50 protein-coding genes (1 of these 50 only partly in view) are annotated in these 57671 nt (G+C 41.9%); 37 read left to right on the plus strand and 13 right to left on the minus strand.

Annotated elements, in window-relative coordinates; all coding sequences use genetic code 11:
• Positions 1-344 precede the first annotated feature (344 nt).
• Positions 345-605 carry a hypothetical protein gene (locus tag NDQ71_RS14175; protein WP_145238485.1) on the plus strand — a complete coding sequence of 87 codons (261 nt, stop codon included), beginning with the start codon at positions 345-347 and terminating at the stop codon, positions 603-605.
• A gap of 305 nt (positions 606-910) precedes the next feature.
• On the opposite strand, the gene NDQ71_RS14180 is transcribed toward NDQ71_RS14175, so the two are convergent.
• The 5 genes from NDQ71_RS14180 to priA form a co-directional block, all read right to left on the minus strand.
• A complete protein-coding gene (locus tag NDQ71_RS14180; protein ID WP_301561756.1) occupies positions 911-1285 on the minus strand; it encodes a gamma-butyrobetaine hydroxylase-like domain-containing protein in 375 nt (124 codons plus the stop codon).
• A 103-nt stretch (positions 1286-1388) separates the two neighbouring features.
• A complete protein-coding gene (gene hslU / locus NDQ71_RS14185; RefSeq protein WP_064667372.1) occupies positions 1389-2717 on the minus strand; it encodes an HslU--HslV peptidase ATPase subunit in 1329 nt (442 codons plus the stop codon).
• Between the two features lie 11 nt (positions 2718-2728).
• The gene (gene hslV, locus NDQ71_RS14190; protein WP_145238496.1) at positions 2729-3247 is read right to left on the minus strand and encodes an ATP-dependent protease subunit HslV; all 519 of its coding nucleotides are present in this window, start codon (positions 3245-3247) and stop codon (positions 2729-2731) included.
• An 80-nt stretch (positions 3248-3327) separates the two neighbouring features.
• Complete coding sequence (locus NDQ71_RS14195) at positions 3328-3852, minus strand: SPOR domain-containing protein (RefSeq protein ID WP_192540907.1); 525 nt, start codon at positions 3850-3852, stop codon at positions 3328-3330.
• Positions 3853-3872: 20 nt separating this feature from the next.
• Positions 3873-6059 (minus strand): primosomal protein N', encoded by a 2187-nt coding sequence (priA, locus tag NDQ71_RS14200; RefSeq protein WP_301561757.1) that lies wholly within the window; start codon positions 6057-6059, stop codon positions 3873-3875.
• Between the two features lie 233 nt (positions 6060-6292).
• On the opposite strand from priA, the gene rpmE reads away from it, so the two are divergent.
• Both rpmE and NDQ71_RS14210 read left to right on the plus strand, forming a co-directional pair.
• Positions 6293-6505 carry a 50S ribosomal protein L31 gene (gene rpmE / locus NDQ71_RS14205; RefSeq protein WP_084448215.1) on the plus strand — a complete coding sequence of 71 codons (213 nt, stop codon included), beginning with the start codon at positions 6293-6295 and terminating at the stop codon, positions 6503-6505.
• A gap of 557 nt (positions 6506-7062) precedes the next feature.
• Positions 7063-8304: a malic enzyme-like NAD(P)-binding protein gene (locus NDQ71_RS14210; RefSeq protein WP_192540905.1), complete on the plus strand. Its 1242-nt coding sequence runs from the start codon at positions 7063-7065 to the stop codon at positions 8302-8304.
• A gap of 83 nt (positions 8305-8387) precedes the next feature.
• Here NDQ71_RS14210 and metJ read toward each other — a convergent pair whose 3' ends face one another.
• Positions 8388-8708, minus strand: coding sequence for a met regulon transcriptional regulator MetJ (gene metJ / locus NDQ71_RS14215; RefSeq protein ID WP_016709540.1), 321 nt, complete (start codon positions 8706-8708; stop codon positions 8388-8390).
• A 235-nt stretch (positions 8709-8943) separates the two neighbouring features.
• Between metJ and metB the strand changes: the two genes are divergently transcribed.
• Both metB and metL read left to right on the plus strand, forming a co-directional pair.
• The gene (gene metB, locus NDQ71_RS14220; protein ID WP_192540904.1) at positions 8944-10206 is read left to right on the plus strand and encodes a cystathionine gamma-synthase; all 1263 of its coding nucleotides are present in this window, start codon (positions 8944-8946) and stop codon (positions 10204-10206) included.
• Positions 10207-10212: 6 nt separating this feature from the next.
• The gene (metL, locus tag NDQ71_RS14225; RefSeq protein WP_192540903.1) at positions 10213-12558 is read left to right on the plus strand and encodes a bifunctional aspartate kinase/homoserine dehydrogenase II; all 2346 of its coding nucleotides are present in this window, start codon (positions 10213-10215) and stop codon (positions 12556-12558) included.
• Positions 12559-12636: 78 nt separating this feature from the next.
• On the opposite strand, the gene NDQ71_RS14230 is transcribed toward metL, so the two are convergent.
• The gene (locus NDQ71_RS14230; RefSeq protein WP_192540902.1) at positions 12637-15138 is read right to left on the minus strand and encodes a penicillin-binding protein 1A; all 2502 of its coding nucleotides are present in this window, start codon (positions 15136-15138) and stop codon (positions 12637-12639) included.
• Between the two features lie 132 nt (positions 15139-15270).
• Between NDQ71_RS14230 and NDQ71_RS14235 the strand changes: the two genes are divergently transcribed.
• From NDQ71_RS14235 to NDQ71_RS14275, 9 genes are all read left to right on the plus strand, one after another.
• Complete coding sequence (locus NDQ71_RS14235; RefSeq protein ID WP_192540901.1) at positions 15271-16350, plus strand: pilus assembly protein PilM; 1080 nt, start codon at positions 15271-15273, stop codon at positions 16348-16350.
• Positions 16338-16904, plus strand: a complete 567-nt coding sequence (locus tag NDQ71_RS14240) for a PilN domain-containing protein (RefSeq protein ID WP_192540900.1) — start codon at positions 16338-16340, stop codon at positions 16902-16904. Before NDQ71_RS14235 ends, NDQ71_RS14240 begins: the two co-directional genes overlap by 13 nt.
• A complete protein-coding gene (locus NDQ71_RS14245; protein ID WP_064667382.1) occupies positions 16901-17521 on the plus strand; it encodes a type 4a pilus biogenesis protein PilO in 621 nt (206 codons plus the stop codon). Before NDQ71_RS14240 ends, NDQ71_RS14245 begins: the two co-directional genes overlap by 4 nt.
• The gene (locus tag NDQ71_RS14250) at positions 17518-18054 is read left to right on the plus strand and encodes a pilus assembly protein PilP (protein WP_064667383.1); all 537 of its coding nucleotides are present in this window, start codon (positions 17518-17520) and stop codon (positions 18052-18054) included. The genes NDQ71_RS14245 and NDQ71_RS14250 overlap by 4 nt, the downstream gene beginning before the upstream one ends.
• Positions 18041-20125 carry a type IV pilus secretin PilQ gene (locus NDQ71_RS14255; protein WP_064667384.1) on the plus strand — a complete coding sequence of 695 codons (2085 nt, stop codon included), beginning with the start codon at positions 18041-18043 and terminating at the stop codon, positions 20123-20125. The genes NDQ71_RS14250 and NDQ71_RS14255 overlap by 14 nt, the downstream gene beginning before the upstream one ends.
• Before the next feature lie 184 nt (positions 20126-20309).
• Positions 20310-20828 carry a shikimate kinase AroK gene (aroK, locus tag NDQ71_RS14260; RefSeq protein ID WP_192540899.1) on the plus strand — a complete coding sequence of 173 codons (519 nt, stop codon included), beginning with the start codon at positions 20310-20312 and terminating at the stop codon, positions 20826-20828.
• A gap of 25 nt (positions 20829-20853) precedes the next feature.
• On the plus strand, positions 20854-21924 hold the full coding sequence (gene aroB / locus NDQ71_RS14265) for a 3-dehydroquinate synthase (RefSeq protein ID WP_064667385.1): 1071 nt from the start codon (positions 20854-20856) through the stop codon (positions 21922-21924).
• Positions 21924-23264 (plus strand): AAA family ATPase, encoded by a 1341-nt coding sequence (locus NDQ71_RS14270; protein ID WP_192540898.1) that lies wholly within the window; start codon positions 21924-21926, stop codon positions 23262-23264. Before aroB ends, NDQ71_RS14270 begins: the two co-directional genes overlap by 1 nt.
• 53 nt (positions 23265-23317) lie before the next feature.
• Entirely contained in the window at positions 23318-24169 is an 852-nt protein-coding gene (locus NDQ71_RS14275) for a Dam family site-specific DNA-(adenine-N6)-methyltransferase (protein WP_064667387.1), read from the plus strand.
• On the opposite strand, the gene NDQ71_RS14280 is transcribed toward NDQ71_RS14275, so the two are convergent.
• Complete coding sequence (locus NDQ71_RS14280) at positions 24132-24317, minus strand: DUF2970 domain-containing protein (RefSeq protein ID WP_064667388.1); 186 nt, start codon at positions 24315-24317, stop codon at positions 24132-24134. The two genes, NDQ71_RS14275 and NDQ71_RS14280, sit on opposite strands and share 38 nt — an antisense overlap.
• A 4-nt stretch (positions 24318-24321) precedes the next feature.
• Complete coding sequence (locus NDQ71_RS14285; protein ID WP_064667389.1) at positions 24322-24615, minus strand: hypothetical protein; 294 nt, start codon at positions 24613-24615, stop codon at positions 24322-24324.
• Between the two features lie 345 nt (positions 24616-24960).
• On the opposite strand from NDQ71_RS14285, the gene rpe reads away from it, so the two are divergent.
• The 4 genes from rpe to NDQ71_RS14305 all read left to right on the plus strand — a co-directional run bounded on the left by rpe (position 24961) and on the right by NDQ71_RS14305 (position 28318).
• Positions 24961-25644 (plus strand): ribulose-phosphate 3-epimerase, encoded by a 684-nt coding sequence (rpe, locus tag NDQ71_RS14290; protein WP_064667390.1) that lies wholly within the window; start codon positions 24961-24963, stop codon positions 25642-25644.
• Positions 25644-26309 carry an HAD-IA family hydrolase gene (locus tag NDQ71_RS14295; protein ID WP_192540897.1) on the plus strand — a complete coding sequence of 222 codons (666 nt, stop codon included), beginning with the start codon at positions 25644-25646 and terminating at the stop codon, positions 26307-26309. The genes rpe and NDQ71_RS14295 overlap by 1 nt, the downstream gene beginning before the upstream one ends.
• Before the next feature lie 63 nt (positions 26310-26372).
• Positions 26373-27377: a tryptophan--tRNA ligase gene (gene trpS / locus NDQ71_RS14300; protein ID WP_192540896.1), complete on the plus strand. Its 1005-nt coding sequence runs from the start codon at positions 26373-26375 to the stop codon at positions 27375-27377.
• A 521-nt stretch (positions 27378-27898) separates the two neighbouring features.
• On the plus strand, positions 27899-28318 hold the full coding sequence (locus NDQ71_RS14305; protein WP_192540895.1) for a hypothetical protein: 420 nt from the start codon (positions 27899-27901) through the stop codon (positions 28316-28318).
• 101 nt (positions 28319-28419) lie between these two features.
• On the opposite strand, the gene uvrA is transcribed toward NDQ71_RS14305, so the two are convergent.
• Positions 28420-31239 carry an excinuclease ABC subunit UvrA gene (uvrA, locus tag NDQ71_RS14310; protein WP_192540894.1) on the minus strand — a complete coding sequence of 940 codons (2820 nt, stop codon included), beginning with the start codon at positions 31237-31239 and terminating at the stop codon, positions 28420-28422.
• A gap of 164 nt (positions 31240-31403) precedes the next feature.
• On the opposite strand from uvrA, the gene NDQ71_RS14315 reads away from it, so the two are divergent.
• The 3 genes from NDQ71_RS14315 (at position 31404) to NDQ71_RS14325 (ending at position 35553) form a co-directional block, all read left to right on the plus strand.
• On the plus strand, positions 31404-32771 hold the full coding sequence (locus NDQ71_RS14315) for an MFS transporter (RefSeq protein WP_064667397.1): 1368 nt from the start codon (positions 31404-31406) through the stop codon (positions 32769-32771).
• Between the two features lie 20 nt (positions 32772-32791).
• Positions 32792-33523, plus strand: a complete 732-nt coding sequence (ssb, locus tag NDQ71_RS14320; RefSeq protein ID WP_064667398.1) for a single-stranded DNA-binding protein — start codon at positions 32792-32794, stop codon at positions 33521-33523.
• A gap of 293 nt (positions 33524-33816) precedes the next feature.
• A complete protein-coding gene (locus NDQ71_RS14325; RefSeq protein ID WP_192540893.1) occupies positions 33817-35553 on the plus strand; it encodes an EAL domain-containing protein in 1737 nt (578 codons plus the stop codon).
• 6 nt (positions 35554-35559) lie between these two features.
• Here NDQ71_RS14325 and NDQ71_RS14330 read toward each other — a convergent pair whose 3' ends face one another.
• A complete protein-coding gene (locus NDQ71_RS14330) occupies positions 35560-36414 on the minus strand; it encodes a 1-aminocyclopropane-1-carboxylate deaminase/D-cysteine desulfhydrase (RefSeq protein ID WP_192540910.1) in 855 nt (284 codons plus the stop codon).
• Between the two features lie 280 nt (positions 36415-36694).
• On the opposite strand from NDQ71_RS14330, the gene NDQ71_RS14335 reads away from it, so the two are divergent.
• The 14 genes from NDQ71_RS14335 (at position 36695) to NDQ71_RS14400 (ending at position 54680) form a co-directional block, all read left to right on the plus strand.
• Entirely contained in the window at positions 36695-38713 is a 2019-nt protein-coding gene (locus NDQ71_RS14335) for a formylglycine-generating enzyme family protein (protein WP_192540892.1), read from the plus strand.
• A 139-nt stretch (positions 38714-38852) separates the two neighbouring features.
• A complete protein-coding gene (locus NDQ71_RS14340) occupies positions 38853-39896 on the plus strand; it encodes a rod shape-determining protein (RefSeq protein WP_016709506.1) in 1044 nt (347 codons plus the stop codon).
• On the plus strand, positions 39896-40738 hold the full coding sequence (mreC, locus tag NDQ71_RS14345; RefSeq protein ID WP_192540891.1) for a rod shape-determining protein MreC: 843 nt from the start codon (positions 39896-39898) through the stop codon (positions 40736-40738). The genes NDQ71_RS14340 and mreC overlap by 1 nt, the downstream gene beginning before the upstream one ends.
• Positions 40731-41210, plus strand: a complete 480-nt coding sequence (gene mreD / locus NDQ71_RS14350) for a rod shape-determining protein MreD (protein WP_192540890.1) — start codon at positions 40731-40733, stop codon at positions 41208-41210. The genes mreC and mreD overlap by 8 nt, the downstream gene beginning before the upstream one ends.
• Positions 41210-41779: a nucleoside triphosphate pyrophosphatase gene (locus NDQ71_RS14355; RefSeq protein ID WP_192540889.1), complete on the plus strand. Its 570-nt coding sequence runs from the start codon at positions 41210-41212 to the stop codon at positions 41777-41779. Before mreD ends, NDQ71_RS14355 begins: the two co-directional genes overlap by 1 nt.
• A gap of 1 nt (position 41780) precedes the next feature.
• Complete coding sequence (rng, locus tag NDQ71_RS14360; protein ID WP_064667403.1) at positions 41781-43253, plus strand: ribonuclease G; 1473 nt, start codon at positions 41781-41783, stop codon at positions 43251-43253.
• Positions 43253-47098: a YhdP family protein gene (locus NDQ71_RS14365; protein WP_192540888.1), complete on the plus strand. Its 3846-nt coding sequence runs from the start codon at positions 43253-43255 to the stop codon at positions 47096-47098. The genes rng and NDQ71_RS14365 overlap by 1 nt, the downstream gene beginning before the upstream one ends.
• 10 nt (positions 47099-47108) lie before the next feature.
• Positions 47109-47915: a carbon-nitrogen hydrolase family protein gene (locus tag NDQ71_RS14370; RefSeq protein ID WP_192540887.1), complete on the plus strand. Its 807-nt coding sequence runs from the start codon at positions 47109-47111 to the stop codon at positions 47913-47915.
• Positions 47912-49351 (plus strand): metalloprotease TldD, encoded by a 1440-nt coding sequence (tldD, locus tag NDQ71_RS14375; RefSeq protein WP_192540886.1) that lies wholly within the window; start codon positions 47912-47914, stop codon positions 49349-49351. Before NDQ71_RS14370 ends, tldD begins: the two co-directional genes overlap by 4 nt.
• A gap of 500 nt (positions 49352-49851) precedes the next feature.
• Positions 49852-51417 carry a TonB-dependent receptor gene (locus NDQ71_RS14380; RefSeq protein WP_225736497.1) on the plus strand — a complete coding sequence of 522 codons (1566 nt, stop codon included), beginning with the start codon at positions 49852-49854 and terminating at the stop codon, positions 51415-51417.
• Between the two features lie 40 nt (positions 51418-51457).
• Complete coding sequence (locus tag NDQ71_RS14385) at positions 51458-52135, plus strand: response regulator transcription factor (RefSeq protein ID WP_192540909.1); 678 nt, start codon at positions 51458-51460, stop codon at positions 52133-52135.
• A complete protein-coding gene (locus NDQ71_RS14390) occupies positions 52135-53367 on the plus strand; it encodes a HAMP domain-containing sensor histidine kinase (RefSeq protein WP_225736495.1) in 1233 nt (410 codons plus the stop codon). The genes NDQ71_RS14385 and NDQ71_RS14390 overlap by 1 nt, the downstream gene beginning before the upstream one ends.
• A 467-nt stretch (positions 53368-53834) precedes the next feature.
• The gene (locus NDQ71_RS14395; protein WP_192540885.1) at positions 53835-54404 is read left to right on the plus strand and encodes a DUF2799 domain-containing protein; all 570 of its coding nucleotides are present in this window, start codon (positions 53835-53837) and stop codon (positions 54402-54404) included.
• A 27-nt stretch (positions 54405-54431) separates the two neighbouring features.
• Positions 54432-54680 carry a hypothetical protein gene (locus tag NDQ71_RS14400; protein WP_064667411.1) on the plus strand — a complete coding sequence of 83 codons (249 nt, stop codon included), beginning with the start codon at positions 54432-54434 and terminating at the stop codon, positions 54678-54680.
• Positions 54681-54762: 82 nt separating this feature from the next.
• On the opposite strand, the gene NDQ71_RS14405 is transcribed toward NDQ71_RS14400, so the two are convergent.
• Complete coding sequence (locus NDQ71_RS14405) at positions 54763-55611, minus strand: mechanosensitive ion channel domain-containing protein (protein WP_192540884.1); 849 nt, start codon at positions 55609-55611, stop codon at positions 54763-54765.
• Positions 55612-56069: 458 nt separating this feature from the next.
• On the opposite strand from NDQ71_RS14405, the gene NDQ71_RS14410 reads away from it, so the two are divergent.
• Together NDQ71_RS14410 and NDQ71_RS14415 are read left to right on the plus strand one after the other, a co-directional pair.
• On the plus strand, positions 56070-56228 hold the full coding sequence (locus tag NDQ71_RS14410) for a hypothetical protein (RefSeq protein ID WP_192540883.1): 159 nt from the start codon (positions 56070-56072) through the stop codon (positions 56226-56228).
• Positions 56218-56811, plus strand: coding sequence for a Fic family protein (locus NDQ71_RS14415; RefSeq protein WP_192540882.1), 594 nt, complete (start codon positions 56218-56220; stop codon positions 56809-56811). The genes NDQ71_RS14410 and NDQ71_RS14415 overlap by 11 nt, the downstream gene beginning before the upstream one ends.
• 162 nt (positions 56812-56973) lie before the next feature.
• Here the strand turns inward: NDQ71_RS14415 and gorA are convergent, their stop codons facing one another.
• Positions 56974-57671, minus strand: partial view of a glutathione-disulfide reductase gene (gene gorA, locus NDQ71_RS14420; protein WP_192540881.1) — the 3' portion only. The gene runs 664 nt beyond the window's last position; the window shows 698 of its 1362 coding nt (coding positions 665-1362); its start codon lies beyond the right edge, outside the window; it ends in the stop codon at positions 56974-56976.

A 57671-nucleotide genomic window follows, 5' to 3' on the forward strand; every position in this document is an offset into this window, starting at 1 on the left:
TCTTGAGAATAAAGCAAAAGGTAAAGAAACCAGTATCGACCGCACTAGACGTTTATTTTATGTGACTTGCAGTAGATCAGAAGAAAGTCTGGCGATCATTGCTTACACCAGCGAGCCTATTAAAGTGAAGGAAAATGCTTTAAGACAAAAATGGTTTGCGGAGGAGGAAATTGTCACATTGTAGTATCAATATTTACCCTCACCATGCTTAAATAATCGATAATCTAACACGAATATTACTAAGCGATTGAATCAAAATAGCAACTCCGCTATGGTTAAACCATCAATAACAATAAATTAAAAACGAGTTATCCTACAGGCTCGTTAGGATTACGAGAGTATCAATGAAACTTTTAAGCTGGATTTTACTGATATTATTTATATTATCTTATGGTAGTTCTGCATTATTTTGTTCAGGTTTTGTTGATATTATTGAGCCAAATTTTGGTGAATGCTTTAACAGTGGTGTTTCATATTTTGATTATTTTCCAAAAGGTCAGTCTCCTCTTGAAATGTTAGGTGTAAAACTAATTGCGGCATGCTTAGTAATATCATTTGTTATTGGTTTTATTTATCATAAGTTTAAAGTCAGAAAGCAACCCTAACATATATGAGTCTTAACTCAGTCAATAGGCAATACTATTACCTTTAACGGTTTAAATTCGGTAACGGCCAACTTAAAATCAATAAACAAATTTGTTTACATCGTCTGTCGATGCAGCTGTAAGTAGCTTACGGCAATCAGGCTATTAGGGCTTATTAAAACCTTTACCTAGCGCCTTCTCGTTATGCTTCGCTACACTCAACCAGAACCACATAATCAACTTTAACGCCGAGCTGCGCTAACTTTCACCTTGAACCTTTTAACTTGCTAACTTTACTCTCGCCAACTCGCCAACTCGCCAACTCGCTAAGGTACAAACTTGATCGGTACGCTGTCTTTATTGGCTTGATGCTCTGCGACGCGTTGTTGGTAGGTTTGCCATAGCTCGTCATGTTGAGTTTGTAGGTGGCTGAAGTATGCCCAGCTAAATAAGCCGCTGTTGTGGCCATCGTCAAAGTCTAAACGCAGTGCGTAGTGGCCGACGGGTTCAATATGTTTGATACCAACTAACTGTTTATTTAGCACCAACTTCATCGGTTCGTTGCCGTGGCCTTGCACTTCGGCAGATGGTGAATGAACGCGTAAAAACTCACAGCTAAAGGTGCAATGGCTGTCATCGTCAAAATAAACATCAAGGGTTTTACTAACTGTATGATGATGTACCTTGATCACTTGCTTCATTGTTATACCTTTGTGTTGAACCTAGAACCTAGAACCTAGAACCTAGAACCTAGAACCTAGAACCTAGAACCTAGAACCAAGGCCCTAGATCCTAGTTTTAAAATTAAAGAATGAAGCGACTTAGGTCTTCATCTTCAACCAGCGCACCTAAATGCTGCTCTACATAGGCGGCGTCAATCACGATACTGCTGCCAGCTTGCTCGGAGGCATCATAGGAAATTTCTTCCATTAGCTTTTCCATCACGGTGTGTAGACGACGGGCACCGATGTTTTCGGTTTTTTCGTTTACTTGCCATGCCGCTTTGGCAATGCGCTCAATGGCGTCGTCGCTAAACTCAACATTTACTTGCTCTGTTTTAAGTAGCGCATGTTGTTGCTCGGTCAATGAGGCGTGTGGCTCGGTTAGAATGCGTTTAAAGTCATCAGCGGTGAGTGCTTCAAGTTCGACACGAATAGGTAGGCGACCTTGTAGCTCTGGGATCATGTCTGATGGTTTTGCCATTTGGAATGCGCCAGAGGCAATAAACAACATGTGGTCGGTTTTCACCATACCGTGTTTAGTGCTCACCGTTGAGCCTTCAATAAGTGGCAGTAGGTCGCGCTGTACGCCTTCACGGCTTACGTCTGGGCCTGATGATTCACCACGCTTACAGATTTTGTCGATCTCATCGATAAACACGATACCGTTTTGTTCGGCAGCGAAAATCGCTTGCTCTTTTAACTCTTCAGGGTTCACTAATTTAGCAGCTTCTTCTTCCACTAACAGTTTGAACGCTTCTTTGATTTTAACTTTACGTTTGCTGCGCTTGTCACCGGACATATTTTGGAACATGCTTTGCAGCTGGTTGGTCATCTCTTCCATACCAGGTGGTGCCATGATCTCAACGTTTGGTTGCGCTTGAGCTAAATCAATATCGATTTCTTTGTCATCCAATTGCCCTTCGCGTAATTTCTTACGGAATACTTGGCGTGTAGATGAGCCGTCATCGCGTTGGCTTTCACCAGATGAATCTTTTGCTGGTGGCAGTAGCGCGTCTAAAATACGCTCTTCTGCGGCTTCTTCAGCGCGATGTTTAAACTTTTTAGTTTGTTGCTCGCGGGTCATTTTGATTGAAACGTCAACCAAGTCGCGAATGATAGTTTCAACTTCTTTACCAACATAGCCTACTTCAGTGAATTTAGTGGCTTCCACTTTAATAAAAGGGGCGTTGGCAAGTTTAGCTAAGCGACGGGCTATTTCAGTTTTACCTACACCGGTTGGGCCGATCATCAAAATGTTTTTCGGCGTTACTTCAGTGCGCAGGTCTTCATTGAGTTGCATGCGGCGCCAGCGGTTACGAAGTGCAATGGCCACTGCTTTTTTTGCTTTAGCTTGGCCAATGATATGTTGGTCAAGTTCATGAACGATTTCTCTGGGAGTCATATCAGACATAGCAGTTCCTATTACAATTCTTCGATGGTTTGGAAGTTATTTGTGAATACACAAATGTTGCCTGCAATGGTGAGGCTTTTTTCGACGATTTCACGCGCGCTAAGATCGGTGTTTTCAAGCAAGGCGGTTGCTGCAGATTGCGCAAAGTTACCGCCACTACCGATGGCAATGAGGTCGTTTTCAGGTTGCACAACATCGCCGTTACCGGTGATGATCAAAGACGCGGTGGAGTCGGCAACAGCAAGTAGCGCTTCTAATTTGCGCAAGGCGCGATCGCTACGCCAATCTTTGGCCATCTCAACTGCGGCTTTGGTTAAATTGCCTTGGTGCATTTCAAGTTTGCTTTCAAAACGTTCGAATAGGGTGAAGGCATCAGCAGTACCGCCAGCAAAACCAGCGATCACTTTGCCATTATAAAGGCGTCGAACTTTACGGGCATTGCCCTTCATTACGGTGTTACCAAGTGAAACTTGGCCATCGCCACCAATGACGACTTTATCGCCGCGACGTACACTTACAATAGTGGTCATGTTATTCCTCATCATCGAGCCGCAGGGGCGACTCGTTAAAAACGATTGATGATGAGTTAATATGGGTTAATGGACTAAAATCAAGTCCAATTCCAAATTCCACAGCCAGTTATTTTACTGCGTTTGAGTTTATTTTTATCGCTTTCGGCTAAACGTTTGGTTTTGTAAGGGCCTAGACGTACTTTGTACCAAACACCATTGGTGCCCGTTGTTTCTCTAATTTCGGCAATTAATCCGGCAAATGCAATTTTTGCTTTGAGCGTTTCGGCTTGGCCATGAGTTCTGAACGAGCCACATTGCATGACATAGGGGCCTTTTTGTTCAATTTCTCTTACTTCAACCTGAATTTCATGTTCTTTGATTTCTTTAATAAATTCTGGTGGGCGCGGTTTTGCGAGTTGCTCTTTTACTTTTGCAGGCATTGGATTTGCTTGCTGTTCAACCAGTTTAGGATCGGCATTGGTCTTTACATACCATAAACCAAAGCTAAAACCCGCAACTAACAAAATGGCCACAAGCATCAATAACACCGGAAAGGGCTTTTTTGGTGGTGGCTGTTTTTTACGGTTATTTGGCTTTTTATTTATAAAATCGTGTTGTGCCATGGTTATGTGGACTTCTAACCTTAAATCATATCTATAGGATCTACATCTAAGCTCCATCGCACCTTTTGCGCTAATTTACTGGTACTTAAATAGTCGACCATTTGCGCGAGATATTGGTGTAATAGAGGGCGTTCGAGCGCTTGAATATGTAATTGAAAACGGTATTTCCCTGCAATTCGCTCGAGTGGTGCAGGGATCGGACCCAGCAATTGTATACCAGTTAGACTCTGAACTGGAACTAAATCCGTTAAAAAATCGACTACTTGCTTTATGTTGTGACCTTCAGCACGGATAATGGCCATATTAGTAATGGGTGGCAGTTGCGCGTCATCACGCTCTTGCAGCGCAAAACGGGCAAAATCTTGATAACCATTATTGACTAAATCCTGCAATAACGGATGTTCAGGGAAGTGTGTTTGTAATAACACCTGACCTGGCTCGCCACTGCGCCCCGCACGGCCAGCCACCTGAGTGACCAACTGTGCTAAATGCTCGGTGGCGCGAAAATCACAGGAATATAAGCCGCCATCCACGTCGAGTATCAGTACTAGGCTAACATCGGCAAAATGATGGCCTTTAGCCAGCATTTGCGTGCCAACTAAAATACGCGCACCACCTTGATTAATATCGTCTAAGGCTTTTTCTAAGCTGCCTTTACGGCGCGTTGAATCGCGGTCAATGCGGCTAATTGGGGTGTCAGGAAATTCACTGCTTAAAAACTCTTCTATTTGTTCAGTGCCTTTACCATTTGGGAATATTTGTGTACTGCCGCAATCTGGGCACTGGTGTGGCACCCGTTCTTGCTCGCCGCAATGATGGCAAATCATCTGGCCGATTGCTTTATGAAAAGTCGCACTGGTGCTGCAACGTTTGCATTCACTGAGCCAGCCGCATTCATGGCAAATCAAGGTCGGTGCAAAGCCACGACGATTTAAAAATACCATCACTTGCTTGCCACGCTTTAAATGCTGGCGAATCGTCGCTAGGCTGCCGTGGGCTATTCCCGCTTGATCGGGCTGACCTTTCATATCCAATAATTGAAATTTATTATCGGTGCTGGTTTGCGCGCGTTGCGTGAGGCTTAATAATTGATATTTGTTATTCAGCGCTTTATGTAAAGTCTCAAGAGCCGGAGTAGCTGAGCCTAAAATAAGCGGTATTTTATGCTGAAAAGCACGATAAGCGGCTAAGTCTCTGGCGTGGTAACGTAGCGTGTCTTGTTGTTTAAAAGAGCTGTCATGCTCTTCATCGACAATGATCATGCCGAGTTTTAAAAACGGTAAGAAGATACTTGAACGGGTGCCGATCACTATTGCGCAGCTAGCTTTTTCACAAAAGCGCCAGGTTTGCAGGCGTTCATTATCGGTCAACGCAGAATGCCACAGCATAATGGGGGTGTCTGGAAAACGCCGACGAAAGCGGTTAACGGTTTGCGGGGTAAGGCCTATTTCAGGCACTAGCACTAACGCTTGCTCGCCACGTGTTAAAACGTCTTCAAGGCACTGTAAATAGACTTCGGTTTTACCGCTGCCAGTCACCCCTTCAAGTAAAAAGCTATTAAACCCTTGTGCTTGATTTATGGTGCTACAGGCAACCGCTTGCTCTTTATTTAGCGTCGGTTTATTGCCCACGGTAGGCGCTTGTTGCTGCCATTGATTGTCGTGCTCGATGGTTTGGCTGATCAGTTCTTTAGTCAGCAAGCTGTCGATGGTTTTTTTACTAAACCCCAATGCTTTTAATTCTGTTAAAGACGATTTACCCGATTCGGCCAATTGCTTGAGCAAGTTTAATTGGCTGGTTGCTTTTAAAGACGGCAGCTTGGCGCCTTTGTCGGTCAGTGCCACCATATTGATACTGCTTTTATCTGGGCATAAACCTTGGCGCAGTGCACTTGGCAGGGCAATATGGATGGTTTCGCCTAATGGATAGCAGTAATACCGTGCGGTAAAGCGCAATAGTTCGATATGTTGCGGCGATAGAATTGGTTCATCGTCAATGACTTCAAATAGGTCTTTGAGCTTGTCGGCGGGCACGTCGCTGTGTGTTTTTAAAGCCAATACCACTGCAACTTTACGTTGATTGCCAAACGGTACCATGACACGAGCCCCCACTTGAGGCGGTGTTGATAAACCGCTAAGTTGCGTTGGGATGCGATAATCAAAGGTGCGCTGCAACGGAACTTTTATAGCAACTTCAACAAAACTCATAACAACCCAAACAATAACTAGCAAGGAAGTTAATGTACTAAAATTACAGCTAAAAACCTAGCAGCGAATCTTGGCTTTAACGTTTTTGTTTAATTTATTAGCAAAAACACTATTTAAAGCTTGTAGCAAGCGGGGTTGTTGCATAGAATACGCGTCCTAAATAATTTGTTTTAACGACGTATGGTGCCAGACTACGGGTTTGGAGAGCGATGCGGCCTTAACTAGAGGTTTCTATGAAAGAAGGTATTCACCCTAAGTACGAAGTAATTTCAGCATCATGTTCATGTGGAAATAAATTCGAAACTAGTTCTACACTGTGTAAAGACATTCACTTAGACGTATGTTCTGCGTGTCACCCGTTTTACACTGGTAAGCAAAAAGTTTTAGACACTGGTGGCCGTGTTGATCGCTTCAACAAGCGTTTCGGTTCACTTAGCAGCAAGTAATGCTTGTTGTTTTGTCGGAAAAAAGCACCTTAGGGTGCTTTTTTTTATGCCTGTAATTAAAAAAACTGCGTCCATCTTGCCCTTAATTCCTGCCCATTTAGCGTTATTTACTGCATTCATTATGTTGTGACTATTTCCCACTTTTATAACCAGTATAGCGAGCAAATAACAGACAAATAGTGATTTATTCTCTATATTGATTATCGTGTTAAAGCGCTAGATTAAATGCTTTTGTCGATAAAGTTAACCTTTATGCTGCTAAATGTTGCTAACGTCTCACTTATGTGAATATCTACTTTTGCTGATAGTTTTTGCTTTAAATATTCACTTAACAAGCATTTTTGGTTGGGTTTTTTGATGCTTTATGTGGTTTTTATCGCTTTTAATTACAGTTTTTTTGCAAAACTTGACGATAAAACGCATAAAATTAACGGATATAGCATATAACAGGATAGACCTGATATTGCTTGAATTTAATTATAATATAGGTATCGTTCCCTATAAGAACTGCTTACTCTCACTTTCAACTTAATTTACTTGCAGGATAAAATCGCGTTATGTCAGATTTTCGTGAACAAGCTTTACATTACCATTCGCATCCCGTTCCAGGAAAAATCAGTGTCGAGCTAACTAAGCCGGCTGAAACAGTCCAAGATCTCGCTTTAGCATATAGCCCTGGTGTTGCAGAACCTGTACGTGAAATCGCTGCTGATCCTGCTAATGCCTATAAATACACAGGTAAAGGCAATATGGTTGCGGTTATTACTAACGGTACCGCAATCTTAGGTTTAGGTAACTTAGGGCCATTGGCGTCAAAACCAGTAATGGAAGGTAAAGCTTTATTATTTAAACGCTTTGCAGGCCTAGATTCGATTGATATTGAAGTAAAACACAATACCACTGAAGACTTTATTAATACGGTGGCAAACATCGCAGATACGTTTGGTGGCATTAACTTAGAAGATATTAAAGCGCCAGAATGCTTTGAAATCGAAAAGGCATTGATCGAACGTTGTAGCATTCCGGTGTTCCACGACGATCAACACGGTACTGCGATTGTTACAGCCGCAGGCATGATCAATGCACTTGAAGTGCAAGGTAAAGATATTGAAGATGCCATTATCGTGTGCTTAGGTGCAGGCGCGGCTGCGGTTGCATGTATGGAATTGCTGATTAAGTGTGGTGCATTGCGTGAACATATTTATATGCTAGACCGTAAAGGTGTGATCCATACTCGTCGTGATGATTTAAACGAATATAAACAGTTATTTGCTAACAATACTGATAAACGTACTTTGCAAGATGTAATTGCTGATGCCGATGTTTTTGTGGGGGTATCTGGGCCAAACCTATTAGCAGCTGAAGATCTAAAACTGATGGCTGATAGACCCGTAGTATTTGCGTGTTCAAACCCAGATCCAGAAATATCACCTGAGCTTGCTCACGGTGCACGAAATGATTTAATTATGGCGACGGGTCGTTCTGATTATCCAAACCAAGTAAATAACGTATTGTGTTTCCCATTTATTTTCCGCGGTGCACTCGATGTACGCGCCAGCAAAATTAATGATGAAATGAAAATTGCGGCGGTTGATGCTATTCGTAGTATTGTTAAAGAGCCAGTCCCTGCTGAAGTGTTAAAAGCAGCGGGTGTAGATAAGCTTGAATTTGGCCCTGAGTATATTATTCCAAAACCGATGGATCCGCGTTTATTACCGCGTATCGCTAAAGCTGTCGCGCAGGCGGCTATAGATTCGGGTGTTGCGCAAATCGATATGCCTGAAAATTACATGGCGTAACTTATTTGCTGGTTAATAAAAAACCTCAGTAACGTAAGTCGCTGAGGTTTTTTTTGTAGCCAATCCCTGAAGTATATTTTTGTTTAATCTTCGTTGAGTACAGGTACTTCTAGACCCATCTCAAGCATGATTTTCTTCACTTCTTCAGGTACTTTCTCTGGATTATCTTTACGTAAGTCTTCATCGTTTGGCAATGGTTGGCCAGTAAATGCGTGTAAAAATGCTTCACAAAGTAGTTCGCTGTTTGTTGCATGGCGAAGATTGTTAATTTGACGGCGAGTACGCTCATCAGTTAAAACTTTTAATACATTTAACGGGATCGAAACGGTGATCTTTTTAACTTGTTCTGATTTTTTCCCGTGTTCTGCGTATGGGTGAATATATTCACCATTCCATTTAGCCATAGGATGTGTCGTTGCCTCAGGTTGTTAATTGTTTGCGCGACCTTTTGCTGCGCAAAGATGCCGAAATTCTATCGTTTTAAATAAGATAGTCAAATACTAGTTATTTAGCCATCTAGCGACTTAAATGTTTTTACTGCCATAGTTACAGCTAAAACAGCATAAATGCTTTGACTTCTTAAATCCGATCCTCTAACCTTTTAGACGTCTAAACATCCATTTAATTGTAGGTGACGTTATGAGTCAAAAGAACAAAGCAACTATTGCAGTGCGTAATGGCATTGATGCAGATAAACAGCATGGCGCCGTTGTGCCTCCCATTCATTTATCGACCACCTACTCATTTGCTGATTTTGATACCAAGCGCCAATATGATTATGGCCGCAGCGGTAACCCAAATCGAGATATCTTAGCCGAAACCCTTGCAAAACTTGAAGGCGGCGCCAAGGGTATAATCACTGCAACCGGCATGGCGGCAGTGCATTTAGCCACGCAACTACTTAATAGTGATGATACTTTAGTGATCCCACATGATTGCTATGGTGGCAGCTATCGTTTATTTACCTCGCTTGAAAAGCGCGGGTTATTAAAATTAGTGGTTTTAGATTTAACTAAAGCTGAAAACCATCAAAAAATTCTTGAGATCAAACCAAAGCTTATTTGGATTGAAACACCCAGTAACCCAATTTTACGCTTAACAGATATTAAAGCGATCACCACAATTGCCAAGCAGTGCGGTGCGTTAGTCGGCGCTGATAACACCTTTTTGTCACCGGCGTTACAAAATCCCATTGAATTTGGTGTTGATATTGTGGTGCATTCAACCACTAAATATATTAATGGTCATTCTGATGTAGTGGGTGGGGCTGTGATTGCCGCAACGCAACAGTTAGGTGATGAGCTTGCATGGTGGGCTAATAATATTGGTATTACCGGCGCACCGTTTGATAGCTATTTAACCTTACGGGGCCTACGTACGTTGAATGTCCGCCTGCGTCAGCATCAAGAAAATGCCTTTATCATTGCTCAGTATTTAGAAAGCTCGCCCTATGTGAGCCAAGTATATTACCCTGGCCTTGAGTCTCACCCGCAACATGAGTTGGCAAAACAACAACAACGAGGCTTTGGTGGTATGGTAAGCTTTGATATTAAAGGTGATGTTAACGATGCCGCGGCATTTTTAACTAGCCTTGAAGAATTCAGCTTAGCGGAATCATTAGGTGGCGTAGAGAGCTTAATTTGCCACCCAGCAACCATGACGCATGCTGGAATGGAAGCAACCGCGCGTTTAGCGGCCGGAGTAGGTGATACTTTGATCCGTATTTCGGTCGGTATTGAAGACGCAAAAGATTTGCTGGCTGATTTAGATCGCGTATTTAATAAAGTGAAACCGGGTCAAGGCCTGCATGCAGCAACTACAGCAACATCGGTTTCGCAACAACAAGATAAAGAGCAATCAAGCTCATTTAAGCTGACTCCAGCACATACGGCTTTGTGGTAATAGAAAATGGTAAATATAGTTCATAAATTTGGTGGCTCTAGCTTAAGCTCAGCCGAGCGTTATCAGGCCGTTGCCAATATTATTTTAGCGCATACTGAAGCGGGTGACTGTGTGGTAGTTTCTGCCGCCGGTAAAACCACCAATACGCTAGTTAAGTTGTGGCAAAGCTACCAACAAGGTGATCAACAAGCAGTAAGTGATATTTTACTGCAGCTCGATAACCACCAACGTACTTTGATTGAGCAATTGTTAAGCCCTACGGCGCGACACGCAGCATTAAACGTACTTGATCAAGAGTTGGCCTTAATAGCACAACAAGCGCAGCAGCAAAGCTTACAGGAAGCTGCATTACTTGCTCATGGCGAAGTGTGGTCGGCACGCTTGTTAGCAACCTATTTGCAGCAACTAGGCCTAGAGGCGAAAGATGTTGATGCGCGTCTGTTATTTACTTTAAATGATGGGCAGTTATTACATCAAAAAAATCAACAGGCCTGTGCTGAGTTGATCTCGGCACATTGCATTAATGTGGTTACTGGCTTTATTGCCGCCGATTGCCAAGCAAATACGGTAACCCTTGGGCGCAATGGCAGTGATTACAGTGCCACTTTGTTAAGCAGTTATTGCCATGCCAACCAAGTATCTATTTGGACTGATACCCAAGGGGTATTTAGTACTGATCCGCGTAAAGTTAAAAAAGCCATTAAGTACTCAAAGGTATGCCGCGGCCAAGCTAATTTGCTGGCTCGTTTAGGCAACCCGGTATTGCATGCGAAAACCTTATCACCTCTGAAAAATACTGATATTAAGCTAGTGGTTCGCAGCAGTTATGATACCGAAGCCAGTGCTACAGAGGTCGTTAAAGAAGGGTACAGTAAGGCTAAGCGTTTTATCACCACCTTAGAAAATATTGATTTATTGCGTATTGATCAGTTGCGAGGCGGTGAAATTGGTGAGTTAAGCCAGCTAATTCAACATAGTCTGCATCACTTTGTGCAAAATGGTGATACCTACTTATTAGTGCCAGCTGATGCAACTCATCAAGTGGTAAGTCACTTACAAGGGCGCGCGAATATTATTGAATCTAACTTACATGGCTGCGCTGTTGTCGCACCACGTAATGATGTGGCGCAATTATTTGAGCAAGCAACTCAAGTACTTACTGAGCAAAGCTTAACTCCCCGCTTTAGCCATCAAGATACAGACTATATTTTACTGTTAACCGATCAATCAATTGATAGTGATGTATTGACCATATTGCACGATAAATTGATCAATAAAGGCCAAGAGTTGGCTATTATCGTTGCGGGTTTAGGTAATGTTGGTGAAGTGTTTATTGAGCAACTTAGTCAACAACTGAACCGTTTGCAACAGCATTTTAGCGTTAAACTAGTTGGTTTGTTACGCTCGCGGGCAATGCTGTTTAGCCCAAGTGGCATTGCGCTTGAGCAATGGCAATCACAATGGCAAAACGAAGCGATTGACTATCAACAGGATGATTTATTAACCCGTATCAGTGAACTTGATTACGAGCACAAAGTGGTTATTGATATTACTGCCAGTGAAGCGTTTAGTGAGCTTTACCCTGCGTTTGTGAACTTAGATTGCCATTTGATCAGCGCTAACAAGTACGCGGGTACTGCAAATAATGATTGGTATCAAAGCTTGCGTCGCAATTTAGCCGAACGTAATTTATTATGGCGTTATAACACCAGTGTTGGCGCCGGTTTACCGATTAACTTTGCATTAGCTGATTTACAAAACAGTGGTGACAGTATCACCCATATTGAAGGGGTATTCTCGGGTACTTTATCGTGGTTGTGCAGTAGTTATGACGGCAGTGTGGCGTTTTCAGAGCTGGTACTGCAAGCGCAGCAAATGGGCTATACCGAGCCTGATCCCCGTGAAGATTTATCAGGGCGTGATATGCAGCGCAAGCTACTTATTTTAGCCCGTGAATTAGGATTAACGTTAGAGCTGGACGACATTGCCTTAACGCCATTAATGCCCGCGCAATTAGCGCAAGGTGATTGGCAGTCTTTCCTTGATAATAAGCAGTTGCTTGATGACTTTATTGTTGAAAAAGCACAGTCTGCGGCGACAGAAAACAAGGTACTGCGTTATACCGGTGCGCTGACAATTACCGATGGTAAAGTAACAGCTAAAGTTGGACTCGCGTATGCAACGCAGGGGGATGCACTGGCTAACTTAACTCCTGGCGATAATATTTTTGTCATTAACAGCCAGTGGTATAGTGATAATGCCTTGGTGATCCAAGGTCCTGGCGCGGGTAAAGAAGTGACCGCTGCAGGCGTACATTCTGATTTATATTGGTTAGTACAAAACTTAAAATGAGCTCTGTGTTTGTAAACAAAAAAAGCGCCGATTGGCGCTTTTTTTATGTAAGCGATTTTATATCGCGACATAGTAATATTAAAACAGCTCTTCTTCCGTTTTAGTGTCTTCTTCAAACACGTTTTCTACATGTTGCATTACATACTTAGTCGGCGAGGTGCCTTTTTCAAAGTATTCAAAGCGACTGGTGTAATCGTTCTTTTGACTCAGTAAACCGGTTGCTAAATCAATTCTTACCGACACGAGTCCTTCCGGTGGCTCAATTGGCGCTTCAGGTTTACCAGCAAGTGCAACGCGCATAAACTCGACCCAAGCTGGCTGGGCTGTTTTGGCACCAGACTCAGCGCCGGATATTTGGTTTTTATCCATGTTGTTGTTATAGGTTGAACGGCCAAGCGGGTTGCCTGGATTATCAAATCCTACCCATACAGAGGTCATTATATCGCGGTTAAAACCACTAAACCAGGTATCAACTGAGTCATTGGTAGTCCCTGTTTTACCAGATAGATCACGGCGTTCTAGGGCCTGTGCACGCCAACCTGTACCACTCCAACCGGTTTTATGCGCCCAACTACCGCCGCCCCACACTGCACTGTGCATTGCATCAGCAATTAAAAACGCATTTTGCTTCGATATAATTCGTGGCGCGCAATGAGTCGCGATAGGTTCTTGACTGTTAGCAAGCTCAGGTGTTAACTCAAATTGTTTAATCGTTAACTGAGGAATAACAGGGTCACAGGCTAACAGTGGCTCTGTTTTAAATAATACATTACCCGCTGAATCTTGAATTTCATTAATGAAATACGGGGTGATCAAGTGACCGCCGTTGGCAAATGCGCTCATACCACGAGCAAGCTCTAGTGGCGTAATTGAGGCACTGCCTAATGCTAATGATTCACTACGATTAATATCACTATTTTGAAAGCCAAACTTTAATAAGTGATCAGCGGTACGTTGTAAGCCAACGCCACGCAGTAAGCGTACCGAAATAACGTTTTTAGATTGCGCTAAAGCGCGACGAATACGAATAGGCCCATTGTAAACGGCTGGGCTGTTTTTTGGTCGCCATGCCACGCCTAGGCTCTTGTCCCATTGATTAATTGGCGCATCATTCAAAATAGACGCTAAGGTATAACCGTTGTTCAGTGCCGCAGAGTAAATAAATGGCTTAATATTAGAGCCAACCTGACGTTTCGCTTGCACAGCACGGTTATATTGGCTTTGCTCAAAACTATAGCCACCGACAATCGCTTTAATACGGCCATCGTTAGGATCTAATGAGACTAATGCGCTAGACGCCTCAGGCAATTGACTAAGCAGGTAACTGCCGTCATCGTTTTTCCGTAATAGTATTTGCTCGCCTGGGTTGAGTATGTCGCCTGCGGTTTTTGGTGGAAACCCTTGGCGATAGCGGGTGATATATTTACGTGCCCATTTTAGGTTGTCCCAATCAAGGCTGGCTTGCTCACCATTTTTTAATAATACGGTAGCGCTTTGCTCGCCCACTTCAAGTACAGCAGCGGCTAATAATGGGCCGATTTCTTTTACTGGCTTTAATTTTTCCAGAATTTCACTATGACTCAACGCTGTTTGCGTTGCAAAGTTCCATAATTGCTGCTGTGGACCACGGTAGCCATGGCGCATATCGTATGCATGTAAGTTATTAACGAGCGCAGTTTGTGCGGCTGCTTGTACGTCAGATTCAACACTGGTGAAAACTTTAAAGCCGGTATTATAAGCGCGTTCATAGCCATAGCGGGCGACCATTTCGGCACGTACCATTTCAGAAATATAAGGTGCATACAATTCAATTTCTGCGCCATGGAACTTGGCGGTGATGGGGGCATTGGTGGCTTCGTTATATTCGGCTCTAGAGATATAATTTTCATCTAACATACGACCCAATACCACATTACGACGTGCTTTTGCACGGATTGGGTTTCTGATTGGGTTTAACGCTGATGGCGCTTTAGGTAAGCCTGCAATCATCGCCATTTGTGCTAAATTTAATTCGTTAAGATCTTTACCATAATATACTTGTGCTGCGGCGCCGATACCAAAAGCGCGATTACCTAACTCTATTTTGTTTAGGTACAAAGCAAGTATTTCATCTTTGCTGAGTAAGTTTTCGATATGCAGCGCAATAAAGATTTCTTTAACTTTGCGAATATAGGCTTTTTCTCGTGTTAAGAAGAAGTTACGAGCTAACTGCATTGTTATAGTACTTGCGCCTTGTTTTTTCTCGCCAGTTGAAATTAATACGAGCGCTGAACGCAAAATACCGATAGGATCTATACCTATATGGTCATAAAAACGGTTATCTTCAGTGGCTAATATGGCATTTATGAGCGGTTGCGGTATCTTATCGATGGTCACAGGAATACGGCGTTTTTCACCGAACTGGTTGATTAATAAACCATCTTTAGAAAATACTTGCATAGGAGTTTGTAGTTGCACGTCTTTTAAAACTTGCACACTGGGGATATCAGATTTAACGTAATAATAAAGGCTTACTAAGGTAATGAGCCCCAAAAATGTGCAAATGATAAAAAATTGTAAAGTTCGTTTTAATAAAATCACTTATATTTTCCCTAAATGGACTCCCAATTAGAATCGGAGACTGCTAGTATATATTGATTAAAAAGTGAATAGTATTTTTTCATATAAAAATTATAACTTGTTTATTCTTAAAACAAAGGCCAAGTTGCGAACATGCTAAGTCAACTATTGAGTAAGTCTTCATCGATGATGGTAGGGATAGATATCGGGTCACACGCTATAAAAGCAGTGTTACTGAATGAAACGGACAGCGGCTACCGGCTTGAGGCGTTAGCAATAGAGCCAATGCCAAAAGGTACTATGGCTGAGCGCAATATTCAAGATATTGAAGCGATTGGTAATATTATTACTAAGTTAAAACGTAAATTACCTAAATCAATTAAATATGCTGCAGTTGCGGTGTCTGGGCAAACGGTAATCACGAAAGTGATTTTTATGGATGTTACCCTCAGCGATGCAGAACTTGAGTCACAAATTGAAATCGAGGCAGATAGCCTTATTCCTTATCCCTTAGATGAAGTTAGCCTAGATTTTGAAAAATTAAGCACTAATGAAGCTGACCCTTCAAAAATGAATGTGTTGTTATCTGCTGCGCGAACTGAAAGTGTTGAAGCCCGCGTTGGTGCGCTAGAATCAGCTGGTTTAACTGCGAAGGTAGTCGATGTTGAAAGCTATGCGCTGAGCCGCGCTATGGATGTTTATTATCAACAATTACCAAGTGATGCATTTAACAAATGTGTTGCAGTAGTCGATATTGGCGCAGTCTTGATGCTGGTCAGTGTGGTACTCGGTGGTGAAACTATTTATACCCGAGATCAAGTATTTGGCGGCGACCAATACACCAACAGTATTGTGGCCTATTATAATAAAAGCTTTGATGAAGCTGAAATAGGTAAAACGACAGGCGATCTACCCCCTAACTATACCTTTGAAGTATTGGCACCGTTTCAAACCTCATTGTTACAACAAGTACGCCGTGCAGTGCAGATGTTTTTAACCACCAGTGGTAAAGATCAAATTGATTATATTGTACTTACTGGCGGTACTGCGATGATTGATGGCCTAGATAGATTGCTAATTGAAGAGTTAGGTATTCACACCATAGTGGCAGAACCGTTCGCTAATATGGAGATTTCTGCGCACGTTGATCGCAATGTGTTACAGCGTCACCGTACGCAATTTGCAATAGCGACAGGTTTGGCATTAAGGAGTTTTTCATCATGCCACATATAAATCTACTGCCATGGCGCGAGCAACAACGAAAACAATCGCAAAATAAATTTGCCACTATTTTGTTTTTAGTTGTGCTTGGTAGTTTTATGAGTATGTATTTATTGAGTACTTATTACGGTAATTTGCGAGATGGACAAAATATTAAAAATAATTACCTTACAACAGAAATTAGCCAATTAGATCGTCGTATTAGTGAAATTCGTGAACTAGATAAAAAGAAAGAAAATTTACAACAGCGGATGCGCTTAATTGAAGAGTTGCAAAGTAGCCGTAACTTAGGCACTCAGATCATGGATGAAGTGGCGAAAATAGTACCTACCGGTGTTTACTTAACTAAGTTAGAGCGTCGAGGGAGTGCTATTCATGTGGTTGGTCGTAGCGAATCTAATAATCACCTTTCGAATATGCTGCGTGAAGTACAGAACTCTTATTTGCTCGAGAAACCCACTATGCAAGGCATTGTTGCTGGGGAAAAGTCGTCACGGTTGTTAAGTGATTTTAATATGGAATTTTACGTAAAATCCTTTGATAAAATTGGCGAGATGAAGCAATGAACCTTGATATCAAAGCGTTAACTGAGATTGATTGGAACGAAATTGAGCTTGAGAATATTGGTGATTGGCCAATTGTTGTTAAAGTTATTTGCTGTACTTTTGTTGCTGCATTAGTGTTGTTTTTTAGCTACAGCTTATTAGTTTCAGATGAAATTGATAGTTACAAGAATGCGGTTAGCAAGGAAGTAGAATTACGTAGTACCTATCGAGTTAAGTATGCCTTGGCCAGTAACTTGGAGATTTATCGCCAGCAAATGGTTGAAATGGAAGAAAAGTTTTCTTTACTGTTAAAACGCTTACCAACTTCAAACGAGACACCAGGCTTGCTAGATGATTTATCTTACGTAGGTACCACCAGTGGTTTAACCTTCCTTAAAATCGGTTGGTTACCAGAAGTTGAAAAAGAGTTTTATACTGAATTACCAATCAAAATTGAGGTAATAGGCAGCTACCATGAGTTTGGTGATTTTGTGGGGAAAGTGGCGCAACTACCGCGTATTGTGAGTTTGCATGACTTTTCAATTAATAGTTCGGATTCAGGTATGTTGACCTTTAGTGTTGTTGCTAAAACTTACCGCTATGAAGGTGATGTGAAAAAAGCAGGAGCTAAAAAATGAAAAAATTAGCTGTTGTTTTACTCAGCAGTGTTTTGCTCACTGCATGTAATGATGATACCTCTGAGCAAAAGGAATTTATTGATCAAGTTAAAGCCAGTACGACACCTAAAGTTGAGGCAATCCCAAAGCTGACAGAATTTGAGCACTTTGAATATAGCGCCAAACAGCTACGCAGCCCTTTTGTTGCGCCACAACCTGAAATTATTCAAAATAATATGATTCAAGTAAAAAACTGTTTACACCCTGACCCAGAGCGTACGCGTGAGGTGTTAGAAAAATACCCTCTGGATAATCTAGCAATGAAGGGCACACTAGGGTCTGATGGGCAAATATGGGCATTAATCAAAGCAGCAGATGATACTTTGCACCGAGTAACGGTCGGTAATCATATTGGTTTGTATCACGGCGTTGTACAACAAGTAAACAGTGATTATATAGAGTTGTTAGAGTTAATCCCTGATGGGTCTGGTTGTTGGAAAGAGCGCCTGACAAAGCTGGAAATGTTAGAGGCGGGATCCAATGGCACTAGTTAAAAATAAAAAAGGTAAAATTAAAATGCAGAAGGGAGTATCTTGGAGTAATCGCATTCATCAGGCTTTGTTTGTTGTTATTGCCCTTTTTATCACGCAATCAGCAATGGCGACACCGCTGTTGTATGATGTTCGTTATAACCCGTTAATGGCTGGAGAAACACAGTTACAGCTCGTATTTGATGAAGAATTGACAGCAGAGCCCAAAGTTCAGGTGTTCAATAATCCAGCACGTATCGAAATGCGCTTCAACGCAGCTGATGTTGAGCAAGGTTTGGGGGATGTGCCAATCAACCAAGCGGGTATTGAAAAAGTCAGCAGTGTGACTACGGATGGTACATTAATCGTTACTGTGCATTTAGAGCGTTTAAAAATTTACCAAACCACAGTTAATAATAATCTTGTGTCATTACATGTCTCAGATAATCCACTAACAGCACAAGAGGGTAATAACGCAGCGCAAGATACAACTGGTAATTATATTAACTCAATTCAGTCGCTTGATTTTCGTCGTGGTGAAAAAGGTGAAGCCCGTGTATTAGTGTTCTTACAAGATACTCAGGCTGCTATTGATGTCCATGAAAGTGGCGGCAAAATTATTGCTGAGTTTCATCACACCGATATTTTAGATGATTTATTGTATGAGCTGGATGTGCTTGATTTTGGCACGGTTGTAAGCTCAATTGAGACATTTAAAGAAGATAACATGAGCCGAGTGGTAATCAGCCCTAATAGCGCGTTTAAATTTACCTATCAGCAAATAGAAAACATATTAACGCTAACGGTTGAAAAAGATGATTCGCAACGCTCTTATTTAGAAGGTGGTAAAGAGTATCAAGGTCGCCCAATGACCTTAAACTTTCAAGATATCTCAGTGCGGGCGGTATTACAGATCATCGCCGGTTATAACGACTTTAACTTAGTTACCAGTGACTCAGTCAATGGTAATATTACTTTGCGCTTAGACGGCGTACCGTGGGATCAAGCGCTTGATGTGGTATTGCGTGTAAAAGGCTTAGATAAGCGTATGGATGGTTCTATCTTAATGGTGGCACCTTCTGAGGAGCTAGCAGCAAGAGAAGCTAAAGAGCTCAAAGCCAAGCAACAAGTTGAAGATTTAGAGCCGCTATATAGCGAATACATCCGCTTAAACTATGCAAAGGCAGAAGAGTTTGCTGACTTACTAAAAACAGATACCAACAGCATCATTAGTGCGCGTGGTAGCGTATCAGTTGATAAGCGTACCAATACCTTATTGATTAAAGACTCTGCAAAAAGTATTGAAAGTGTGCGTCGTATGGTTGAGACCTTAGATATCGCAGTCAGACAAGTTGTTATTGAAGCGCGTATGGTAACTGTCCGTGACAACGTTAAAGAAGATTTAGGCGTACGTTGGGGGTTTAGTGATCAACAAGGCACCGATGGTATTTCGGGCACCTTAGAAGGGGCTAACACGATTTCTAACGGGACGATCCCAAGTATTTCAGACCGTCTTAATGTTAACCTGCCGATTACAGGTGCCGCTGGCAGCATTGGTATGCACGTTGCTAAGTTAGCTAATGGCACATTGCTTGACTTAGAACTAACCGCGCTTGAAGAAGAAAACCGCGGTGAAATTATCGCAAGTCCGCGTATTACTACCGCCAACCAGAAAAAAGCACGTATTGAGCAAGGTACTGAAATACCGTATGTTGAATCTGCTTCAAGTGGGGCAACCACAGTTAGCTTTAAAAAGGCGGTGTTGAGCCTTGAAGTTACACCACACATTACTCCTGATAATAAAGTGATTTTGGATTTGATTATTACTCAAGATACGCGTGGTGATACAGTGCAAACCGGAACAGGACCTGCGGTTGCAATTGATACCCAAGAAATTCAAACCCAAGTACTGGTTGAGAATGGTCAAACCGTGGTACTTGGTGGTATATTCCAGCAGCAAATCATTAACTCAGTTAAAAAAGTACCATTACTAGGTGATATTCCTTACCTAGGAGTGCTGTTTAGAAGCACAAGTGAGTTTAATGAAAAGAAAGAATTGCTGATTTTCGTTACTCCAAAAATCCAAATAGAGTAATTTTCACTGATTTATTCTTACACAATGGGCAATTATTGACTTTAATTGCTCGTTAATTGGCTTTTTGTTCTAATAGACTTGAAATACCCAATCAATTACTGAGATAATCCCCTCCTTAATTTTGGGGCCAGGTCGTTAGGCGGGGTTTTATTTCAAATTTTAGAGTTCGTTTGTACTAAAAGATATGGCTGAAAAACGTAATATATTTCTAGTTGGCCCTATGGGGGCTGGCAAAAGCACAATTGGTCGTCACATTGCAGACCAATTGCACCTTGAATTCGTCGATTCTGATCAAGAAATCGAACGCCGTACCGGTGCAGATATTGCCTGGGTGTTTGATCTTGAAGGTGAAGAAGGCTTTCGACTTCGTGAAGAATCTGTCATTGGTGATCTAACTGAAATGCAGGGTATTGTACTTGCAACAGGTGGTGGTTCAGTGATGAGTAAAGAAGTACGAAATAAGCTTTCGGCTCGTGGTATCGTTGTATACCTAGAGACACCGATCGAAAAGCAAGTTGCACGCACGCAGCGCGACAAGCGTCGTCCGTTATTGCAAACAGAAGAAGCACCTCGTGATGTATTAGAGCGCTTAGCAGAAGAACGCGAGCCGCTGTATAAAGAAGTTGCTGACTTTACTGTACGCACTGATGAGCAAAGCGCTAAAGTTGTTGCTAATCAAATCATTGATAAATTAGATTTTTAAATACCAATAAGAAAGGATACTAGCGATGCTTGAATTAACAGTTAATTTAGACGAGCGAAGTTATCCTATTTATATTGGTCAATCTGCACTTCAACAGACTGACAGGCTGCGTCATCATATTGGTGATTGTAGACCTATCATTATCACTAATGACACCATTGCACCTTTATACCTAAGCGATGCAATGGCGTTATTAGCTGATTTAAATCCGCTAAGTTTTATTATTCCTGATGGTGAGCAATATAAATCACTTGAATGGTTTGAGAAAATCTCAGCATTTTTACTTGAAAACAATTGCGGCAGAGATACTTGTTTAATCGCCTTAGGTGGCGGTGTAGTAGGCGATCTTACTGGTTTTGTAGCGGCGTGTTATCAACGCGGCGTGCCGTTTATTCAAGTACCGACTACATTATTATCGCAAGTTGATTCGTCTGTAGGCGGTAAAACAGCGGTTAATCATCCTTTGGGTAAAAACATGATTGGGGCGTTTTATCAGCCGCAAGCCGTGTTTATTGATACGCAATCACTGCATACACTTCCTGCTCGTGAATTTGCAGCCGGTATGGCTGAAGTCATAAAATATGGCTTAATTTACGATACTGAGTTGTTTAGTTTTCTTGAAAATAACACGGCACAACTACAAGCTTTGGATGAAGAGACCATCCAGCATGTGATTTACCGTTGTTGTGAAATTAAAGCACTGATTGTTGCCCAAGATGAAAAAGAAGCAGGCCTACGTGCCTTGCTTAATTTAGGTCATACCTTTGCACACGCTATTGAAGCGCAAATGGGCTATGGCCAATGGTTACATGGTGAAGCTGTGGCAACCGGCATGGTGTTAGCTGCAAAACTTGCGCATACTCGTGGCGATTTAAACGCTACGCAAGTATCAAGAATTATTACTTTAATCGCGCAATATAATTTACCTTGTGATATTCCCGATGTGATGAACAGCGAACACTTTTTACATCACATGCGTAAAGATAAAAAAAATAAAAAAGGCACTATCCGTTTTATTCTTCCAACTTCGTTTGGTCAATGCGCGCTGGTTGATGATGTCTCTGATCAACAGGTTCGAGATCTAATAGGGCGCTAATGCAATCGCAAATCTTACCTAGCCGTTCGGCTTTGGTTGATCGGATTGCCCTACAGTTTGAATATGGGCAAAATCTAATTGTCTTACTGGGCCCATCCGGGCTTGGTAAAAGTTATCTTCTCGAAACTTTTATTACTGATAAATACAGTGATTTTAATAAAGCATTTGTGCAGCTAAGTGCGCGTATGACCGATGCACAATTAATGAGTGAGTTACTTGAACAAAGTTTTCGCTCGCCATTAATTGACCAAAATTTAAGCTTGTCAGAAAACTTTTATCAGCTTGCTAAACAACAGAACTGCGGCCCATGTCTATGGGTATTAGATGGCGGTCGGCATTTATCTGATGAAATGGTACAAGAACTGACAACGCTTGCCAAACAAAGCCCGACGACGTTATATATTTTACTTGCATCACAATCAGTCGGACAGTTTCAAAGCTCGGTAGAAATTCATTTAGAAGCACTTTCGATGGCTGAAAGTAAACAGCTTATGCAGTGCTACTTTGAAGATTTACCATACGATGAAGATCCTGTCTTTCAAACCTTTTTGCAAGAAGCGCATGGCAACCCAAGTTTATTATTAGCTTGGCAGCCGACACAGCATACTGCAAAAGTAACCGTGGCTGATAAAGTATCTTGGCGAGTACATTTAATTGCGTTGCTAGTAATTATTATGCTGTTGATTATTGGTTTTTTATATCAATCCGATATGACCCGTTGGTGGCAAGATTTTTATCAGCCTCAAGCAGAACCGCCTGTGGCGACGGCAATTCCTGTTGATAGTTTAAAGCAACCAGCAACAGAGCCTGCACCGCCAACAGACTCCTCAGTAGTCGCAGATGCAGATACTCAATTAGCTGAGCAACAAACTCAGCCAGAGCAAGTTCAGCCGCTTATTGATAATTCTGCCCAGGAAAATAATATCGCGGCAATACTAGATAGTTTGGCGCCTGCCGCCGAGCCTGTGGATGTCACAACGAGTTTAGCCGATGATGTTATTGAGCCTGATGTGAGTAACGTAGCAGAAGCTATTCTGCCCGTTGATAATCGCTGGTATCTGCAGCAGAGTGATGAACAACTGGTGATCCAACTACTAGCGGTGACTCAACAAAAAATTGCCGAGCAGTATGCGGTTGAACAAGGGTTACAACCACTGGCTAAGGTCTATCAGACGCGCCGTAATGGCAAATTGTGGTGGCTAGTAACTTATGGTAGTTATGATAACTTAAAAAGTGCTAAAGAGGCGTTATCTAAGTTACCAGAAGCTGTGCGTAAAAATCAGCCATTTTATAAAAAAATCAGTAAAATAAAACAAGAAATCGCGTTACTAGATCAGTAAACTTACTTTGATTAGTGTAAAATCGCGGCACACCAGTTTGAAGTAAAGAGCCGATGCAGAAAAAGACCAGAGCCTTCCTTAAATGGGCTGGCGGAAAATACAGCTTAGTTGAAGATATTAGCACACGCTTAAATGACGCGAGTAAACACGCTGATACCTTAGTTGAACCGTTTGTTGGCGCTGGCTCGGTATTTTTAAATACAAATTTTAAACATTATATTCTCAATGATATAAATGCTGATCTGATCAACCTTTATAACGAGCTAAAAAACTCTCCTGACGAATTCATTAGTGACGCTAAAAAGCTATTTGTTGATTTGAATAATCAAGCGGACGCGTACTACGATTATCGCGTTCAGTTTAATCAAAGCAATGATATTTATGAGCGAGCGATTTTATTTTTATACATGAATCGCCATGGCTACAATGGCTTGTGTCGCTATAATCTAAAAGGCATTTTTAATGTGCCATTTGGTAAGTATAAGCGGCCTTATTTTCCTGAAAATGAAATGTACTTTTTTGCTGAGAAAGCGCAACAGGCTACATTTACTTGTTTAGGTTACGATGATGTATTTAAATTAGTCCCGGATAATGCGGTGATCTATTGTGATCCACCGTATGTACCTTTGAGCAAAACGGCTTCGTTTACTTCATATGCAAAGGGTGGTTTTAATTTAGATGATCAGGCAAATTTAGCGAACCTTGCTGAGCAAGCTGCATTTGAGAACAAAACACCGGTATTGATCTCAAACCACGATACGGTCTGGACTCGTAAAATATATAGCCAAGCAACTTTGGCAGAAATTCAAGTCAAACGTACCATTAGTCCAAAAGGTGGCTCACGTAATAAAGTGAACGAGCTAATGGCTATGTATTTAGCACCCAAGCCACCACGCCATAAATAGCGGCAACAAAAATAATAAATAATATAACGGCGATAATGATAATACTAAGCGGGGAGTGTTGTTTGAAGTCAGATTGGCGTTTGTGTTCAGATTGCACACCAAAGAATGCCGCAATAACACTTTGCAAGGCACTGATCAGCTGTTGCATTTAATTAAAACCGCGGGCTAAGAGAACGCGCTTTTTGTGGTTCATCTGAGCTAGTTAATAGCTCAAGTAAATCTAAATAATGAAATTGTGCACTGCGACTATCACCAGTGAGCCATGACATCCAAGTTGATTCTTGTTCTACTTTCATGCATTGCACTGAATTATTAATTGTTAGGTGTCCAGAGCTACATTGGCAATCGTTTGCCACCATAAGTTCATCATCACTTTGTGAAAAATAGCTTATAGTACTGATAGTTAGAGCAGTAGCAGTTAAGATCCCGATTTTAAAAGCACGCATTTGACTAAGTCCATAATAGTGTAACTCATTAGAGCATACATAAAAAACGCTTAAATAACAAACTTAATTTACCCTTAACAATTATAAATTTTTAATAAAATTAAAAGCTTAAGGTAAAAATAATGTTTAAATTTAGTTGCTTGAAATTCAACCGTTGCGTTTAACTAAATAGAATAAAAACTTAAATGAGTTAATTGTTCCGTTTATTATTTTGCTCATTATTAGCTGTAATACAAAACATTGCATATTTATTTTCCCGCGTTCGGGTTATTTGTTACATTAAGCGCATTAAAGGCTTAGTAACTCAGCTTAAGTGCATTTTTGAATACACACTAAGGATTGTCTATGTTGGAAACACTGCAAAAGTACCTTATTGCTCCGTCTATTTTATCGGCTGACTTTGCTCGTTTGGGTGAAGATGTTGATCGTGTTTTAGCCTCAGGTGCAGACGTAGTTCATTTTGATGTCATGGATAATCACTATGTGCCAAATTTAACAATTGGTCCTATGGTCTGCAAAGCACTGCGTGATTACGGCATTAAAGCGCCTATTGATGTGCATTTAATGGTAAAACCCGTTGATAGTTTAATTCCACAGTTTGCAGATGCTGGCGCGTCGATTATTACCTTTCACCCAGAAGCCAGTGAGCACATTGATCGTACTTTACAGCTGATCAAAGATCATGGATGCCAAGCTGGGCTAGTGTTTAATCCTGCTACGAGCTTAAGCTACTTAGAACATGTAATTGATAAGCTTGATGTGATTTTATTAATGTCGGTGAATCCCGGTTTTGGTGGTCAAAGTTTTATTCCTCATACGTTAGAAAAACTACGCCAAGCACGGAAAATCATTGATGATTCAGGCCGCGCAATTCGCTTAGAAGTGGATGGCGGAATAAAAGTTGACAATATAGCTGCCGCCGCACAAGCAGGGGCCGATATGTTTGTTGCCGGCTCAGCTATTTTTAACCAACCAGATTATAAAGTGGTGATAGAGCAAATGCGCGAACAGTTAAAAGGTGTTAAATAATGAAGTACGATGCTGCTTTATTTGATTTAGATGGCACTTTAGTTGATAGCGTTTATGATTTATATATCGCCATGAACCTGACCTTATCTGATTTGGCCTTTCCTATTGTTAGCCAAAGCTTAGTACAAAGCTGGGTCGGAAATGGCATTGAAACTTTAGTCAAACGGGGTTTGAGTGGTGATATGCAAGTTAGTGAGCATTTAGACACTGCACTTGCAGATAAAGCCATTGCGTTGTTTTATGGGCATTATGAACAACTCGTTGGTGAATACAGTGTATTGTACCAACATGTGGAAACTGGCTTGGCGGCATTGCGAGGTATGCCTAAAGCGTTGATCACCAATAAAGCGCGATGTTTCACAGAGAAACTACTCGATAAACTTGCGCTAACGAGTCACTTTGAGGTTATCGTCTGTGGTGACGACATGGCTAAAAAGCCCTCTGCTGAGCCGCTGTTGTTTGCTTGTCAGCAATTAAATGTGCCCGTTAGCCAAGCAATAATGATCGGTGATTCAAAAAGTGATATTTTAGCTGCACGAGCAGCCAATATCGATATGCTTGCGCTAACTTATGGTTATAACCAAGGTGAAAACTTGAGTGATTATAATCCGCAGTACCTCTGTGATACATTCTTAGATATACTACCCGTTCTTAATCAGCGGTAAACGACATTTAAGTTAGTGTTGTTAATTTTAGTATTTTTTATTTTAGTAATATAAAGGAACATCATGAGTAAACCAGTAGTGTTAAGTGGCATGCAGCCAACCGGTGGGATGACAATAGGCAATTATGTTGGCGCTATTAACCAGTGGGTAAAGCTACAGGAAGAATATGACAGTCACTTTATGTTAGCCGATTTACACGCGATTACCGTGCGTCAAGACCCTGAATTGTTAAGAACCCGTGTATTAGACGGTATTGCTTTGTATGTCGCTTGTGGCATTAACCCTGAAAAAGCCGCGCTTTTTGTACAATCGCAAGTGCCAGAGCATGCTCAGTTAGGTTGGGTATTAAACTGTTATGCACAAATGGGTGAGCTAAACCGCATGACCCAATTTAAAGACAAGTCAGCCAAGAACACGAATAATGTGAATGTTGGTTTATATGCATACCCAGTACTGCAAGCGGCTGATATTTTACTTTATCAAGCAGCACAAGTACCTGTAGGTGATGACCAAAAGCAGCATTTAGAATTGACCCGTGATATCGCTACACGTTTTAATAATCTATACGGCGACGTATTCACAATTCCAGAACCTTACATTCCAGAATTTGGCGCGCGGGTAATGAGCTTGCAAGACCCACTGAAAAAAATGTCTAAATCAGATGAAAATCCAAATGGTTTTATCATGATGTTAGATGAACCGAAAAAGATTGAGAAAAAGCTGAAAAAAGCAGTAACAGATTCAGACGAGCAGGCACGTATTTATTTTGATCGTACTGAAAAACCAGGTGTATCAAATTTATTAACGCTTATGTCTGTTGCCACTAAACGCTCAATTGAAGAGTTAGTGCCAGAGTACGAAGACAAAATGTATGGCCACCTGAAAAAAGACACAGCTGATGCAGTAGTAAGCATGATTGAGCCAATCCAAGCGCGCTTTAAAGAGATACGTGAAGATCAAACCATGCTTGATACCATCATGAGAACTGGTGCTGAAAAAGCCAGCGCCCGTGCAGAAGTGACCTTAAAGTCAGTTTACAACGCGTTAGGATTTATTCCCCGCCCGTAATTGCGATATAGATAAAAAATACCGCTGAATGATTGTTATCTTCAGCGGTATTTTTTTACTTATAAAACATTAAATTACATTACTCAATGATAATTAAGGACGTAGCTTTACAGTAGCCAGTGAGGAGCTGATCAGACTCGCGGATGATAAACGTTGGCAGCTTCCAGACAGCGCACGAGCAACCTCTTTTCATGCAATCAATACCGATTACTTATATATCAGCGATGGTATTTCGCGTGTAGCTCGTTTTAATTTAACTACCCATGAGTTTGCTGAAACTCATGTCAATTTTAAATCGTTCGCGTTTAATGTCACCGACAACAACGAGCTGCTATTTAATCGCCGAGATGTCAAAGACACGTAAATAAAATTAGTCAGTTGGTAGCGGTTTGGGCGTTAGGTAGGGCTTAGTACCTTTACAGAATTAGTTGCTCATGACAGTTATGATTGATATATCAATATAGTATAAATTTAAAATGAGTAGTTCGACAAGTTTGGTAGAAAATAGGGGAAGTCAGAAAATGATTGAAACTTTAAAGATAAAATTACTTGATGGGATACATGCCGAAAATGAATGGGAATGTGCTTTAGAAATCCCTATTAACTGTAGCTTAGAGGAATTACATGAGGCCATTTTATTTGCAGTCGGTTTTGATAATGATCACATGTATGAGTTTTGTATTGCTAACTCTTTTTATTCTAGAAATGCGCTGCGTATATCATGCGATGAAGATGAAGTAATTCAAGAAACCGTTGAAACTATATTCTCAAAATTAGCAGGTAAAAAGCTCTTTTATATGTTTGATTACGGAGATAGCTGGTTGTTTCAAATAAATAAAAGTCGTAAAAAACGTTTTACTAACAAGCCAAGCACTGCCTACCCTAGAGTGGCACTCGAAAGCGGTATCAAACCAGAGCAGTATCCTGACTGGGATGAGTAGGGAAATTAAAAATCCCCGCAATTAACAGAACATGAACAAGCCCGAGTAATAATATTCGGGCTTTTTTACCAACTCTTTATCTATAATTTTAATAAAACCGCTTAAAGTAGCGGTTTCAAATAGTGACCGGTATGTGAACGCTCACATTCGGCTACTTCATCTGGCGTGCCTGCAATGAGGATCTCACCGCCGCCAGCGCCACCTTCAGGACCTAAATCAATGATCCAATCGGCTGTTTTTATTACATCAAGATTATGCTCAATAACCACGATAGTATTGCCATGATCGCGTAGGCGATGCAGCACTACTAATAATTGCTCAATATCGGCAAAGTGCAAGCCTGTGGTTGGCTCATCCAAAATGTACAAGGTTTTGCCTGTGTCACGTTTTGATAGCTCACGGGCGAGTTTAACCCGTTGCGCTTCACCACCAGAGAGCGTAGTCGCTGCTTGACCTAAGCGAATATACGACAAGCCGACATCCATTAAGGTTTTTAGTTTGCGTGCAATGGCGGGTATTTTATCAAAATAGTCGTGCGCATCTTCCACTGTCATCTCAAGCACTTGGTGAATGTTTTTACCTTTGTACTGTACTTCGAGCGTTTCGCGGTTATAACGTTGTCCTTTACAGACATCACACGGCACGTATACATCCGGTAAAAAGTGCATTTCGACTTTAATTACGCCATCGCCTTGGCAGGCTTCACAGCGACCACCTTTAACGTTAAAGCTAAAGCGACCCACTTTATAACCACGCGAACGTGACTCTTGAGTACCTGCAAATAACTCACGAATACCCGTAAATATACCAGTATAAGTCGCCGGGTTTGAGCGCGGGGTGCGGCCAATTGGACTTTGATCTATATCGATTACTTTATCAAAATGCTCAAGACCACTGATTGATTTATAAGGCGCTGCTTCTGCGGTGGTTGCGCCATTTAATTCAGTATGCGCGAGTTTGAATAAGGTATCGTTGATAAGCGTTGATTTACCAGAGCCGGATACCCCAGTAATACAGGTCATCAAACCAAACGGTATTTTTAAATCAACGTTTTTAAGATTGTTACCGGTTGCGCCAAACAGCTCTAACCATTTGTCGTTCACTTTATGGCGTTCGCCTGGTACATCAATTTTACGTTTGCCCGATAAAAACTGCCCAGTAACAGACTCTTCACTGGCTAAAATATCATCACGCGTACCTTGAGCTATTACATAACCGCCATGCACACCTGCGCCTGGGCCAATATCAATAATGTGATCGGCAGCGCGAATAGCGTCTTCATCATGCTCTACCACAATCACGGTATTACCTAAATCACGTAAGTGAATAAGGGTTTTTAATAAACGGTCGTTATCGCGTTGATGCAAACCAATAGATGGTTCATCAAGTACATACATTACGCCAACAAGGCCTGCACCAATTTGGCTTGCAAGGCGAATACGCTGCGCTTCACCACCTGAGAGCGTATCGGCACTGCGCTCTAATGAAAGGTAGTTAAGCCCAACATTAATTAAGAACGATAAACGATCGCGAATTTCTTTTAGGATTTTTTCAGCAATTTGGCCTTTTTGACCGGTTAAGTTAAGACCTTCAAAAAAGTCCATTGCTTCACCAATACTCATTGCAGTAATGGTTGGTAAGTTTGTTTGCCCTATAAATACGCTGCGTGCTTCTTGGCGAAGACGAGAGCCTTTACAGCTTGGGCACGCTTGACTCGTTTGATATTTAGCCAGTTCTTCACGTACTGAATTTGACTCGGTTTCACGGTAGCGGCGGTTCATATTATTGAGCACGCCTTCAAACTCATGATTGCGAGTTATTAAGTCCCCTCGGTCATTGCGATAATTAAAAGCAATTTTTGTATCACCGGAGCCATCAAGAATGACTCTTTTAGCGTCTTTACTCAGCTCTTGAAAGGGCACTTCTAAATCAAATTTATAATGTTCGGCAACCGCTTGCAGCATTTGGAAATAGTAAAAGCTGCGTTTATCCCAGCCTTTGATTGCACCGCCAGATAAACTTAATTCAGGGTTTTGAATCACTCGGTTTGGATCGAAATACTGACGTACACCTAAACCATCACAGCTTTGACATGCGCCCGCTGGATTATTAAATGAGAACAAGCGTGGTTCGAGCTCACTCATGGCATAGCCACAAGTAGGGCAAGCAAAATTGGCTGATAGCAGTAACTCTTCGGCGCTTGAATCATCCATTGAGGCAATTGTTGCAACCCCCGCTGATAACTCTAGCGCGGTTTCAAACGATTCAGCTAAGCGTTGTTGTAAACCATCTTTAACTTTAAAGCGGTCAACTACGACTTCAATAGTGTGTTTTTTATGAAGCTCTAACGTTGGTGGATCTGAAAGGTCACACACTTCACCATCAATACGAGCACGAATATAGCCTTGACTGGCAAGCTGCTCTAATAATTTAACATGCTCACCTTTACGCTCTTTGACCACTGGAGCAAGTAGCATCAGTTTACTACCTTCAGGGAATGCCAACACAGTGTCGACCATTTGGCTCACAGTTTGTGCTGCCAGTGGTAAATCGTGAGTCGGGCAACGCGGCTCGCCAACACGGGCAAACATTAAACGTAAGTAATCATAAATTTCGGTAATGGTACCAACGGTTGAGCGAGGATTGTGTGATGTTGATTTTTGTTCAATTGAAATAGCCGGAGACAGCCCTTCAATGTGATCAACATCCGGTTTTTCCATTAAAGATAAAAATTGTCTGGCGTAAGCCGATAAAGATTCCACATACCGACGTTGCCCTTCTGCATATAAGGTATCAAATGCTAAAGACGATTTACCTGAACCGGATAGGCCGGTGATAACAATTAATTTATCACGGGGAATGGTTAGGCTGATGTCTTTTAAATTGTGCGTACGGGCGCCTCGGACTTCAATGTTTTCCATGCTATCTCGTTTCATTACCAAATTGATTTACTGAGTATCTCATAATACGTGCGAAGATTAATCCTTGATCAATGAAAAATCATCAGTTTGAAACGATTATTTCTTGTTAAGCTTGTGCTAGAATCCCTGCTCGAATTTTAATAGACAGCAAGAACACGCGAATCATGACAGCATCTTCACTTAATTCACGAGAAAAACGCGCCGCAGTATCGCTCGCGAGTGTGTTTGCATTTCGTATGCTTGGCTTATTTATGTTAATGCCAGTGTTGGCTATTTATGGACAAGACTTAGCTGGGTTTTCACCGTTATGGATTGGTATTGCCATTGGTGCTTATGGTTTAACACAAGCGGTGTTGCAAATCCCCATGGGCTGGCTATCAGATAAAATCGGCCGCAAAAAAGTGATTGTTGGTGGTTTGTGTTTATTTGCGCTTGGCTCAGTTATTGCTGCAACGGCTGATTCTTTGCAAATGGTTACGGTTGGTCGTGCATTACAGGGAATGGGGGCAATTGCCAGCTCATTACTTGCTTTTGCCTCTGATCTGAGTCGTGATGAACAGCGACCAAAAGTAATGGCCGTGATCGGCATGAGTATTGGTATGAGCTTTGCTGTCGCCATGCTACTTGGCCCGATGGTTGCCGCTGCTTGGGGTATTGCTGGTATATTTTGGTTAACAGCTGTTTTGGCTATCTTGGGTATTTTTATAGTATTGTTTTTAGTGCCCAAAGCCGTTAATAAAGCCCCCAAAGGCGATACACTGGCCAGCTTTACTGATATTAAAAAGCTGATTAAGCACCCGCAATTAGCACGTTTAGATGCAGGCATTATGTTACTGCATTTAACCCTAACCACTATTTTTGTTGCGTTACCAGGGCAATTGATTACCAATGGACTGGTGGCATCAGCACATTGGCAAATATATATTCCGGTATTGATCTTTGGTTTCTTGTTAATGGCACCGATGATGATCATCGCCATTCGTAAAGAAAAAGAAAAGCAGGCCTTTATCGCTTCTATTGCGTTATTAACTTTAAGTATGACCGCAATGGCGTTATGGGTTGATAGTATTATAGGCATGGCATTATGTATGTTGGCCTATTTTGTCGCGTTTAACTTCCTTGAAGCAACTATGCCTGCATTGGTATCGCGCTTTTCACCAGCAAATCAAAAAGGCTCGGCGATGGGAGTGTTTTCGTCTTCGCAATTTTTTGGTGCATTTTTAGGTGGGATTTTAGGAGGTTACGTTGCGCAATCAACAACAGCTCAAGCAGTGTTTGCCGCAGCCGCAGTTGTTGGGTTAATATGGCTTATCCTTGCGTGGAATATGCAAGTCCCGCCAAGAAGTAAAATGATAAGCTTAATGACAGAATTAAGTAATGAGCAGCAAGCGCAAACCCTTGCATCTCGTTTAGTTGCTTTACCAGGTGTGTTAGAAGCAACGGTAGTGTGCGAAGAAAATCGCAGCTATTTAAAGATTGATGATAAAGAATTTGACCTAGACCAAGCCCGAAAAGCGGCTGGTTTAATATAACGTTTATAGGAGAAAGGTCCATGGCACGCGGTGTGAACAAAGTAATCTTGGTTGGTAATTTAGGTCAAGATCCAGAAGTACGTTATATGCCTAATGGCAATGGTGTAGCGAATATTACCTTAGCAACGTCTGATAGCTATAAAGATAAAAACACCGGTCAAATGGTTGATAAAACAGAATGGCACCGTGTGGTATTTTTTGGCAAATTAGCTGAAATTGTCGGCGAATATTGCCGTAAAGGGTCACAAATATACGTTGAAGGTAAATTACAAACACGTAAATGGACCGACCAACAAGGCCAAGAAAAATACACCACAGAGATCGTAGTTGATGGTTTTACTGGCCAAATGCAAATGCTAGGCGCACGTGGTGGCGACCAGCAAGGTGGTGGTTATCAAAGTGGCCAACAGCAAAGCCAAGGCGGTCAATCTCAAGGTGGTTACGGCCAACAGCAGAGTGCTCCGCAACAAAGCGCCCCACAACAAGGTGGCGGTTATCAGCAAAGTGCACCACAACAAAGTGGTGGTTACGGCCAGCAACAACAGAGTGCTCCACAACAAGCACCTGCAGCACGCCAACAGCCAGCTGCTGCGCCACAGCAGAATAACCAATACCAAAGCGGCGGCTATGCACCACAAGGTGGCGGCCAACCACAAGGCGGTTTTGCACCTAAACCACAAAATGCTCCTCAAGGCGGCGCATCAAACCCGATGGAACCACCAATCGATTTTGATGACGATATTCCGTTTTGAGGAATACATAAATAAAAATTGTAGATAAAAATCATTAAGGGCTTGTTTTTACAGGCCCTTTTTTATTTTTATAGGTGAAAGCTGACTGCTAGTAAATTTTGCCTGTCATAGACTCCTCTCGGATTACATTTTTTATTTGAAATTTTAAAGTTCATAGGTCTTTAAAAAAGCGTCAGTTTTGGCTTTTTTGCTCGGCTCATTAACTCTAAAACTATCTTTAAACATGCTGTAGCCTTGTGTTTATAAGGATCTTGAACAACACTTTAGCTATTAGAACAAATAGCGTAACAGCCATGGTGACTCAATTTAAAAATGCAAAAGTACGGATGCTAAGTATTTATGTGATTGCTTTTATGCTTTTACTAACGATATTTAATCTCTTATTAGGCGAGATATTGCATCAAAAAGTACACATCGAAGGCAGCCAATTAGCGCAGCAAGTATATAACTTAAAACTAGATCAAATTGCCGACAGAGATATCATCGCTGCACTTGCTGCCGATCATGGTTTTATGCTTGAACCAGAGAGTATGCCGTTTCATTTTTCTGCTTTTATGGCCCAAGAGAGTGATATCTATAAATATAAAACGGTTAGTTTAAAGCTTTATCATTTGCCTTTTTGGATTGTAGAAAGTCACCTGTTTATTTTATTGAACTTAGTCATGATTGGCGCCACTGTGTGGGGCTATCGCTGGTGGCGTGTGCTTTTTAAACGGCGCGATATGGTTGCTGAACTCAGCGGTTTTAATGCACCGACTGTACCGTTGACGGTTAATCTACCTGTTAATAACATGGCAATTGCAGACGTAAATACTGTTGCGACAAAACCGCAGCAGGTATCTGAAGATGATACCGCAATCAAAGGCGTGTATGGTATTCAAAACAATTATAACCATCTCTTTGCCTTACTCTATTGGGTGCAACCATTCCCTGATAGTGTTGATTTAGAAAGTCACTTTAAACTCATTATTGTTAAAGGTTTTAAAGAACTATCGCGGGTATCTGTGAAGTTATTATCTTCAGGTGGCTTGGCAATAACCTTAGAGAATATACCGCAGGCCGATGTTGATACTTACGCCAAGCGGTTACATCAAACGATTTACCAAGCATCTTTGCTTTATCGCGGTGATCTATCCCGCAAAGAAATTAAAATCGGGGTATGTAATTACCGTGATGGTGCTGATCAAACAATAGTTTATCAATTAACAAAATCAGCATTAATACTCGCAAAGCAAAGTGCTTGGCAGCATGTTCATCGTGTGCCATTTAACTACACACACTCAACAGTGCTGGCTAATAGCTCTGAGAACCTAACTGATTACATTGATAAAAAGAAGTTTATGCTATTTTTCCAGCCACTATTTGAGTTTGTCAGTGGTGATATATTACAACATGAAGCCTTGATCCGAGTGCGTCACAAATCATTGGGGATGTTGTCGGCGAAGCAATTTATTCCGCAATTGAAAAGTGATGACGCAATTACCTTGTTGGATAAAACTGTATTAGAGCAAGTTATTAAGTTATTAAATAGTGAGCCAAGCTCTTTAACGGTGAGTATTAACTTACATGCGTTTAATTGGTTTGATGATGATTACTGGCATTGGTTTGGCGAGATAATGAAAAATGTACAAGCTGCCAATAAGTTACAATTTGAAATATCGGAAGTGGATTTTTATCAACATCAACAGCTCTTGAAATTTGCTTTTAGCAAGGTTAAATCTGTGGGCAGCTCTGTGGTAATTGATAATGTTTCATCGCACGATAAAATTGCTTTATTAACGCATTATAAAGTCATTAAAGGGCTAAAATTAAGCTATGATTTAATTCACAACATTGATAAAAATATAACGCAGCAAAAAATGGTGCGGCAAATTGTTAGTAACGCTGAGCGAGTCAGCTTACCCGTATACGGTGTTGGGGTGGAAACGCAACAAGAGCTCAACATGCTTAAAAAGCTTGGGGTACTTGGCGCCCAAGGGTTTTACTTTACTGAACCCTTGCAAGAATTTACTAATGTTACAGTGAATTGATTGAATTCACTGTAACAACTGTCGATAGCGTAAACCACCTAAGCCTTGCAAGCCGCCGGTATGAATAGCAATTATTTGGCTTCCTTTGGGAAAATAATCATCTGCGATCAACTGCCATAAAGCGTACATCATTTTTCCTGAGTAAATAGGCTCAAGGGGGAGTTGATGTTGGCTTTGCATCATTTGGCAAAATTGCCAAAGTTCAGGACTAAACTTGCCATAGCCACCATCATGAAACTGGGTGAGTAATTGCCAGTTTTGTTGCTGTGCCGCTACAGGGCTGAGTGATTTTATTTCATTGATCAAATACTCAGCTTGTTTTAATACCGCAATTCCTAAAACCTGCGTGCTGTTATCGCAGCCTTCAACTAACCCTGCCAGTGTGCCTCCGCTCCCGGTTGGGCAAATAACATAGTCAGCGTCGGGTAATGACTGAGCAAGTTCTTTACAGCCTAGCAAAGCGGCGTTGTTTGTGCCGCCTTCTGGCAATATATAGGCATTAGGGAAGTGTGTTTGCAATTGCGCTAAATAACCAGGGTTATGTCGCTCGCGATACTCTAAACGGGTAACTGGGTGCAACTGCATACCGCATTGTTTGGCAAATTGTAAGGTCGGGTTTTGCTGATCAAGCTCAGGGCCGCGAATAATACCATGGGTGGTTAAATTAAAGTGCTTTCCGGCAGCCGCACAGGCATGAATATGATTTGAAAATGCACCACCAAAAGTAAGTAATTCGGTTTTTTGCTGTGCTTGCATGGCAATCAGATTATATTTAAGTTTGCGCCATTTATTACCGCTTATTAACGGATGTAGAAGATCGTCACGTTTTATCGATAAAGATATTCTTTGTTCACTCAGCATCGAACAAGTGATTTTTTGCAGTGGAGACTCAGGGATTAAATTCACAGTTGCAACTTAAAATAAACGGGCCATAAGTTTAACAAATTAGCTATGAACAAGAAAAGGGGCTATTTTCATACTATGTGATGGTAATTTACTGGCATGAAGTACGGTAATAGTTGTAAACTCAGATAATTTTTGAACAAAGCTTGTGTTTTGCCTTGCAAGTACATAGCATAAGAGTTTAATTATAAAAAATAAATAATGACCAAATAATTGCCGCTTTTTGGGAATGGAATATATGCGAATTGCTCCTTTATCTCTGTTAATTTCAGCTAGCTTGTTTGCATCGTGTGCATTTGCACAAGATACAGCCACAGTAACTGGAATTGAATCTGAGATCAGTATTAAACAAGCTGAATACGATAACGCTACACAGATACTTGAAAAACACTTAAAAGAAGAAAGTCAGTTACAAAGCCAACTTGATTTATTAAGAACTCGCTCAACTGAACTCGACAAAGAAAAAAATCAAGCACTTGATGCCATGAATGAAATGTATCGTCGTTTAATTGACGATCCCACAATTGATATCAGTGCAGCACAAGCGCGCTATCAGCAGGCTGTGGTTGATCATAAGCAAAATAAAGATGATATCGCGATGCAGTTGGCGGCAATTGCATCCCACCGCAAAGACATTGAACAAATTCGCGTAGCAAAACATACCCAGCTAAATACACTCGAAAGCCTAAAAGAACAATTAACTACAGCCCGAGTTGAACGCTTACGTAATGAATTTACCCGTGAAGGCACATTAGAAGTTAATCATACAATAAACTGTAAACGGACAGAAACGTTAGCAGCGTGTGAGCAACGTGGTCAGCAAATGGGTTTGCAAAAAGCGACCAAGCGTTTTGTAGACCAAATCTTTGCTAATTTAACGGAAGAGCGCCTAGTAGAACCTAAGCGTAATATGGCGGGTGCACAGGTACAGGTGTTAAGTAGCCATGTGGTCAATAGTGCGTTTAGTGGCCAAGGTAACTACAACGTAAACTTAAGTGTCACTATGCGTGGCGATGTAAACAGCAGCCGTTTATGTAACTTATTAAGTGTTGATAATCGTTACTGTTCAGAGTACGGCACACCGCTTAGCACTGGTTATCAAACCAGCTACGAGACGACTTTCACAGATAGTCAGTTAACATTCAGTGATAGTAAGGATAATACCAACGTTTCGGTGTCGCGTATGAGCGAACAACCGATACACGATTATTCAGTTAAACCTATGCCAACGGTAAAGCCGCAGCTAGATGCAAATAAAATGATTGAACTTACGCTGCGTTCAAATGTTTATGACGATGAAGTGTTTATTGATGGTGTAAGTTTTGGTTCAACTCGTTTAGCAACGACTTTACCTAGCGGTATTCATGATGTTGAAGTGCGCAAGCAGGGTTATCAACCTTATCGTGTTCGTGTTGACTTGCGAAAGCCACAGACAATTCACGCTAAGTTGGTAAAAAAGCCTGAGTCGATTGCTGCACCGACATACACTAGCGAGCAACGTAATACGACACCAGTAACCAGTACTGCGCTTGGTGGTAACGCCGCTGCTGCAATGGTTGTGATCCCGGCAGGTAAGTTTGAAATGGGCGATATCAACGGTAATGGTCTTGCTAATGAACGCCCCGTTGTTGAAAAAACCATTGCAAGCTCATTTGCTATGCAAAATAAAGAAGTGACAGTAGGCGCTTATCAGCAATTTGTATCTAATACCAATTACAAAACAGAAGCTGAACGCAATCGTGGCTGTGCGTATTATTTAAATGGCGAACCAGTGTGGGAAGTTAATTTAAATTGGCGCAACCCAGGTTTTGAACAAAGCAGTGACTTTCCTGCTGTGTGCTTAACTTACAATGATGCAAAAGCATATGCGGATTGGTTGTCTGGGCAAACAGGTCAGCAATATAGATTACCCAATGAGGTGGAGTGGGAGTATGCAGCACGCGCTGGTACCAAAACAGAATACCCATGGGGTAACGAAATAGGTAAGAATTTAGCCAATTGTGGTTGGTGTGGTAGTGAATGGTCAAACAAAAGTGCAGCGCCAACTGGCTCATTTGCACCTAATGCGTTTGGTCTCTACGACACGGTAGGAAATGTATGGGAATGGACTCATAAGTCAGCTGAACAAGCGGATGTAACTGTTCGTGGTGGGGCGTGGAATTTTGCGCCTAGTTTAGCTCGTGCCTCAACTCGTTTGATTTTGGCACCGGACTTTCGTGCAAATTATATCGGTTTTCGTCTTGTACGAGAACGGTAAAAAATAATTTAAAAAGGAAGCAGTGCTTCCTTTTTTACCCAATTAACAAAGGTAGCTGTACTTTTTATTGCCGAACTGATTCAGCATGTTAAAGTGCATTAGCTAACATAAGAACGTTTTTCAAAGGTCATCCAGCCTCATGTTTAAAAAGCTCCGTGGTATTTTTTCAAACGATCTATCGATCGACTTGGGTACAGCCAACACCCTAATTTATGTTAAAGACGAAGGCATTGTCCTTAATGAACCATCTGTAGTTGCGATCCGTCAAGAGCGCGCCGGTGGTCCTAAAAGTGTAGCCTCAGTAGGTACTGAAGCTAAGCAAATGCTTGGCCGAACGCCTGGTAATATTAAAGCTATTCGCCCAATGAAAGACGGTGTAATTGCTGACTTTTATGTAACCGAAAAAATGTTACAACACTTCATTAAGCAAGTGCATAACAATAACTTTATGCGTCCAAGCCCACGTGTCCTTATTTGTGTACCGTGTGGTGCAACGCAAGTAGAAAAACGTGCTATCCGCGAATCTGCAATGGGAGCAGGTGCGCGTGAAGTGTATTTAATTGAAGAGCCAATGGCTGCTGCTATCGGTGCTGGCTTACCAGTATCAGAAGCAACCGGATCTATGGTTGTTGATATTGGTGGTGGTACCACTGAAGTCGCGATTATTTCACTTAACGGTGTGGTGTATTCATCATCAGTGCGTATTGGTGGTGATAAATTTGATGAAGCAATCATCAACTATGTGCGCCGTAACTTTGGTAGCTTAATCGGTGAAGCAACTGCCGAGAACATTAAGCATCAAATTGGTTCAGCGTTTAAAACGGATGAGCCGATTGAAATTGAAGTACGTGGCCGTAACCTTGCTGAAGGTGTGCCGCGCTCATTCACGCTTAACTCGCATGAAATCCTAGAAGCCCTACAAGAGCCATTAATGGGTATTGTCAGCGCAGTGATGGTTGCCCTTGAGCAATCACCACCAGAGCTGGCGTCAGATATTTCTGCTAAAGGTATGGTGTTAACGGGTGGCGGTGCATTGCTTAAAGATTTAGACCGTTTACTAATGGAAGAGACTGGCATTCCTGTTGTGGTTGCTGACGATCCATTAACCTGTGTAGCACGTGGCGGCGGTAAAGCATTAGAGATGATAGATATGCACGGTGGTGACGTATTTAGTTACGACTAATGAAATTAATGTTTGGGCGTGCCATTTCTTTACAACTGCGGCTTTTTGTCGCAGTGGTATTGAGTGTTATGTTGATCGTAGGCGATCGTTATACCCAAGGTGGTACCACAGTACGCACGAGTTTAAATACTTTAGTGAGCCCGTTACTGTATTTAGCCAACTTACCTTATGAAGTATTTAGCCTTGGCGCTAAAAGCTTGCACACGCGCGATCAATTACTTACTGAAAACGAAGCGCTAAAGAAAAAGCAATTACTGCAAAGTGAACAACTCCAGCAATATCAATTTTTAAATAAAGAAAATCAAAAGCTACGAGCGCTATTGGGTTCTTCCGCTAAACATTCTAATCGTAAAATAATCGCGCAAGTACTTTCTGTACACTCAAATCCGTATAGTCACCAAGTGGTGATTAATCGTGGCACCATTGATGGTATTAGTGAAGGGCAAGCGGTGATTGATGAAATGGGTGTCGTTGGGCAGCTTACCAAAGTTGGTTCAACAACCTCTCGTGTATTACTGATGACCGACACAACCCATGCCACGCCAGTGCGTATTCTGCGTAATGATGTGCGTACAGTGGTTGAGGGCATCGGCAAAATTAATTCAGTTAAACTCTCCCATGTACCACACAGCTTAGATGTGCGGATTGGCGATGTGCTGGTAACTTCGGGGCTTGGCGGTACGTTTCCTGAAGGTTATCCGGTGGCTGTAGTGACTGAAATTAATCGCGATGAAGGCCAGCCATTTGCACAAGTTTACGCAGAGCCAATAGCTCAGTTAGATCGCATTCGTTTATTAGTGGTGTTATGGCGTAATCAGCAGGAAACTATCAGCAATGAATAGCCGTTACTTTTTATTGATTGCCGTGAGCATCTTTTTTGCTTTGATCATGGCATTGATGCCATTACCATTTTCGTTTGAACCATTTCGTCCAGACTGGGTGTTATTGGTGTTAATGTACTGGTCGTTAGCAGTGCCGCATAGATTAAATATTGGTACGGCTTGGGTGGTTGGCTTATTAATAGATTTAGCCACTGGTTCGCCACTTGGGGTCAATTCACTCACTTATTCAATTTGTATTTTTGTGACCGCCAGTAACTTTCAAAAGATCCGTAATTTTTCAATTTGGCAGCAAGCGATACTAGTAGGCTTATTTTTAACCTTGTATCATTTAATGCAATTTTGGTTGAACCATTTTTTAATGGATGTGTATTTTAACCCGCAGTATTTATGGCCTGTCGTCACTGGCATGTTAAGTTGGCCTTGGATTTTCTTATTGCTACGTAAATATCGCCGTCATTTCAGGATCAGATAATGCAAACCGCCATTTATTTAGCGTCAGCTTCCCCTCGGCGCAAAGAGTTGCTAACTCAGCTTGGTGTCGCATTCTCACAATTTAGTGTTGATGCTGATGAAAGCCCGCTAGCAGACGAAACCCCGCTCGAACTTGTTGAACGGTTAGCACGTTTAAAGGCCCAAACGGGTGTTGCGATGGGATACACAGATCGCCCCGTACTTGGCAGTGATACTGTAGTGGTTATTGATAACCAATCCCTTGGTAAACCTCGTGATAAAGCCGACTTTATGGCAACCCTAAAGCGTCTATCAGGGCGTAGCCATGAAGTGTTAACCGCTATCGCCTTTGCTACTGAGCAACAGGTAATGAGTTGTGTTGTAACAACACAAGTGAGCTTTAAAACACTCTCAGAACAAGAATTAGAAGCCTACTGGCAAAGTGGTGAGCCACACGATAAAGCCGGAGGTTATGGCATTCAAGGATTAGGCGGACGCTTTGTTACTCATATTTCGGGTAGCTATTTTGCGGTTGTCGGCTTACCTTTATATGAATGCGAAAAATTATTAAGCGAATTCTTAAGTAGGTAACATGAGTATAGAATTACTGATCAACGTCACCCCAAGTGAAAGCCGTGTTGCCCTGATTGAAAACGGTGTACTGCAAGAAATCCAACTAGAGCGCATTGGTAACTTAGGTATTGTTGGCAATATTTACTTAGGTAAAATAAGCCGCGTATTGCCGGGTATGCAAGCCGCGTTTGTAGATATAGGTTTAGATAAAGCCGCTTTTTTACACGCCTCGGATATTGTTAACAGCGCTTCTATTGTTGAAGGTGTTGACGAGCAGCCAATCAAAAAAGTACAGGATATTCGTGAACTCGTGCGCCAGGGCCAGTACATAATGGTGCAAGTAGTTAAAGACCCATTAGGTACTAAGGGGGCACGTTTAACCACTGATATTACTATTCCTTCGCGCTATTTAGTATTTATGCCCGATGCTACCCATGTTGGCGTGAGCCAGCGCATTGAAACCGAAGAAGAACGTGCTCGTTTAAAAAGCATTGTTGGTGAATATGGCGACGAAGACGGCAGCTTTATTGTCCGCACTGCCGCAGAAGGTGCCAGTGAAGCTGAGCTACGTCACGATGCCGAGTTTTTAAAAAAGCTCTGGAAAAAAATCGTCACTAAACGTAAAAAAACCAGCAAAGAAAGCATTCTTCATGAAGACTTAACGCTGGCGTTTCGAACCTTACGTGATTACGTAGGTGAAGATATGGAGCGTATTCGGGTTGATTCAAAGCTTACCTATGAAGAGCTGAAAAGCTTTACCGCAGAGTTTGTGCCTATTCTGTCTGAGGCGTTAGAGTACTACCCAGGTGAGCGGCCTATTTTTGATTTGTTTGATGTTGAAAACGAAATCCAAAAAGCGCTGCACCGCAAAGTAACCTTAAAATCTGGTGGCTATTTAATTATCGATCAAACTGAGGCGATGACCACCGTTGATGTAAATACGGGGGCATTTGTTGGTCACCGTAACCTTGAAGAAACCATTTTTAATACTAACGTTGAAGCGACCTCGGCGATTGCTCGCCAGCTTAGGTTACGTAATTTAGGCGGCATTATCATTATCGACTTTATTGATATGGTCAGCGAAGAGCATAAACGCCGTGTGCTACATTCATTGGAATCAGCGCTGGGTAAAGATCGCGTTAAATCAAATATTAATGGTTTATCTGCGCTGGGTTTAGTGGAAATGACCCGTAAACGGACCCGTGAAAGTCTTGAGCATATTTTATGTGATGTGTGTCCGGCTTGCTCTGGGCGTGGCTCGCAAAAAACCGTAGAAACCGTATGCTACGAAATACTGCGTGAAATTGTCCGCGTAAACCGTGCTTACGCCGCAGATAAGTTTATGGTCTACGCCGCTCCTGCGGTCAGTGAGGCGTTATTAAATGACGAGTATCATAATCTTGCGGAGCTTGAGTTATTTATTGGCAAGCAAGTAAGTATTCAAACCGAAAGCCTCTACAGCCAAGAGCAGTTTGATGTGGTTATGATGTAATGAAAGCAAAAACGGTCTGTTTTTTTTGTATCCGTAAGTTATGGCAAGTGTGTGCCATAACCCTGGTATTGCTGGCCGTTGTTGTTTCTGTTCTTAAATATACGCTACCTTACGCCAATGATTACAAGGGAGACCTTGAAGATTACCTGTTTGATAAGTTCGCTGTTAATTTATCAATAGGTGCGATTTCCGCCAGTTGGCATGGCCAAGGTCCTTCCATCGTATTGGAAGAGATTAGCTTTGAAGATAATAAAACCTCACCTATTGCACTGACTATTGCTAAAGCCAGCCTTGAATTAAATATATGGGAAACCATTAAAACCCGACAGTTAAAATCCAGTTACTTTGTGATCAACGGCTTTCATGCCAATGTTGATATGCCGACCATGCTGGATTCAAAAAGCGCTGACGTATCGTTTGAACAAAAAGAGCTGATCGAAGGGTTATTTCTGGGTGAAACCGGGCATTTTGCGGTTGAAAATAGCAGCCTTAACTTTATATTAGGCGATGGTAAAGAGCGCCGTTTAATTCTTGAAAACATTGTTTGGCAAAACCAACCAGAACAACACTTAGGCAGCGGCACACTTGCTGTACCAGGTATTTCAGTGGGTACCTTTGATGCGCGCTTGGCGTTAACAGGCTCAACGCTTGAGACTATGCTAGGTGATATTTATGTGCAAGCCAGTAATGTTGATGTCTCAAAATGGTTAGCACAATACATCAATACCGAGAAAGAGCAGTTTAATTCAGATATTAATTTAGAGTCATGGTTAAGCATTGAAAATGGCTTGATCAGAGATGTCACGGTTAAATGGTTACCGAGTTTTATTCATTGGCAGCAAGATACCAAAAGCCACCAATTTAGTTTAAGTGAAGGGGGCTTTGTGCTTCATCCTTGGCAACAAGGTTGGCGTTTAAAAAGCTCAGGGCTGACGATTGCAAATGATCAACAGCAGTGGCCAGACTTTCAATTTGAAGCGCAGTTAGATAACAATCAGCAGCAGTTTTGGTTGCAGCAGCTGGATTTTGAGTTAGTGACAAAACTGGCGCAACTCAGTGACTTTTCAGCATTAGAGCCACTGTTAACGCGACAGCCCAGCGGCCAAGTTGAGCATGCATATTTGCAATTTAGCTCAGCGCAGCAATGGCAATTATGGTTTGAAGCAAAGCAGCTAGGTTGGCTTGCTAAACAAGGTGTGCCCGCAGTACAAGGGTTATTAGTTGATGGACTGATAAATCAACATCGCGGCCGGATAAACCTGTTTGGTGAAAATAGTGAACTACTGACAGGTGACACTTTCAGCCAGCCAATTAAATATAATCAGCTTAATATGCAAATTGATTTAGCCAATAGCGAGCAAGGTTGGCAGATCAGTAGTGACAATATTTGGCTTGATAATGAAGAAGTCACCGTTGCAGCTGAAATGAAGTTAACCTTGGGCGAACAGCCGCGGCTAGACTTATATGCAGAAGCATTTGCACCGGATGCCAGTATTGCCAGCCATTATTTCCCACGCCCTGTGATGACTAAAAATTTAGTAGATTACTTAACTGGGGCAATTAAAGGGGGCGAGCTGACACAGGCGCAAGTGCTGTTTTCTGGGCCGTTAACCGGATTTCCGTTTGCTGATAACTCAGGACAGTTTGAAGTGTTAGCGCAGGTAGAGAATGCTAATTATCAATTTGCGCCAGATTGGCCTGCAGTAACCAATGGCAGCGCACAATTACATTTTGAAAATCAGCGTATGGATATTTATTCTCAGCAGGGGCAATTAGTTAATTTAGCTGTTGCTGATGCCGTACATGTCAGCATTGCCGATTTAATGAATGCAGATGTACTCAGTGTAAAAATTAATAAACGTGCTGATGCGCAAAAGCTGTTACCGTTTTTTCAAGCCACCCCGATTGCGGATCCATTAGCGGATGTATTTGCAGTGATCCAAGGCAAAGGCACTGCCAGTGCCGATATTGAGTTATTGGTTGATCTTAATGATCTCGATGTAAAAGCCAAAGGCACTGTTAATTTAAACAATCTGCCCGTGTATTTAGCGCAGCCAGGACTACAGCTTGAGGGCGTAACTGGCAAGCTACATTTCAATGATGACCAAATTACCTTAAAAAATGCCCAGGCCAGCTGGCTAGGTATGCCACTAAAAGTAAATTTTAGTGGTAAAAATATTGCACAAAATTACCGTGCCGACATTGATATAAAAGCACAGTTAGATGCTGATACCTTAATTTCGCATGGCCAAGGTTTATTAAAAGGTTACTTACAGGGTGAAAGTGAAGTGGCCATAAAGCTGGCGCTCAATTTTTTAATCGATGGTTTTAATTACCGCGCTAATGTGAGTTCGCAACTTGAAGGACTAAGCAGTGAATTACCAGCCCCCTATAGTAAAAGTGCGGATCAGGTTTGGCCGTTAACAGCGGTTGTTCAAGGCGATGAAATTTCTAATTTGATCACGGCTAATATTAATAACAACTTATACTTTAATGGTATTTTAGAGAACAGCAGCGGCGTATTAAATAATGCGCATATCATCTTAGGCAAACAAGATTTAGGGCTGAACCAGCAAGATTTAAGCGTTGCTATTAACTTAGAGCAAACAGATTTATTACCTTGGCTTGATTTGATCCAGCAGATCATCACTATTAGCCAAGCAGAGGGTGAGCAACAAGGTGTGTTGCCACCACTAAAAGAAGTTGTCGGTAATATACAGCAATTAACCATAGCCGATATCGACTTTAATGATTTTGAAATGCGCTTAGCGCCAGTTGCCAGTGATTTGAGCCTGCGCCTTAACGCCAAAGAGCTACGCTCACAAGTATTAATACCACTTGATAAATCAAGTCGGCCAATTCATATTGCCAGCGATTATTTACGCGTTAATTTTATGCCAACCACAGATGAACCATCACCCAGCGAAACAGCTCAAGACTATAGTTGGCTGAGCGACTTGCCGGCCATTGAATTTGAATGTGCTGATTGTAAAGTAGCAAGTTATCAACTCGATAAAGTGAGCGCCTCACTCTATGGTGATGGTCATAAGCTAACTGTGTCAGAGTTAGTGGTGGATAAAGGCGAGCATATTCTTCGCGCCAAAGGTCAGTGGCAAAATAGCATTAGCCAGTTTAGCGGTAATATGCAAAGTGATGATATCGGCGAACTATTTGATGAGTTTGATATTACCACGACAGTTAAAGATTCAACGGCAGACATTAAATTTAACTTAGCGTGGCAAGATGCGCCTTATTTATTTGATATTGCCAGCCTTAACGGCGATTTAGATTGGCGTTTAGGTGAAGGGCACTTAGCTGAGATAAGCGATGGCGGTGCACGGGTATTCTCATTGCTAAGTCTTGATTCATTAGTGCGCAAGTTAAAGCTCGACTTTAGAGATGTATTTTCCAAGGGGTTTTTCTATAACAGCCTACAAGGTACTATGCAGCTAGATAAAGGCATTGCCTATACTCAAGATACAAAAATGGACGGCGTGCCTGCTGACTTAACGATTAAAGGCCACACTAATCTCAATACTATGGAAATAGATTATGATTTAGCGGTTGCACCACAAGTTACCTCAAGTATTCCGGTGATCGTGGCGTGGATGGTGAATCCGGTAACTGGGCTTGCCGCATTGGCGATAGATAAAGTAATTCACTCGGCGCGGGTTATTTCAGAAATTAACTTTAAAGTGAGCGGCAGTATGAACGACCCAGTTGTGAAAGAAATCGATCGTAAGAGTCGTGAAGTGACACTGCCACAAGCTGCACAAAATCAACCGCAAGCGTCCACATCACATGAGCTAACACTCAAAGATGCCGCTGCTACAGCCACGCAGTAAGGAGCAAGCTATGATCGTCGCATTGCAAATGTGCTCCGGAGTGTGTGCTGATGCCAACATTGAGCAACTTAACCAGCAATTACAACAACTCCCCACAACTCGGCCATTACTTGTTTGTTTACCTGAAAGCTTTTTAGTATTTAGTAAAAGCGGCCAGCAGACACTCGCGATTGCCAAGCAAAGCGATGTTTATATACAGCAAATAGCTGAGTTGTGTCGTCAGTATGATATTTGGTTAGCCGCTGGTACATTACCGATTGCCACAAATAATAAATATTTAGCAGCATCTTTATTATTTAATAACCAAGGTGATGTGGTTGCTCAGTACAACAAGATGCATTTATTTGATGTAGATGTGGCGGACGGTACAGGGGCGTATCGCGAGTCTAACTATACGCAAGCGGGCAATGATATCGTTGTAGTGGATTCGCCGTTTGGTAAAATAGGCTTAACAGTATGTTATGATCTGCGCTTTAGTGGTTTATTTAGTGCTTTGCAACGTGGCGGAGCTGAAATCATTCTAGTGCCCAGCGCTTTTACAACGGTAACCGGCGCCGCTCATTGGCAGCCGTTACTAACAGCGCGGGCAATAGAAACACAAAGTTATGTGATTGCCGCCGCACAAGCGGGGCAACATGAAAATGGCCGTGCAACATATGGCCACAGCATTATTATTTCTCCTTGGGGCGATGTCCTCAGTGAGCTTGCAGATGGCATAGGGTTTATTGGTTGTCAGCCAGATTTAAACCGCTTGCACGCCATTCGTCGAGATATGCCAGTGCAATCTCACCAACGATTTAGAGAGCAATTATTATGAATTCGGTTGAACAGCATTTATTACAAGACAGCCAGCTTACCCGAGAAGAACTCGAAAAAACGCTTGGCTTTATTCATCAGCATAACGTTGATTATGCGGATCTGTATTTTCAATCAAGCCACCATGAATCATGGGTGCTGGAAGACGGCTTAGTAAAAGAAGGTTCATACAACGTTGAACGCGGCGTTGGCGTACGTGCCGTAAGCGGTGAAAAAACGGGTTTTTCGTACTCTGATGCGATTAACCTCGAAGCCCTAAATAAAGCCGCAACCGCAGCGCGCAGTATTGCCGAAGCAGGCGAAAGTAAAGCAATTCAAGTGTTTAGTGATGTGGCCGCAAAACAGCAGTTTGCTCCACTCCAACCAATTCAAAGTATGACAGATACTGACAAGGTCAGTTTATTACGTGAGCTTGAAAATTATATTCGTGAACTAGCCCCGGATGCTGAGCAAGTGATCAGCTCAATGTCAGCGGTCTATGAAGAAGTATTAATCGCAGCCAGTGATGGTACATTTGCTACTGATATTCGCCCATTGATCCGTTTAAACTGCTCTGTGTTATTAGAGAAAAATGGCCGCCGTGAACGTGGTGGTGCCGGTGGTGGTGCCCGTTTAGATTACGGGTATTTTAAAGAGCTGGTGGATGGTAAACCACGCTGGATGGAATATGCCGAAGAAGCGGTACGCCAAGCTAAAGTAAACCTAGAAGCCATTGATGCTCCTGCGGGCTCTATGGAAGTGGTACTTGGCGCTGGTTGGCCGGGTGTATTACTGCATGAAGCCGTAGGTCACGGCTTAGAAGGTGACTTTAACCGTAAAGGTGCATCAGCATTTAGCGGCAAAGTAGGTGAAAAAGTCGCATCAGAGCTGTGTACTGTGGTTGATGATGGCACTATTGCCTATCGTCGTGGTTCACTGAATGTGGATGATGAAGGCACGCCAGCAGCCTACAATGTGCTAATTGAAAACGGCATTTTAAAAGGCTATATGCAAGATAAGATGAACGCGCGTTTGATGGGCGTTAATCCAACGGGTAACGCACGCCGTGAATCATACGCGCATTTACCTATGCCACGTATGACCAACACGTATATGTTAGGCGGTGAGCACAGCCAAGCCGATATTATCAGCACAGTTAAAAAGGGTATTTTTGCCCCTAACTTTGGTGGCGGCCAAGTCGATATTACTTCTGGCAAGTTTGTATTTAGTGCCTCAGAAGCCTACTTAATTGAGAACGGTAAAATTACTCAACCAATCAAAGGTGCTACTTTAATTGGTAATGGCCCTGAGGTTATGCAACAAATCTCTATGGTAGGTAATGACTTAGCCCTGGATAAAGGTGTCGGCGTGTGCGGTAAAGATGGTCAAAGTGTACCAGTAGGCGTAGGCCAACCAAGTTTGAAAATTGATAACTTAACTGTGGGTGGCACAGCTTAATTTTTAGTTGAATAACAAGGTAAAATACAGTGATTTTACCTTGTATTCACTATCGTGATACGCAGGCACCACTTACTGCTTTAATTAAAGCATTTGGTAGCGGGTATTTTTGATAAACCTTTTCTAAAAACTGCTGCCACGCTACATGTTTTAACCGTTGTATTTCTGGTTGTGGAATTATATCTTTATATAATAAAGCAAAATCTTTTAAAAATTGCAGATCACGACGTCGATTATTCGTTGATGACTTTCCTTTTGATAAAGCGATACATTTTGATGCTACATTAGGCGAAGAACAAGATGTTGGTGGGGGCGGCCGCTTCTCGATTTTTGCACCAAACGTTATTAGTGGTGCTGAATTTTCCCCCGGTGGCTGGGGACCAGCTTATGGGGGCCGTGCAGCATCGCTACTGCAACTCGATGTCGCTGATGGCAATCCAAGCCCTTCAGCAAGCTTTCGTTATGATCTTGCCGGTTATGAAGTAGGTTACGATGGGCCTATGGGTATTACTGATGATGCAACTATGCTTTTTTCTGCAAGACGATTGGACTTTGGCGCTTTGTTTGAAACCATTGAAGAGCTAGATATTGGGGAACCAGTATTAAGGGACGTGATACTAAAATCGGTCATTCCCATCAATCAAGATAACACTATTGAAATTTTGCTAATAGATACTCACGAGGACTATACTCGCGGCGTTAAACACGTTGCCGAATCACCTAATTTTGAAGATACAGCGCTGCAAGACTCTGAGCAAGATAGTGATTTATATGGTCTTACATGGCGAACTTTACTCGGTGAAACTGCAGTTTGGACTAATAAGTTTTACTATCGCAACAGTGATAAAGTGAGTTCAGAAGGTGAAGCTTATCCTGATCTAGTACCAGCAGAAACACCAGCCTCAGATTACCCAGTAAGGGAGGATATTATAACCATTACTGAAGGTGAAACTGAGCTTGGCTGGCGAAGCGATTTTGAGACTGTAAACCAATGGGGGTTGTTCAGTGCTGGGCTACGAATAACGCAGATAGAGCTGGACTACAGCACCGTTTTAGATGGCGACTGGAATCGGTTTGTTTACGATGAAGATGATTTTAGACCTGATCCAGAGCAATATTTTATCGTTCTGACACCTGAAAGCATCGACTCCACAATGAACCAGAAAGAAACCAGCTATGTTGGCTACGTAGATCAAGTTTTTGAATTTGGTGATTGGGATTTTGGTACTGGATTACGCTTCGAACGGGATGGTTTTGCTGATGAAAGTTTTGCATCGCCAAGATTTAACGTTAACTGGCAGCCGAGCAAAACAGTTAGATATTTTGCAACAGCAGGGCTCTTTCATCAATCGCCACGGTATTTAGAGCTTGCAGCGAACGAATCCAATGACCTTAAGACCGAAAAAATCACCCACGCGAGTGTTGGTTTCAAATACTTTCCGAGCAGTAATTGGTCACTGTTAAGCGAAGCTTATTATCAAAATCTCGACGATCTAGTGGTTGATCTTGATCGAACCAGCGGAACGTATGCAAACATTGGTGATGGCACCTCGTATGGTATTGATTTTGTCCTTAATGGTGCAATTTATGAAGGTCTTTACGCGAGCGCAACCTATTCTTACAATGATGCTGTCATAGATCGTAAAGATGGTCGGGGTGATGTAGCCGCTGAATTTAGTCGTGAGCATGTTGCTACTCTAGGTTTGATCTGGGAGATCAGCGATCGCTGGAAAGTCGCAGGGCGCTACAAATATCTTTCTGGTAGGCCAGATGACGAATTTATAATTCATTCAAACGTATTGGGGTCAGGACAACCTTTACGTTACTCAAAAGAGATCACTGAGCGTAATGTTGGTCGCAAAAGTGGTTCCGGTTCGTTGAACCTTCGCGTTGACTATCGTCGTGCGTTTGGCCCCATAGATGTAACTGCTTTTCTCGATGTTATTAATGTCACGGCAGTGTCATCAAGTGACGACACTGAGTTTGACTACCGCCGAGGCATTGAAGTCGTAGACGATAGCGAAGCAGAGCCACTCATAGGCTTGCGATTAGATTATGCATGGTAAGGGAGCATAGAAAATGGTAAACGCACTCAGTGCAACGCCTATCAGAGCTTTGATTGTCGAAGATAACCGCGACATTTGTGAAAACATTGCCGCCTATCTCGAACAGCACAGTTATATACTGGATTTTGCCTATGATGGTATCAGTGCGATGCACTTAGCGTTGACCAATCCATTTGATGTGATTGTACTCGATTTGATGCTGCCAGGAATGGATGGCATAAGTTTTTGCCAAAAGTTGCGAGCGGACGCCAAACTAGAAACCCCAGTACTTATGCTAACGGCCAGGGATACGCTGGATGATAAACTTCAGGGGTTTGCGGCGGGAGCCGATGATTATTTGGTTAAGCCATTCGCATTACAAGAGCTCCATGCACGGCTGCAAGCGTTGTACAAACGCAGTCATGGCAAAACCGATAACCTGTTAATTGTCGGCGAGCTGACTCTAAATAAATCCACTTTACAAGTTCATCGCGCGGGGCGACGTGTCGAACTCAACCCTACAGGCATGAAACTACTGCAACGATTAATGGAACAGGCGCCGTCTGTAGTAGCTCGCGATACGCTTGAAACTTTGTTGTGGGCTGACGAACGCCCCGATGGTGATGCGCTTCGCTCGCATATGTATAAGTTACGCCAGGCTATCGATAGACCGTTTGACAGCCCGCTGATCCATACTGTGCATCGTATCGGCTATCGAATTGCAGAGGATACGCAATAATGTATCGACACAGTTTGCGCAAACGTGTCGCTATTGCATTTGCATTATGTGTTGCTGTACTTAGCATTGTTTGGGGCTTTGCTTTCTTCGCGGCAGTCAGGTTAAGTGAAGACCGTGTACTGACACAACAACTACAGGTTGCAGCTGATAACTATCCAGCTATAACAACAAATCTTCGCGGGTACGACACGCTTGATAATTTACCCCAATCACTTAAACAATGGGCGCAAACAAACCCTGAATTGGGGTTATACGAGTTCGATAGCGAAGAATTGCATGTTGCCGTGATAGCTAGTAACAATAAACAATCACCTGCCTTTGTGGTTTTTGATGTTGCAGGCATCGAGGCTTCGTCGTCAGAGGATTGGTGGCTGCTGCTCATTATCAGCGGTGTTGTCGGTACGCTAGGAATGTTTGGTTTCGGACTGGGCATTGTGGTGATGCGACGAGCTGTTGCTCCTGTAACACAACTAGCTAAAGCCGTTGCCGATATCGATCCTGAAAAACTATCAAGCGAAGATCATAAACGTATAGATTCCAGCCGGTTCACCGATGATGAAGTTGGCATGCTTGCTAGAACCATAGAGCAGACATTGGAACGTATCAGCGCATTTGTTGCCAGAGAGCGATACTTTACTGATTCTGCTAGTCATGAGTTACGCACGCCGATCACGGTAATAACAGGCGCAATTGAGTTGTTAGCGCAAAGTAGTTTATCAATAGCCGATGAGAAGGCGCTAGACAGAATTAGGCGCGCGACAGTGGATATGAAAACCACCATTGAAATGTTCTTGTGGCTTGCACGCGAATCTGACGATGGGTTGTATGATGAGCAGTTTTTAGTAATGCCATTGGTAAATCAAGCGATAGACATGCAGCGTCATTTACTGAGCGGTAAGCTGGTCGATGTTGAAATAGAGCAACTCACAAATCCCATAGTTCATGGGCATCCACAAGCTTTTTCTATCGCGCTGAATAACCTGGTACGCAATGCGTTTGAACATACGCTCACCGATCAAGGGCCAATTATAATTCGTATTAAAGAGCGTGAGCTATTAGTCACTAATCAGGCGCACAACAATATTGAAAGCAGTTGCATATCTACAGAGGCATCATCACCTCATGGATATGGATTAGGTTTAGGTATTGTGAAACGGCTGTGCGAGCGTAACGGTTGGTCGTTTTCGTTACTGGCAGATGAAAAAAATGTAGTGGCTCGTCTTTCATGGTGACGGATAACTCTATGGTTCTGTCATAAAGAAAAGCAGATGAACAGGTGTGTTAAAAAGGGATTTTCGCTCCTAGCTTTGCTGGTGGGCAAATAGATATTACTTCCGGTAAGTTTGTATTATTGGAGTCTGCTTATCTTCAGAGGTTAAACTTGCTACTGAAAAAATCCATAAATTCGACAACTTGCCGTGGCTGAAATCGTTTCATAAGTTAATTAATCGGTTGGCTATGTATTTTATATACTCAGCAAATATATGTGTCTACTAATCCAGCCGATATATTTGCATAAAAGAGTTTGGTATATGGTTATTGTAATTGCTGCTGGGAATTGGCTCTTTAGCTGTAAAGTTGCAAGGGCGAAGAGCGATAGCTAAACAGTAAAATATCTAGTTACACTTTCACTGTTCACTTTGTCTAAATGGTAATACAAAATAGGGACTTAATTAAACCCTGATATGTTAGGAAATAAATGCCTCATCGTGTTTTGCTTTTGTTATTTTTCATAGTGCTATCAGGGTGTACTTCTTTATCTCAACAAGAGTGCGCAGAAGCTAATTGGCAGCAGTTAGGTTACAGCCATGGCCAACAAGGCTATACATATGAGCGTGGCAAAGAAATTATAGCCACTTGTCGTGAATTTGGTATTACTGCGCAGTTAAGTGAGTATCAAGCTAGTTACCAACAAGGGCTCGCTGTGTATTGTGAACCAGAAAACGGTTTTACATTGGGCATACGCGGCGAATCATATAATGGGGTGTGTAATAACACCCAGTTTAGAAAAGCATGGCAAGAGGGTAATGACCGTTATCAGCTTGAAGAAAGAAAAGCTGAAATAGAACAGCGACTAGATGAAATAGAGTGGCGTCTTAATACCATTAGGGATGAATTAAGTGCTGAAACGGTTGGCAGTAATAAACGTAAAGAGCTGCACCGGGAGCGAGAAATGTTAGAGGATGAACGTCGTGATTTAATAAGAGAAAGATCACTACTGCCATTACTTAACAATCTTCCCTCAGTTCACGTTGAATATGAACTATAATTTACTAAAATTTTGACAGAGGGAATTATGAAATTTGTATCAGTTTTAACTGTGTTTTTACTCCTAGCAGGGTGTGCATCACAAGAAGTAAAAGATGGCCATGGAAATGAGGTGTTTGCAGAGCATGAGTGCCTAGGTGGTGAAGTCGAAACAGACTACAACTATACCATTTTTAGCACCGACAAAGATGAAGCAAATAAAAGTACTGTGCAAACCCATTGTCAGCCAGTGAAAACTGAAACTGAGTTTGAGCGAGATCTTAGAACAGGCGGCTAGCATTAAAAGCTTAACTCACTTTATTTTTAATCAAGTGAGTTAAGCTCTACCTGTATAGTGACAAGGTTTACAAACTATTATCTTAAGTAGTTTTGCTATATGGGGAGTTATTGCTTTCTTGTTTTGCAGCTTCACTGTACCAAAGTGCCATAAAATACTCGGTTAGCTTGTGCTCTATTTCTAGTGCTTGATCGGTTGGGCAGAATAACGTGAAGCTTGCTTTAAATTCACCAAGCTCAGTGGTGCTAAAGTGTATTTCAGGTGCAGGGCCAGAAATCTTTGCGTCTAACTTTCTTTCGATAATTGCATTATATCGACTTGCTACATCATGAAAGTCTTCACAATAATGCTTTGCTTTATCGAGTAGCGTGGCGTAAATGGGATACGGGTTAAAGCTTTCTTTACGCACAATCGCAAAATGGTGGGTGGTAAATCGTTTCACAAAGTTTAAGTTTTTAATTGGGCTGGTGATCAGCTTATTATTTGGTATGTATATGGTTTTTCTAGAAAATTGATAAGAGTGCATATCAATTTCATGCATGGTGGTTTTGATCCAATCTGTTTCAGCAATTTCACCGTAATACTCACCAACTTGAACCCAATCGCCAACTCTAAATGGCCGTGTTGTCACCAAGTAGAAAAAGCCAATAATACATTGAATAAATTCTCTGGTGGCAAACACAATCGCTACCGCAAAAGCCGCGACAGACAGCGCAAAATTCTGAATTTCAGTAGACCATACAAACAACAGCAACAAAACCACCACTAAGTTGATAAAGTGCTTAATGTTGTGGGAAATGTACCTTATATCTCGTTGCTTTTTTTCGGCGCGATGTCGCGCTAATTTATCAACTAGCACCTTTAGGCAAAACGCAATAACGAAAATTGCCAATGAAATTAAAACTGGGTGTAGCAGTATATCTTTACTCATAACTTCCTAATGGGGAGTGCGTTAATCAAAATAGCTCGTAGCCATACTAACTAAATTTTGCTGATTCCACCACGGTAGACAAGTAATAAAAACGATTGCACAGACCGAGAGTGCATAGAGTGCAGCCTATCAGCAGTTAAAAAAACCTAGCAGCGTTAACTGCAAGGCTTATGTTGGACAATGGCGCTGATTTCGTCATGTACAGGAGATTAGGCCATGCGGATATTACCAGCATATAAGTCTATCCCTTTGTGTCGTGCTCTAAGTTGAAGGAGGTTTATGGCAAGACTCATCCTTTAGCGTTGAGCGAAAAACGTATTCTGCAATAGACTTAAAAGGCAACGCAGTTTGTTGCCATATTTACTCGATAGAATTCCCAAGCCTGTATTGTTGGTTAGTCTGTTTGATGGCAATTTATTACTTAATAATGTAAAATAATACTTAACACAGGAGGCTTTATGGCTACCACAATTTCTAAGACTAGCAATCAGCGCAAGACTAAGTTTACACCCAATATGGATAACTTTAAGGTCAGTTTAAGCTACGAAGGTCTGTCACTGAAAAAAAGCAGTGAAGGTAAAACCATTGCTGAACTAAAACGCAAATATGCGAGATAAATACGGGGTAGCGCACGATAAATATTGCTACCCAAATTCTGATGTTTTAATAAACCTTCTAGGTATCCGAGACTCAGATACATTAGACGAAGCAGAAGCTGAGTTTACTGCTGAGCGCTATAGAACCTACGAACCTTCCCAACAAACACTTTGTGATTTTTCATTCGAACATTTAAAGCATCTCCATCACCACTTATTTCAAGATTTATATGCATGGGCTGGTGAAACGCGTGACGTTGATATTTCCAAAGGCGATACGCGCTTTTGTACTTGGACGCGAATAGAACCTGAAGCTCAAAAGTTATTTCGAACCATTCCGGCCTTAGCAGATTATCAGGATAATGATGAGCTGATTGAAAAGGTGGCAGACTTATTTTGTGAGCTTAATTTGCTTCACCCATTTCGTGAAGGCAATGGCAGAGTGCTGCGTTTCTTTTTCGAAGAGATGCTTTACACCCTTGGCTATGATGTAACGTGGCCCAAAATTTCTCAGCAAGACTGGATTGATGCAAACATTGCTGGTGTGCATTTGAACCTTGATTTACTCAAAGTGATTTTTAGCCAAGCTATCTCAGAGCTTTGAGAATGTGCTAAAAGTACTATCCCTAAACGCGGGCAATAAATATTAGCGCTTCGCCCTTTATTTTCTGTTTCCATTCTAGACTTAATTAAATGTCTGCAAATTAAATAAAAACCTTGCAGCGTTAACTGCAAGGTTTTATTTTTTGAGCGCTTGAGCCTTGAGCTAGCGCATCGTCACAAATTCCTCAGACCCAGTTGGATGTATCGCTACGACTGAATCAAAGTCTGCTTTGGTTGCGCCCATCTTCATAGCAACGGCAAAACCTTGGATCATTTCATCAACAGCAAAGCCTAAGCCGTGTAAGCCTACAACTTTCTCGTCAGGGCCGGCACACACTAGCATCATGTTACAAGGTTGGCGGTGCTGGGTTACCGCAGTGTACATAGCAGCAAACGTTGATTTATAAACTTTTACGTTCTCGTTGCCGTACTGCGAAATAGCTTCTTGCTCGGTTAAACCAATAGTGCCTATTGGTGGGTGGCTAAATACCACGGTAGGTACCAGGCTGTAATCCATTTTTAAATCGTCAGGCAGCTCTTTATTAAATAAACGCTCTGATAAAGTACGGCCTGCTTTTACTGCAACTGGGGTAAGCTCTATACCATTTTCGATGATATCACCCACAGCATAAACATTTTTAGCTGTGGTATTTTGGTATTCGTCTACCTTTACGTAACCGCCTTCGTTTACTTCAACACCCGCTGCGACTAGATTAATCTTATCAGTCGTCGGTGTACGGCCAATCGCCCAAATGACTTGATCAACATTTTGACTGTAGCCATTTTCAAAGTGGATAGTTAAGCTGCCATCGCTTTCTTTAACCACTTCTTTTGGTGAGCATTCGGTATGTAGTGTTGGTC

The sequence above is a fragment of the Pseudoalteromonas sp. KG3 genome, assembly GCF_030436385.1.
GTDB lineage: Bacteria > Pseudomonadota > Gammaproteobacteria > Enterobacterales > Alteromonadaceae > Pseudoalteromonas > Pseudoalteromonas prydzensis.

Excerpts from the sequence above, each read along its gene's own strand:
- hslU (WP_064667372.1), bottom strand. The coding sequence starts at position 2,717 with ATGTCTGATATGACTCCCAGAGAAATCGTTCATGAACTTGACCAACAT.
- NDQ71_RS14395 (WP_192540885.1), top strand. The coding sequence starts at position 53,835 with ATGCCTCATCGTGTTTTGCTTTTGTTATTTTTCATAGTGCTATCAGGG.
- aroK (WP_192540899.1), top strand. The coding sequence starts at position 20,310 with ATGGCTGAAAAACGTAATATATTTCTAGTTGGCCCTATGGGGGCTGGC.
- tldD (WP_192540886.1), top strand. The coding sequence starts at position 47,912 with ATGAATTCGGTTGAACAGCATTTATTACAAGACAGCCAGCTTACCCGA.
- NDQ71_RS14340 (WP_016709506.1), top strand. The coding sequence starts at position 38,853 with ATGTTTAAAAAGCTCCGTGGTATTTTTTCAAACGATCTATCGATCGAC.
- rng (WP_064667403.1), top strand. The coding sequence starts at position 41,781 with ATGAGTATAGAATTACTGATCAACGTCACCCCAAGTGAAAGCCGTGTT.
- metB (WP_192540904.1), top strand. The coding sequence starts at position 8,944 with ATGAGTCAAAAGAACAAAGCAACTATTGCAGTGCGTAATGGCATTGAT.
- NDQ71_RS14400 (WP_064667411.1), top strand. The coding sequence starts at position 54,432 with ATGAAATTTGTATCAGTTTTAACTGTGTTTTTACTCCTAGCAGGGTGT.
- NDQ71_RS14270 (WP_192540898.1), top strand. The coding sequence starts at position 21,924 with ATGCAATCGCAAATCTTACCTAGCCGTTCGGCTTTGGTTGATCGGATT.
- NDQ71_RS14295 (WP_192540897.1), top strand. The coding sequence starts at position 25,644 with ATGAAGTACGATGCTGCTTTATTTGATTTAGATGGCACTTTAGTTGAT.
- ssb (WP_064667398.1), top strand. The coding sequence starts at position 32,792 with ATGGCACGCGGTGTGAACAAAGTAATCTTGGTTGGTAATTTAGGTCAA.
- trpS (WP_192540896.1), top strand. The coding sequence starts at position 26,373 with ATGAGTAAACCAGTAGTGTTAAGTGGCATGCAGCCAACCGGTGGGATG.
- NDQ71_RS14280 (WP_064667388.1), bottom strand. The coding sequence starts at position 24,317 with ATGCAACAGCTGATCAGTGCCTTGCAAAGTGTTATTGCGGCATTCTTT.
- NDQ71_RS14245 (WP_064667382.1), top strand. The coding sequence starts at position 16,901 with ATGAACCTTGATATCAAAGCGTTAACTGAGATTGATTGGAACGAAATT.
- NDQ71_RS14370 (WP_192540887.1), top strand. The coding sequence starts at position 47,109 with ATGATCGTCGCATTGCAAATGTGCTCCGGAGTGTGTGCTGATGCCAAC.
- NDQ71_RS14235 (WP_192540901.1), top strand. The coding sequence starts at position 15,271 with ATGCTAAGTCAACTATTGAGTAAGTCTTCATCGATGATGGTAGGGATA.
- NDQ71_RS14380 (WP_225736497.1), top strand. The coding sequence starts at position 49,852 with ATGGGTATTACTGATGATGCAACTATGCTTTTTTCTGCAAGACGATTG.
- NDQ71_RS14355 (WP_192540889.1), top strand. The coding sequence starts at position 41,210 with ATGCAAACCGCCATTTATTTAGCGTCAGCTTCCCCTCGGCGCAAAGAG.
- NDQ71_RS14250 (WP_064667383.1), top strand. The coding sequence starts at position 17,518 with ATGAAAAAATTAGCTGTTGTTTTACTCAGCAGTGTTTTGCTCACTGCA.
- NDQ71_RS14305 (WP_192540895.1), top strand. The coding sequence starts at position 27,899 with ATGATTGAAACTTTAAAGATAAAATTACTTGATGGGATACATGCCGAA.
- NDQ71_RS14315 (WP_064667397.1), top strand. The coding sequence starts at position 31,404 with ATGACAGCATCTTCACTTAATTCACGAGAAAAACGCGCCGCAGTATCG.
- NDQ71_RS14330 (WP_192540910.1), bottom strand. The coding sequence starts at position 36,414 with ATGCTGAGTGAACAAAGAATATCTTTATCGATAAAACGTGACGATCTT.
- NDQ71_RS14195 (WP_192540907.1), bottom strand. The coding sequence starts at position 3,852 with ATGGCACAACACGATTTTATAAATAAAAAGCCAAATAACCGTAAAAAA.
- NDQ71_RS14240 (WP_192540900.1), top strand. The coding sequence starts at position 16,338 with ATGCCACATATAAATCTACTGCCATGGCGCGAGCAACAACGAAAACAA.
- NDQ71_RS14255 (WP_064667384.1), top strand. The coding sequence starts at position 18,041 with ATGGCACTAGTTAAAAATAAAAAAGGTAAAATTAAAATGCAGAAGGGA.
- metJ (WP_016709540.1), bottom strand. The coding sequence starts at position 8,708 with ATGGCTAAATGGAATGGTGAATATATTCACCCATACGCAGAACACGGG.
- NDQ71_RS14175 (WP_145238485.1), top strand. The coding sequence starts at position 345 with ATGAAACTTTTAAGCTGGATTTTACTGATATTATTTATATTATCTTAT.
- rpe (WP_064667390.1), top strand. The coding sequence starts at position 24,961 with ATGTTGGAAACACTGCAAAAGTACCTTATTGCTCCGTCTATTTTATCG.
- NDQ71_RS14180 (WP_301561756.1), bottom strand. The coding sequence starts at position 1,285 with ATGAAGCAAGTGATCAAGGTACATCATCATACAGTTAGTAAAACCCTT.
- metL (WP_192540903.1), top strand. The coding sequence starts at position 10,213 with ATGGTAAATATAGTTCATAAATTTGGTGGCTCTAGCTTAAGCTCAGCC.
- mreC (WP_192540891.1), top strand. The coding sequence starts at position 39,896 with ATGAAATTAATGTTTGGGCGTGCCATTTCTTTACAACTGCGGCTTTTT.
- rpmE (WP_084448215.1), top strand. The coding sequence starts at position 6,293 with ATGAAAGAAGGTATTCACCCTAAGTACGAAGTAATTTCAGCATCATGT.
- priA (WP_301561757.1), bottom strand. The coding sequence starts at position 6,059 with ATGAGTTTTGTTGAAGTTGCTATAAAAGTTCCGTTGCAGCGCACCTTT.
- aroB (WP_064667385.1), top strand. The coding sequence starts at position 20,854 with ATGCTTGAATTAACAGTTAATTTAGACGAGCGAAGTTATCCTATTTAT.
- NDQ71_RS14275 (WP_064667387.1), top strand. The coding sequence starts at position 23,318 with ATGCAGAAAAAGACCAGAGCCTTCCTTAAATGGGCTGGCGGAAAATAC.
- NDQ71_RS14410 (WP_192540883.1), top strand. The coding sequence starts at position 56,070 with ATGGCTACCACAATTTCTAAGACTAGCAATCAGCGCAAGACTAAGTTT.
- NDQ71_RS14335 (WP_192540892.1), top strand. The coding sequence starts at position 36,695 with ATGCGAATTGCTCCTTTATCTCTGTTAATTTCAGCTAGCTTGTTTGCA.
- NDQ71_RS14365 (WP_192540888.1), top strand. The coding sequence starts at position 43,253 with ATGAAAGCAAAAACGGTCTGTTTTTTTTGTATCCGTAAGTTATGGCAA.
- NDQ71_RS14325 (WP_192540893.1), top strand. The coding sequence starts at position 33,817 with ATGGTGACTCAATTTAAAAATGCAAAAGTACGGATGCTAAGTATTTAT.
- NDQ71_RS14390 (WP_225736495.1), top strand. The coding sequence starts at position 52,135 with ATGTATCGACACAGTTTGCGCAAACGTGTCGCTATTGCATTTGCATTA.
- NDQ71_RS14415 (WP_192540882.1), top strand. The coding sequence starts at position 56,218 with ATGCGAGATAAATACGGGGTAGCGCACGATAAATATTGCTACCCAAAT.
- NDQ71_RS14210 (WP_192540905.1), top strand. The coding sequence starts at position 7,063 with ATGTCAGATTTTCGTGAACAAGCTTTACATTACCATTCGCATCCCGTT.
- NDQ71_RS14405 (WP_192540884.1), bottom strand. The coding sequence starts at position 55,611 with ATGAGTAAAGATATACTGCTACACCCAGTTTTAATTTCATTGGCAATT.
- uvrA (WP_192540894.1), bottom strand. The coding sequence starts at position 31,239 with ATGGAAAACATTGAAGTCCGAGGCGCCCGTACGCACAATTTAAAAGAC.
- NDQ71_RS14285 (WP_064667389.1), bottom strand. The coding sequence starts at position 24,615 with ATGCGTGCTTTTAAAATCGGGATCTTAACTGCTACTGCTCTAACTATC.
- mreD (WP_192540890.1), top strand. The coding sequence starts at position 40,731 with ATGAATAGCCGTTACTTTTTATTGATTGCCGTGAGCATCTTTTTTGCT.
- hslV (WP_145238496.1), bottom strand. The coding sequence starts at position 3,247 with ATGACCACTATTGTAAGTGTACGTCGCGGCGATAAAGTCGTCATTGGT.